Annotated in this window: 46 protein-coding genes, 1 other RNA gene and 2 pseudogenes (1 of these 49 cut by a window edge); 23 read left to right on the plus strand and 26 right to left on the minus strand. The window is 66.2% G+C overall.

What is annotated here, in order from left to right:
* Window positions 1-306 precede the first annotated feature (306 nt).
* The 3 genes from yegS to rpe form a co-directional block, all read right to left on the minus strand.
* Window positions 307-1,236, minus strand: coding sequence for a lipid kinase YegS (gene yegS / locus XarbCFBP7408_RS15280; RefSeq protein ID WP_104563683.1), 930 nt, complete (start codon window positions 1,234-1,236; stop codon window positions 307-309).
* Between the two features lie 242 nt (window positions 1,237-1,478).
* Window positions 1,479-1,970 carry a GNAT family N-acetyltransferase gene (locus XarbCFBP7408_RS15285; RefSeq protein WP_104563684.1) on the minus strand — a complete coding sequence of 164 codons (492 nt, stop codon included), beginning with the start codon at window positions 1,968-1,970 and terminating at the stop codon, window positions 1,479-1,481.
* Window positions 1,967-2,638 (minus strand): ribulose-phosphate 3-epimerase, encoded by a 672-nt coding sequence (gene rpe / locus XarbCFBP7408_RS15290; RefSeq protein ID WP_104563728.1) that lies wholly within the window; start codon window positions 2,636-2,638, stop codon window positions 1,967-1,969. The genes XarbCFBP7408_RS15285 and rpe overlap by 4 nt, the downstream gene beginning before the upstream one ends.
* A gap of 123 nt (window positions 2,639-2,761) precedes the next feature.
* Here rpe and XarbCFBP7408_RS15295 point away from each other — a divergent pair, with 123 nt between their 5' ends.
* On the plus strand, window positions 2,762-3,601 hold the full coding sequence (locus tag XarbCFBP7408_RS15295) for an outer membrane protein (RefSeq protein ID WP_039511280.1): 840 nt from the start codon (window positions 2,762-2,764) through the stop codon (window positions 3,599-3,601).
* 117 nt (window positions 3,602-3,718) lie between these two features.
* On the opposite strand, the gene XarbCFBP7408_RS15300 is transcribed toward XarbCFBP7408_RS15295, so the two are convergent.
* Window positions 3,719-4,048, minus strand: a complete 330-nt coding sequence (locus XarbCFBP7408_RS15300) for a J domain-containing protein (protein ID WP_039531362.1) — start codon at window positions 4,046-4,048, stop codon at window positions 3,719-3,721.
* 216 nt (window positions 4,049-4,264) lie between these two features.
* Between XarbCFBP7408_RS15300 and XarbCFBP7408_RS15305 the strand changes: the two genes are divergently transcribed.
* From XarbCFBP7408_RS15305 to XarbCFBP7408_RS15330, 6 genes and pseudogenes are all read left to right on the plus strand, one after another.
* Complete coding sequence (locus tag XarbCFBP7408_RS15305) at window positions 4,265-5,191, plus strand: phosphoribosylaminoimidazolesuccinocarboxamide synthase (protein WP_181106966.1); 927 nt, start codon at window positions 4,265-4,267, stop codon at window positions 5,189-5,191.
* 639 nt (window positions 5,192-5,830) lie between these two features.
* Window positions 5,831-6,085 (plus strand): hypothetical protein, encoded by a 255-nt coding sequence (locus XarbCFBP7408_RS23200; protein ID WP_258072146.1) that lies wholly within the window; start codon window positions 5,831-5,833, stop codon window positions 6,083-6,085.
* Window positions 6,086-6,318: 233 nt separating this feature from the next.
* Window positions 6,319-6,855 carry a hypothetical protein gene (locus tag XarbCFBP7408_RS15315; RefSeq protein WP_104563687.1) on the plus strand — a complete coding sequence of 179 codons (537 nt, stop codon included), beginning with the start codon at window positions 6,319-6,321 and terminating at the stop codon, window positions 6,853-6,855.
* Window positions 6,856-6,928: 73 nt separating this feature from the next.
* Complete coding sequence (locus tag XarbCFBP7408_RS15320) at window positions 6,929-8,680, plus strand: peptidoglycan-binding protein (protein WP_104563688.1); 1,752 nt, start codon at window positions 6,929-6,931, stop codon at window positions 8,678-8,680.
* Between the two features lie 427 nt (window positions 8,681-9,107).
* A pseudogene (locus XarbCFBP7408_RS15325) lies at window positions 9,108-10,698 on the plus strand (M4 family metallopeptidase).
* A 99-nt stretch (window positions 10,699-10,797) separates the two neighbouring features.
* Complete coding sequence (locus tag XarbCFBP7408_RS15330; RefSeq protein ID WP_104563689.1) at window positions 10,798-11,283, plus strand: DUF962 domain-containing protein; 486 nt, start codon at window positions 10,798-10,800, stop codon at window positions 11,281-11,283.
* A 171-nt stretch (window positions 11,284-11,454) separates the two neighbouring features.
* On the opposite strand, the gene XarbCFBP7408_RS15335 is transcribed toward XarbCFBP7408_RS15330, so the two are convergent.
* Window positions 11,455-12,357: an NAD-dependent epimerase/dehydratase family protein gene (locus XarbCFBP7408_RS15335; protein ID WP_181106963.1), complete on the minus strand. Its 903-nt coding sequence runs from the start codon at window positions 12,355-12,357 to the stop codon at window positions 11,455-11,457.
* 166 nt (window positions 12,358-12,523) lie between these two features.
* Between XarbCFBP7408_RS15335 and XarbCFBP7408_RS15340 the strand changes: the two genes are divergently transcribed.
* Genes XarbCFBP7408_RS15340 through XarbCFBP7408_RS15365 form a run of 6 tightly spaced genes read left to right on the plus strand, consistent with a single transcriptional unit; the run spans window position 12,524 to window position 18,461 of the window.
* Window positions 12,524-15,352, plus strand: coding sequence for a monovalent cation/H+ antiporter subunit A (locus XarbCFBP7408_RS15340; RefSeq protein WP_104563691.1), 2,829 nt, complete (start codon window positions 12,524-12,526; stop codon window positions 15,350-15,352).
* Window positions 15,352-15,726, plus strand: coding sequence for a Na+/H+ antiporter subunit C (locus XarbCFBP7408_RS15345; protein WP_016901335.1), 375 nt, complete (start codon window positions 15,352-15,354; stop codon window positions 15,724-15,726). The genes XarbCFBP7408_RS15340 and XarbCFBP7408_RS15345 overlap by 1 nt, the downstream gene beginning before the upstream one ends.
* On the plus strand, window positions 15,723-17,267 hold the full coding sequence (locus XarbCFBP7408_RS15350; protein ID WP_104563692.1) for a monovalent cation/H+ antiporter subunit D: 1,545 nt from the start codon (window positions 15,723-15,725) through the stop codon (window positions 17,265-17,267). Before XarbCFBP7408_RS15345 ends, XarbCFBP7408_RS15350 begins: the two co-directional genes overlap by 4 nt.
* Window positions 17,264-17,758 carry a Na+/H+ antiporter subunit E gene (locus XarbCFBP7408_RS15355; protein WP_104563693.1) on the plus strand — a complete coding sequence of 165 codons (495 nt, stop codon included), beginning with the start codon at window positions 17,264-17,266 and terminating at the stop codon, window positions 17,756-17,758. Before XarbCFBP7408_RS15350 ends, XarbCFBP7408_RS15355 begins: the two co-directional genes overlap by 4 nt.
* The gene (locus XarbCFBP7408_RS15360; protein ID WP_016901330.1) at window positions 17,755-18,039 is read left to right on the plus strand and encodes a K+/H+ antiporter subunit F; all 285 of its coding nucleotides are present in this window, start codon (window positions 17,755-17,757) and stop codon (window positions 18,037-18,039) included. The genes XarbCFBP7408_RS15355 and XarbCFBP7408_RS15360 overlap by 4 nt, the downstream gene beginning before the upstream one ends.
* Window positions 18,036-18,461 carry a Na+/H+ antiporter subunit G gene (locus XarbCFBP7408_RS15365; protein WP_104563694.1) on the plus strand — a complete coding sequence of 142 codons (426 nt, stop codon included), beginning with the start codon at window positions 18,036-18,038 and terminating at the stop codon, window positions 18,459-18,461. Before XarbCFBP7408_RS15360 ends, XarbCFBP7408_RS15365 begins: the two co-directional genes overlap by 4 nt.
* 156 nt (window positions 18,462-18,617) lie before the next feature.
* On the opposite strand, the gene XarbCFBP7408_RS15370 is transcribed toward XarbCFBP7408_RS15365, so the two are convergent.
* Entirely contained in the window at window positions 18,618-19,235 is a 618-nt protein-coding gene (locus XarbCFBP7408_RS15370; RefSeq protein WP_181106968.1) for a lectin, read from the minus strand.
* A gap of 163 nt (window positions 19,236-19,398) precedes the next feature.
* Here XarbCFBP7408_RS15370 and XarbCFBP7408_RS15375 point away from each other — a divergent pair, with 163 nt between their 5' ends.
* Window positions 19,399-19,947 (plus strand): hypothetical protein, encoded by a 549-nt coding sequence (locus XarbCFBP7408_RS15375; protein ID WP_104563696.1) that lies wholly within the window; start codon window positions 19,399-19,401, stop codon window positions 19,945-19,947.
* Between the two features lie 84 nt (window positions 19,948-20,031).
* Here the strand turns inward: XarbCFBP7408_RS15375 and hmgA are convergent, their stop codons facing one another.
* The 3 genes from hmgA to hppD all read right to left on the minus strand — a co-directional run bounded on the left by hmgA (window position 20,032) and on the right by hppD (window position 23,116).
* A complete protein-coding gene (gene hmgA / locus XarbCFBP7408_RS15380; protein ID WP_104563697.1) occupies window positions 20,032-21,345 on the minus strand; it encodes a homogentisate 1,2-dioxygenase in 1,314 nt (437 codons plus the stop codon).
* 100 nt (window positions 21,346-21,445) lie between these two features.
* Complete coding sequence (locus XarbCFBP7408_RS15385) at window positions 21,446-21,838, minus strand: endonuclease domain-containing protein (RefSeq protein WP_104563698.1); 393 nt, start codon at window positions 21,836-21,838, stop codon at window positions 21,446-21,448.
* Between the two features lie 162 nt (window positions 21,839-22,000).
* Window positions 22,001-23,116 (minus strand): 4-hydroxyphenylpyruvate dioxygenase, encoded by a 1,116-nt coding sequence (hppD, locus tag XarbCFBP7408_RS15390; protein ID WP_181106961.1) that lies wholly within the window; start codon window positions 23,114-23,116, stop codon window positions 22,001-22,003.
* A gap of 122 nt (window positions 23,117-23,238) precedes the next feature.
* On the opposite strand from hppD, the gene XarbCFBP7408_RS15395 reads away from it, so the two are divergent.
* Window positions 23,239-23,727, plus strand: a complete 489-nt coding sequence (locus tag XarbCFBP7408_RS15395; RefSeq protein WP_104563699.1) for a MarR family winged helix-turn-helix transcriptional regulator — start codon at window positions 23,239-23,241, stop codon at window positions 23,725-23,727.
* Window positions 23,728-23,778: 51 nt separating this feature from the next.
* Here the strand turns inward: XarbCFBP7408_RS15395 and XarbCFBP7408_RS15400 are convergent, their stop codons facing one another.
* The 3 genes from XarbCFBP7408_RS15400 to XarbCFBP7408_RS15410 all read right to left on the minus strand — a co-directional run bounded on the left by XarbCFBP7408_RS15400 (window position 23,779) and on the right by XarbCFBP7408_RS15410 (window position 27,252).
* Window positions 23,779-24,369, minus strand: a complete 591-nt coding sequence (locus XarbCFBP7408_RS15400) for a thioredoxin family protein (protein WP_054592411.1) — start codon at window positions 24,367-24,369, stop codon at window positions 23,779-23,781.
* A gap of 11 nt (window positions 24,370-24,380) precedes the next feature.
* Window positions 24,381-25,901: a peptide MFS transporter gene (locus XarbCFBP7408_RS15405; RefSeq protein WP_104563700.1), complete on the minus strand. Its 1,521-nt coding sequence runs from the start codon at window positions 25,899-25,901 to the stop codon at window positions 24,381-24,383.
* Window positions 25,902-26,355: 454 nt separating this feature from the next.
* Entirely contained in the window at window positions 26,356-27,252 is an 897-nt protein-coding gene (locus XarbCFBP7408_RS15410; RefSeq protein WP_104563701.1) for a tryptophan 2,3-dioxygenase, read from the minus strand.
* A 390-nt stretch (window positions 27,253-27,642) separates the two neighbouring features.
* Here XarbCFBP7408_RS15410 and XarbCFBP7408_RS15420 point away from each other — a divergent pair, with 390 nt between their 5' ends.
* The 5 genes from XarbCFBP7408_RS15420 to XarbCFBP7408_RS15440 all read left to right on the plus strand — a co-directional run bounded on the left by XarbCFBP7408_RS15420 (window position 27,643) and on the right by XarbCFBP7408_RS15440 (window position 35,386).
* Entirely contained in the window at window positions 27,643-31,224 is a 3,582-nt protein-coding gene (locus XarbCFBP7408_RS15420) for a lamin tail domain-containing protein (protein WP_104563703.1), read from the plus strand.
* Window positions 31,225-31,401: 177 nt separating this feature from the next.
* Window positions 31,402-32,490, plus strand: coding sequence for a pyruvate dehydrogenase (acetyl-transferring) E1 component subunit alpha (gene pdhA / locus XarbCFBP7408_RS15425; protein ID WP_104563704.1), 1,089 nt, complete (start codon window positions 31,402-31,404; stop codon window positions 32,488-32,490).
* Complete coding sequence (locus XarbCFBP7408_RS15430) at window positions 32,483-33,556, plus strand: alpha-ketoacid dehydrogenase subunit beta (protein ID WP_181106959.1); 1,074 nt, start codon at window positions 32,483-32,485, stop codon at window positions 33,554-33,556. Before pdhA ends, XarbCFBP7408_RS15430 begins: the two co-directional genes overlap by 8 nt.
* Window position 33,557: 1 nt before the next feature.
* Window positions 33,558-33,941, plus strand: coding sequence for an SH3 domain-containing protein (locus XarbCFBP7408_RS15435; RefSeq protein WP_016901649.1), 384 nt, complete (start codon window positions 33,558-33,560; stop codon window positions 33,939-33,941).
* Entirely contained in the window at window positions 33,938-35,386 is a 1,449-nt protein-coding gene (locus tag XarbCFBP7408_RS15440) for a dihydrolipoamide acetyltransferase family protein (RefSeq protein WP_104563705.1), read from the plus strand. Before XarbCFBP7408_RS15435 ends, XarbCFBP7408_RS15440 begins: the two co-directional genes overlap by 4 nt.
* A 373-nt stretch (window positions 35,387-35,759) precedes the next feature.
* On the opposite strand, the gene XarbCFBP7408_RS22810 is transcribed toward XarbCFBP7408_RS15440, so the two are convergent.
* Window positions 35,760-36,044, minus strand: coding sequence for a hypothetical protein (locus XarbCFBP7408_RS22810; protein WP_181123307.1), 285 nt, complete (start codon window positions 36,042-36,044; stop codon window positions 35,760-35,762).
* A 56-nt stretch (window positions 36,045-36,100) separates the two neighbouring features.
* Window positions 36,101-36,514 (minus strand): hypothetical protein, encoded by a 414-nt coding sequence (locus XarbCFBP7408_RS22425; protein WP_146093774.1) that lies wholly within the window; start codon window positions 36,512-36,514, stop codon window positions 36,101-36,103.
* Window positions 36,515-37,048: 534 nt separating this feature from the next.
* Between XarbCFBP7408_RS22425 and XarbCFBP7408_RS15450 the strand changes: the two genes are divergently transcribed.
* The gene (locus XarbCFBP7408_RS15450; RefSeq protein WP_104563707.1) at window positions 37,049-38,326 is read left to right on the plus strand and encodes a DEAD/DEAH box helicase; all 1,278 of its coding nucleotides are present in this window, start codon (window positions 37,049-37,051) and stop codon (window positions 38,324-38,326) included.
* A gap of 436 nt (window positions 38,327-38,762) precedes the next feature.
* On the opposite strand, the gene XarbCFBP7408_RS22815 is transcribed toward XarbCFBP7408_RS15450, so the two are convergent.
* The 5 genes from XarbCFBP7408_RS22815 to XarbCFBP7408_RS15480 all read right to left on the minus strand — a co-directional run bounded on the left by XarbCFBP7408_RS22815 (window position 38,763) and on the right by XarbCFBP7408_RS15480 (window position 45,379).
* Complete coding sequence (locus tag XarbCFBP7408_RS22815; RefSeq protein WP_008575519.1) at window positions 38,763-39,098, minus strand: DUF6172 family protein; 336 nt, start codon at window positions 39,096-39,098, stop codon at window positions 38,763-38,765.
* A 389-nt stretch (window positions 39,099-39,487) separates the two neighbouring features.
* The gene (locus XarbCFBP7408_RS15465; RefSeq protein WP_104563709.1) at window positions 39,488-40,294 is read right to left on the minus strand and encodes an oxidoreductase; all 807 of its coding nucleotides are present in this window, start codon (window positions 40,292-40,294) and stop codon (window positions 39,488-39,490) included.
* Between the two features lie 156 nt (window positions 40,295-40,450).
* The gene (locus XarbCFBP7408_RS15470) at window positions 40,451-43,540 is read right to left on the minus strand and encodes an efflux RND transporter permease subunit (RefSeq protein WP_104563710.1); all 3,090 of its coding nucleotides are present in this window, start codon (window positions 43,538-43,540) and stop codon (window positions 40,451-40,453) included.
* Window positions 43,537-44,685 (minus strand): efflux RND transporter periplasmic adaptor subunit, encoded by a 1,149-nt coding sequence (locus XarbCFBP7408_RS15475; RefSeq protein ID WP_104563711.1) that lies wholly within the window; start codon window positions 44,683-44,685, stop codon window positions 43,537-43,539. Before XarbCFBP7408_RS15475 ends, XarbCFBP7408_RS15470 begins: the two co-directional genes overlap by 4 nt.
* Window positions 44,686-44,761: 76 nt before the next feature.
* A complete protein-coding gene (locus XarbCFBP7408_RS15480; RefSeq protein WP_104563712.1) occupies window positions 44,762-45,379 on the minus strand; it encodes a TetR/AcrR family transcriptional regulator in 618 nt (205 codons plus the stop codon).
* An 88-nt stretch (window positions 45,380-45,467) separates the two neighbouring features.
* On the opposite strand from XarbCFBP7408_RS15480, the gene XarbCFBP7408_RS15485 reads away from it, so the two are divergent.
* Window positions 45,468-46,931 (plus strand): efflux transporter outer membrane subunit, encoded by a 1,464-nt coding sequence (locus XarbCFBP7408_RS15485; protein WP_104563713.1) that lies wholly within the window; start codon window positions 45,468-45,470, stop codon window positions 46,929-46,931.
* A 405-nt stretch (window positions 46,932-47,336) separates the two neighbouring features.
* On the opposite strand, the gene XarbCFBP7408_RS15490 is transcribed toward XarbCFBP7408_RS15485, so the two are convergent.
* The 3 genes from XarbCFBP7408_RS15490 to XarbCFBP7408_RS15500 all read right to left on the minus strand — a co-directional run bounded on the left by XarbCFBP7408_RS15490 (window position 47,337) and on the right by XarbCFBP7408_RS15500 (window position 50,314).
* Complete coding sequence (locus XarbCFBP7408_RS15490; protein ID WP_104563730.1) at window positions 47,337-47,768, minus strand: VirK family protein; 432 nt, start codon at window positions 47,766-47,768, stop codon at window positions 47,337-47,339.
* A gap of 815 nt (window positions 47,769-48,583) precedes the next feature.
* Complete coding sequence (locus tag XarbCFBP7408_RS15495; protein WP_181106900.1) at window positions 48,584-49,993, minus strand: FAD/NAD(P)-binding protein; 1,410 nt, start codon at window positions 49,991-49,993, stop codon at window positions 48,584-48,586.
* 243 nt (window positions 49,994-50,236) lie between these two features.
* A non-coding RNA gene (locus tag XarbCFBP7408_RS15500) (sX9 sRNA) lies at window positions 50,237-50,314 on the minus strand.
* A 212-nt stretch (window positions 50,315-50,526) separates the two neighbouring features.
* Here XarbCFBP7408_RS15500 and XarbCFBP7408_RS15505 point away from each other — a divergent pair.
* Window positions 50,527-51,297 (plus strand): annotated as a pseudogene (locus XarbCFBP7408_RS15505) (SDR family NAD(P)-dependent oxidoreductase); the annotation flags it as partial.
* 335 nt (window positions 51,298-51,632) lie between these two features.
* On the opposite strand, the gene XarbCFBP7408_RS15510 reads toward XarbCFBP7408_RS15505, so the two are convergent.
* The 4 genes from XarbCFBP7408_RS15510 to treY all read right to left on the minus strand — a co-directional run.
* On the minus strand, window positions 51,633-52,265 hold the full coding sequence (locus tag XarbCFBP7408_RS15510) for an NAD(P)H-binding protein (RefSeq protein WP_104563714.1): 633 nt from the start codon (window positions 52,263-52,265) through the stop codon (window positions 51,633-51,635).
* A gap of 16 nt (window positions 52,266-52,281) precedes the next feature.
* Window positions 52,282-54,444, minus strand: a complete 2,163-nt coding sequence (glgX, locus tag XarbCFBP7408_RS15515) for a glycogen debranching protein GlgX (protein WP_104563715.1) — start codon at window positions 54,442-54,444, stop codon at window positions 52,282-52,284.
* Window positions 54,445-54,568: 124 nt separating this feature from the next.
* Complete coding sequence (locus XarbCFBP7408_RS15520) at window positions 54,569-54,742, minus strand: DUF2934 domain-containing protein (protein ID WP_104563716.1); 174 nt, start codon at window positions 54,740-54,742, stop codon at window positions 54,569-54,571.
* Window positions 54,743-54,755: 13 nt separating this feature from the next.
* On the minus strand, window positions 54,756-57,052 hold the 3' portion of the coding sequence (gene treY, locus XarbCFBP7408_RS15525) for a malto-oligosyltrehalose synthase (RefSeq protein ID WP_104563717.1). It continues 307 nt past the right edge of the window; 2,297 of the gene's 2,604 nt are visible here — the last part of the coding sequence; its start codon lies off the right edge, out of view; its stop codon occupies window positions 54,756-54,758.

Consider the following 57,052-nt stretch of genomic DNA (forward strand, 5'->3'; position numbering starts at 1 on the left):
GGTAAGCAATGTTCGATGAGGGCAAATTGTGCTGGCGTGATCTCCATGTCCAATAGTTTAACCTCCCCAACCACTAGCGTTAACAGGCCCTAGCCACTTCGCATTTGTCGCCGTTGCTCAGCTTGGGACGCAGCTATTCGCTTCTGCCGGCGTTGATTGATTTGAATGCGACTGCCCGCAGCCAGCTGGCCTTGATCGTGTAGATGGCATGGCGCTACCCGTTCGCGCGCATGCATCGACCGGGCGACCACACATCAGCGCAGGCCGATCACGCTCTTCCGATTCCCGATTCCCGATTCCCCGGACTCAACCCCCGAGCAACGGACAGTCGGCAGGCAAATGCATCCGCAACCGCGCCGGGACGCAGGCGATGCGGAAATGCAGCGAGGTTTCCGGTTCGCCGTCCAGGTTCAGGGTCAGCGGTTGGTGGGACACGATCTCCAGCCACGGCACGCGGGCGCGCACGGCCACGCGTTCCAGGGCCGCCTGCTTGCCGCCGGTGACCAGGGTACCGAGGGTGGCGGCCACTTCGCCGTTGAGGGCTGGGACGATGGTGACATCGAGCAGACCGTCGTCGATCAGCGCCTCCGGGCACAGCGCCTGGCCGCCGCCGGCCTGGCGCCCGTTGCCCAGGCCCAGCGCGATGAATTCGCCGTCCCATTCAAAGTCCGGGCCGCTGAAGCGGGCGCTGATCGGGTCGATCCGGCCCAGTCGCGACATGCCGGTGATCAGATAGGCCAGCCCGCCGAGCATCTTCTTCAGGCCTTCGTCGGTTTCCACGGTGACCTGGGTGCCGAAGCCGCCGCTGGCGACGTTGGCGCACCAGTGCGGGCCGTGCGCGGTGTCCAGGCGCAGCAGGTCGATCGCCTGCGCCGGGCGCTCGGCGATCAGGCTGAGCGCCTCGAAGGGTTCGATGGGAATCATGGCCGCCGTGGCGAAGTCGTTGGCGGTGCCCAGGGGCACCAGGCCCAGCGATGGCAGGGTGGCCGCGTCGGCGTCGTGATGCGCCAGGGCGGCAGCCACTTCACTGAGCGTGCCGTCGCCACCGGCGGCGATCACCGTCTGCACGCCGTCGGCCACGGCCTCGGCGACGTAGCGCTCGGCATCGCCGTCTTCCCAGGTGACCCGGACCTCGAACTGCAGACCGCGCTTGCGCAGCGTTCCCACCGCCTCACGCAGGTCCAGATTGTCGGTGGACTTGCCGTTGAGGATCAGACGCCAGTGGGACGGGGCCATGCGCGCTGCCGATGCTGTAAGGGTGATTGGCGCAGGCTAGCAGCGCACCACTCGGGGGATCGTGAATACGTGATGTCGCCCGGCTGTCATTGCCATGTCATGGCTGACCCGGAGGATAGAAGGCCATAGCAGGGACGACGGGCGGAGGCAGGATCAGCCTCCAATTTTCTTGAAGGCCGCTCCGATGGGGCGGCCTTCCTTTTGTCAGGCGGATTGCCCAACGCCGGTGGCGCAGCGCCCGCTCAGGTGCCGGCGGCGAACGCGGCCAGGCGCTCGCCATCGAGCCGGTAGACGGTCCAGCCGTCCATCGGGCGCGCACCCGCCGCTTGATAGAAGTCAATGGCCGGCTGGTTCCAGTCCAGCACCGACCATTCGAAACGCCCGCAGCCGCGCTGCACGGCCAGTTGCGCCAGATGCCGCAACAGCGCAAGGCCTGCCCCCCGCCCGCGCGCCTGCGGGCGCACGAACAGGTCTTCCAGATACAGGCCGTTGCGGCCCAGCCAGGTCGAGTAATTGAAGAAATACACCGCAAAACCCAGCGCCTGGCCGTCCTGCTCGCAGATCAGTGCGTGCGCGGTGGCGCCGTCGCTGAACAGGCTGGCGTGTAGATCGTCCTGAGTGGCCGTCACCGCATCCGGCTCGCGTTCGTAGACCGCCAGTGCGGTGATCAACTCGTGCAACAGGGGCACATCCGCGGGCGTGGCACTGCGGATCTGCGGCGCGGGCTGGCTCATCGCACCGCATCCACCGCCGCACGCATCTGCGCGATCACCTGCGCATAGTCGGGCGCGTTGAAGATCGCCGAGCCGGCCACGAAGGTGTCGGCGCCGGCCGCTGCAATCGCGCCGATGTTGTCGGCCTTGACCCCGCCGTCGATCTCCAGCCGGATCGGCTTGCCCAGGGCGTCGATCTTGTTGCGGATCGCGCGCAATTTCTCCAGCGCCGAGGGAATGAAGGCCTGCCCGCCGAAGCCGGGGTTGACCGACATCACCAGCACCAGATCCAGCTCCGGCAGCACCCAGTCCAGAATGTCCACCGGGGTGGCCGGGTTGAGCACCAGCCCGGCCTGGCAGCCGTGCGACTTGATCAGCTGGATGGTGCGGTGCACGTGGCGGCTGGCTTCGGGATGGAAGCTGATGGTGGTGGCACCGGCCTCGGCGAAGTCCGGCACGATGCGGTCCACCGGCTCGACCATCAGGTGCACATCGATCGGGGCGGCAATGCCGTGCTTGCGCAGCGCCTGGCAGACCATCGGGCCGATGGTGAGATTGGGCACGTAGTGGTTGTCCATCACATCGAAGTGCACCCAGTCGGCGCCGGCCTTCAGGACGTTGTTCACCTCCTCGCCCAGGCGGGCGAAATCAGCGGACAGGATGGACGGGGCGATCGCCGTCGGTTGCATGGGCAGCTCGTCAAAGAACGGGAAACGCATTGTCGCAGGCGTGCAACGCCAGTGCATCCGCGGCGGCCCGGCCTGCGTATGCACCTGAACCGGCGCACCGCGCCCTTTCGCCAAGGACACCGCATGAAGACCACTCCGCTCGCCTCCGCTGCGCTTGTTTTGATGGCCCTCGCCCCGTCCGCCTGGGCCCAGACCGGCCCGGCCGACTGGTCGGGTTTTTCGATCGGCGCCAATGTCGGCGGTGCCGACGTCAGCGGCGTTTCCGGCGGCCGCTTCGGCTTTGACACCAACCTGGACGGCCGCGACGGCGACCAGGTCAGCACCCCGACCGGCGCCGATGCGTTCTCGCCCGGGTTCTGCGGCGGCGCGGCGGCCGGGCGCACTCCGGCCAGCGGCTGCAGCAAGGACAAGGGCGGCGCCGAATACGGTGCGCGGCTGGGCTACGACTGGCAGGCCGGCAACTGGGTCTACGGCGTGGTCGCCGAATACACCCGCAACGACCTGCGCGACAGCGTCAGCGCCTTCAGCACCACCCCGGCGTTCTACACCTTCACCCGCCAGCTCAACCGCACCGCCGCACTGCGCGGCCGTATCGGTTATGCCTTCGGTGCGCAGGGCGACTTTCTGGCCTATTTCACCGCCGGCGTGGCACGCGGCGAGTTCGACCACAGCTTCTCCAGCAGCAACACCGCCAACAGCTTCACCAGCAGCGGCGGCGACAGCGCCGACGGCTACCAGGCCGGCCTGGGCCTGCAGCGCCGCCTGAGCGACAACGTCTCGGTCGGTGTGGAGTACCTGTTCACCCGCCTGCAGGACGAAGACACCCGCGTGCGGGTCGGGCCGGGCACTGCGCCGGCGACCAACCCGTTCCTGCGCGTCAATCCGGCCGGCACCGACCTGCGCCGCAGCGATACCGACTTTTCGTCCAATGCGGTGCGCCTGACGGCGACCTATCGCTTCTGAGTGCTTGGCGTCCGAGTGACCGCGCCTGACCTGTCACGGGTCGGGCGTTTTTTGTTGGTGGCGCCCATGCCGACCCTGTGCGGGTGCCTGGCAGCGATATTGCAGCGTCAGGCTGGATCAGCGTTTGCGCAGCCGCTGGATCCGATCGTAGGCCGCATTGATCTGGCTGGCCTTCTTCTCCGCCTGGCGGCGTGCTTCCGGCTCGGCATTGGCCACCTTGTCCGGGTGGTAACGCGACATAAGCCGGCGGTAGGCCAGGTCGATCTCGGCGGTGGTGGCGTCCGGCTCCAGACCCAGCGCTTCGTACGGGTTGTCGGCGCGGCGCTTGAACCAGCCGGCGTCCACCGCATGCCCGATCGCCAGGCCGATCATCAGCCCGAGTACCGGCGCGCCGCGCAACAGCAGGGCGCCGGCCAGTGCGCCGAGCAGTTTTCCGTACCAGGACATGGGCGATCGGGGGGCGGGATGGCGGGATGGCGGGCTGGCGATCTTACCCGAACGCCCGCCCGGCCTGGCTGACGCGGCATGCACGCCGCCCGCCGGGCCGGCCCCAATAAATCCAGCGGCGCGCGCCGAAGCGCCGTACACTACGCGGCCCGCTGCCCACCCGCGGGCCCGCCGGGTCCCGGGGACAGCGTCATTGCGACGTCCTTAGGAGTGCCTGTGTCGACCACGCTGTTGCAATCCGATCTGCCCGGCCTGCCGTTGCGTCACCGTGGCAAGGTCCGCGATGTCTTCGACATTCCCCGCGAGCGCCTGCCCGCCGATGCGCCTCCGGGCGACTATCTGTTGATGGTGGCGACCGACCGCCTGTCCGCGTTCGACGTGGTGCTGCCCGACCCGATCCCCGGCAAGGGCGAGATGCTGTGCCAGGTCTCCAACTTCTGGTTCCACAAGACCGAACACCTGATGCCCAACCACCTGGTCGACATCACCGTGGAGCAGGTCTTGCCCGAGGGCGTGGACCCGGCGTTGTATGCAAAGCGCGCCGTGGTCACGCGCAAGCTCAAGCCGGTGCCGGTGGAAGCGATCGCACGCGGCTACCTGATCGGCAGCGGCTGGAAGGACTACCAGCGCACCGGCAAGATCAGCGGCATCGAATTGCCCGACGGGCTCCGTCAGGCCGAGAAACTGCCCGAGCCGATCTTCACCCCGTCGACCAAGGCCGCCGTCGGCGACCATGACGAAAACATCGACTTCGACGCGATGGTCATGACCGTCGGCGCCGAGCTGGCCGAACGCGTGCGCGATGCCAGCTTGCGCATCTACCGCTTCGCCGCCGATTTCGCCGCCGAACGCGGCATTCTGCTGGCCGACACCAAGTTCGAATTCGGCACCGATGCCGACGGCCGTCTCTACATCATGGACGAGATGCTGACCCCGGACTCGTCGCGTTACTGGCCGGCCGACCAGTACGAACTCGGCACCAGCCCGCCCAGCTACGACAAGCAGTTCGTGCGCGATTATCTGGAAACCCTGGACTGGGGCAAGACCGCACCCGGCCCCAGCCTGCCGGCAGAAGTGATCGAACGCACGCGCGCAAAATACGCCGAGGCATTGCAGCGGTTGGCGGGTATTTCGGTCGATTGATCTGCAAGGCCCCGCTCCCGGGGCTTTGAGGCTGTATCAAAGCAACAATGGCGGGCAGCGCTCTTTAGCGAGCGCTGAAGGACGCCAACGAGAGAGAGTCACTCACGCCACACCGGAGATATCGCCGGTCAGACCTTGATCAGATCATGATGATGTCTGCCGAGGCGCGATCGAGATAAGCCGGCTGTTGCTGACCGCAGTCAACGGCGGTGGACTCACCCGAGCAAGGGGCCACCGGCAGGCGGCTGATTCTGCGAGGCTATTGGCCTGCCGCATACCGGTCAGTTTGCGCAAACCATAACTTGGTAAGCCTTCACACATTGGCAAGCAGCGCGCGTATAACATCCCGCCCGCGTTCCAGTTGCCCGCAATGATCAGGAGGATCCCTTGGCCCTTTTCCGAACGTCCCTGCACGCTTTCGCACTGAGCCTGGCGCTGGTCGCCTGCAAGCCGCAAGCTGAGCCCGCCGGCACTGCGGCGCCTGTGGCGAATGCAGCACCTGCAGCCTCGGCATCGGCCACCGTTCCGGCAACGCCTGCGCAGGCGACAAGCTGCCCCAGCGCCGACTTCGCTGCGTTTCTGAAAAGCTTCAGTGCGGACATTGCGGTACAGGAAAAGGCCACCGCCGATCCGCTCACGATGATCCAGCTCGACCCGGAGGCACAGCCCGAGCCCGCCCCGGTCACTCGCACGGTTCCGCTGGCCAAGGTCGAATGGCCCGTCATCCCGAACCTGGAGGCAGCCCGCAACGGCGGCCGCGAGGTCACGATTTCCGAAGAGGCCGATGGCCGCCAGGTACTGGTCCGCACACCGGACACCGGCGATCAGCAGGTCTACCACTTCGCCCAGCGCCCTTGCTGGATGCTGGTGCAGGTGGACGACCAGTCCCTTTAATCAGCGCGCTAGTGGCGACACTGGTAATGGCATATCCGCCAACGTTTCAGGAGATAACCTTGCGTCCTTTCCGACTGATTGGCCCTGCATTGGCAGTTGCACTCGCGGCCTGTAACGGACCTCAAGCTGGCGGCGCGACCGGGCAGTCGACCGCCGCCGCAGGTACCGCGGCGGCGCAGCCGTCCGCACCTGCCGCACCAACCCCCGCAACACCGACACAAGGGACTGTACCTATGGGCACGATAGACTCCTTCATTCCGGCAGGATCGAAGGCTCTGGAGACCATCCGTGGCGATCTGACTGGCGCGGGCCGCTCCGATGCGTTGGTGGTGATTTCCCCACCCAGCACCGGCGCCGAAAAACTTGGCGAGGGACAACCGCGTACGGTTGTGTTGCTGACGCAAACCGCCGACGGTGCGATGCAGAAGGCCTCAGAAAACAGCAAGATCGTGCCGTGCGCCCGTTGCGGCGGTCTGGCAGGCGACCCCTACGCGTTTTCGCGTATCCAGACCGGGCAATTCACCATTTCCATTTCCGGCGGATCGCGCGAGCGCTGGGCAGACGACTTCACGTTCAAGTATTCGGCAGACAAGCAGACCTGGTTGCTGGACAAGGTGGTGCGTGACCTGTCCGATACCGAGACCGAGCAGCACAACACCCTGGAATTGACCGCCAAAGACTTCGGTACGGTGGCATTTCAGGAGTTTGATCCATCCACATTGAAGAAAGCTGCGGCATTGGACGACGCCGCAGCCGAAAAGGCGAATTAAAGGGACGTAATGGTTTGCACGGACAAGGAAGGTGTCCGTTATTTCATGTTGCTGAGAAATGAGGAGTTACACCATGGCAACCGATCGTGAAACAGGGCTGCTCCAGTCAGCCTATGCTGCAGGCATTACCCAGCCGAAGGAGCTGGCAAACTTCATGGCCCAGGTGGGTCATGAATCGATGGGCCTCAACCGCCTGGAAGAAGGGTTCCGCTATACGCATGGATCCTCACAGGTAAGTTCGAAGGTGCGCTCCGCACTGCGTGAGGGTCCCGAAGCCCTGGAGCAGGCACGTCTGGATGCCCTGCGCGGGCAACCGGAAAAACTGGCCGAATTGATGTATGGCGGACGCATGGGCAATAACGAGCCCGGCGACGGCTACCTGTACCGTGGCCGCGGTTATATGCAGCTCACCGGCAAGGACCAATATCGTGCGGCCGGCGAAGCGTTGAACCTGGATCTGGTGGCACACCCCGATCTGGCGGCACAACCTGAAAACGCATCCCGCATCGCCACCTGGTACTGGCAGAACAACGTGCCGCAGGCCGCCAGGCAGGACGCGCATGCGGCAGGCGTTGCGATCAACGGCGGCGATCCGCCGAATGGATTGGCCGACCGCGAGAATCGGTTTGCCCGCTGGCAGCGCGATATCACTCCAGAGCTGATGAACAACCTGGCCCATGGCCAACTCGGACAGCCGGTGCAGCACACTGCACCAGCACCTGTGCAGCCACAGCATGGTGGATCCAGCTCGTTTCAGCACACGATGGAACGGATGCTCCCGCCACAGAACGGGACTGCACCGCACATCACCGGCCATTACGGCGAGCATCGCAGTGCCCGTGATCACGGCGGTACCGACTTCAACTACCAGGGTGGCCAGACAGGCCGCAACATGCAGCACCCGACGGTGCATTCGCCGGTCGCCGGAACCGTCACCTTCGCGGGCGGCAACTACGGCACCGTCAAGATTCGCGATGCACAGGGTAACTCGCACGAGATCCTGCACCTGGACGCACTCAAGGTGAAGGAAGGTCAGACGCTGTCCGCTGGCGATGCCATCGGCACGATGGGGGGACGCGGCCCGAACGGCAACAGCCAGTACGCGCAGCATGTGCATTACCAGCTGCGCGATGCCAACGGCAAGCTGACCAATCCGGAGACGTTCTGGAATCGGGGCCATCAGCAGGAGTCCGGCGCGCGCCACTCCCAGCCGGCGACAGCGGGCGGCAACGGCGCGCTGCGGCATGGCGAGCAAGGCAGTGATGTCGGCAAGCTGCAGCAGGACCTCAACCGTCTCGGCGTGCGCGATGCGCAGGGAAACCGGCTTGCCGAGGATGGCCGCTTTGGCGACAACACGCGCGAGGCGGTGATTGCGTTCCAGCAGCAGCACGGTTTGCAGCCCGATGGCGTGGTGGGGCGCAACACGCAGGCCGCGTTGTCCGCACAACCGGCACAGGCACAGGCAGCGCAGACGCCGGTCGCTACGCCCAAGGGCCCGTCGCTCGACGATGCCTTGCATCCGGACCATGCCTTGCACAACGCGATCCGCAGCAAGCTGCCCAGCATGATCTCCAACGAGACGGCAGCCCACGTCACCCTGCAGGCCAAGCAGAACGGTATCGATTCGGCAGACAAGCTGCAGAACGTCACCGTGCAGGATGGCAAGGCATTCGTCATGGGCACCACGCCGGGCTTCCGTGCGGCGGTGGATCTGAACCAGCCAGCTCCCACGCTGGAGCAGACCAGTGCGCAATTGCTGGCTGGCCAGGCTTCGCAGCAGCGCGCGCAGGACGAGCAGCAGCGGGTCGCGATCGGCGGCCGCTGACGGTTCAACGGAGCAGCACGAAAAACCGGCCAGGTGTCTGGCCGGTTTTTTTGTGTCTGTCTGCTTTCGACAGCAGCGCCGAGAGCGTCGCCGCGGCCGCGCCTGACTGCACACGCCTGCGCGGAGTGCCTGTGGTTGCCAGCGGATTGTGCGTCGCTGGAGGTTGGCGCACCCTCCAGATTGCGACAGAACGGCATGCCTGCCGCGCTGGCGATGTCGCACACGCAGCGACACTCCTGCTGCTCTGCGATGCCCTCCACACCGCAAAGTGGCGCGGCGCACAGAATGCAACACAGCTGTAATTTTTACTACTGTGCTGTCATGGACTGTGCAAGTTTATCTGCCGGCACCTGTTGCCAGTCGCGATCGGCCGCGATGCGTATCGCCGCCGATCTTTGCATTGCACGTTTTCGGGGAGAGAGTCGTCATGCAAGTTCATGTCCTGGGCGCGGCGATCTGCTGCGCGCTATCGTTGTCTGCCGTCGCCACTGCCGCGGATCTTTCCGCGGATGCCGCGGTGGCGCGCGCACAATCCTTGTTGGGCAATCACGCTGCGGCGCTGGCCAATCGTGCAACGGCCGATGCGTTTGTCGCGCGCGACAGCATTGTCGATGCCGACGGCAGCGAGCATGTGCGCTTCGATCGCACGTATCAGGGCCTGCCGGTGATCGGCGGCGATGTGGTGGTGCATTCGCGGCGTGGAGTGATGCGTCAGCTGAGCCAGAGCATGGACACCAGCGTGCGCCCGAGCATCGTGCCGGGCATCGACGCGGACACGGCGGTGCGCGCGGCCGGTACGCAGTTCGACCTGGCACCCGATGCCGCGCCGCGCGCAAGTCTGGCGCTGTATGCGCGCCAGGGGGCACCGCGGCTGGTCTATGAAGTGATCTACAGCGGCATCAAGCCGGATCAGACGCCGACCGAAATGCATTACATCGTCGATGCAGTCGATCAACGCATTCTCGACTCCTGGGACACGGTGCATACCGTCTGCGCGGGTGGCACCAGTGCGGCCGGCACCGTTCGCTGTATGCGGGCAGCGTGGCGTTGGCGGCGACGCGTTGCAGCAGCGGTTACGAGCTGACCGACCTGAGCCGCGGCAGCGGCGCCACCTACAACATGCGCAACAGCACCTCCGGCAACGGCACGCTGGTCACCGATGCCGACAACGCCTGGGGCAGCGGTGCCAACAGCGATACGGTGACCGCGGCGGTGGATGCGCATTACGGCGTGGCGCTGACCTGGGACTATTTTCGCACCACCCATGCGCGCAGCGGCATTGGCAACGACGGCGTCGGTGCGCGCAGCCGCGTGCATTACGGTAGCCGCTACAACAACGCGTTCTGGCAGGACAGCTGCTTCTGCATGACTTTCGGCGATGGCGACGGCAGCACGTTCACGCCGCTGGTGTCGGTGGATGTGGCCGGCCACGAGATGACCCATGGCGTGACCAGCCGCACCGCGCGCCTGGTGTATTCGGGCGAGTCGGCGGCCTGAACGAAGCCACGTCCGACATCATGGGCGCGATGGTGGAGTACTCCGCCAACAACAGCGCGCAGCCGGGCAACTACCTGATCGGCGAGAAGATCGTTCCGGGCAACAGCAGCGGGACGCTGGCCTTGCGCTACATGTTCAAACCCAGCCTGGATGGCGACTCGCCCGATTGCTACAGCAGCAGCCTGAGCTCGCTCAACGTGCATTACAGCTCGGGCGTGGCCAACCATTTCTACTCTCTGCTGGCCGAAGGCGCGGTGGTACCGAGCGGCTTCGGATCGGGCACCAGCTGGAACGTGACGCCGGCCGGGCTGGTCTGCAACGGCAATACGGCGTTGACGGCGATCGGGCGGGCGGCGGCCAGCCGCATCTGGTACCGCGCGTTGACGGTCTACATGACCTCCTCGACCAACTACGCGGCGGCCCGCCGGGCGACGTTGAGCGCGGCCACCGATCTGTACGGCAGCAGCTCCACGCAGTACCGCGCGGTTGCCGCAGCGTGGAGCGCCGTGTCGGTCAACTGATGCCTGCCGGCCCCTGCCACGCGCCCTGCGCGTGGCAGGGAGCACGGCTGCCACAGTGCCATCCGCGCGCGTATGCTTGGGTCATTCCTGGGAGGGAACATGACCGAACGCACCAAGACCGCGCGACCGCTCGACCGCTATTTCGCCAGCTACGCCGACGATCACCGCAACACGACCAATCAGCAGATCCACGTGCTGGCGGTGCCGGCGATCCTGTGGTCGGTGGTGGCCCTGCTGTGGTGCATCCCGGTCGGCGGCACCTGGTTCAGCAGCGGCGTGTGGGCGGCGTTGTCGATGTTCGCGGCCTGGTCGTACTACAACCGCCTCTCTCGGCCGCTCGGGCTGGGCATGCTGGGGATCTTCTTTTTCTTCGGCTGCCTGTGCCGGTTGCTCGAAGGCAGACTTGGGCTCACCGGGCTGTTCGCCACGGCGCTGACGGTGTTCGTGCTGGCCTGGGTCGCGCAGTTCGTCGGCCACCGGATCGAAGGCCGCAAGCCGAGCTTCCTGACCGACCTGACCTATCTGTTGATCGGGCCGATCTGGGTGTTGGCCAAGCTTTATCGTCAGCTGGGTTGGCGGTATTGAGCGCGAACGACAGCCATAACGTCGCCGGTCGCCGGCGTGGTCGTGATCCGAAAGCAGCCGATTACGCCTGAGCGCTGCAGCGGCCAACGGTCATGCCGCATCGCCCTGCACAGCAGGGCTAGCGGACCGCGCGCCATGCAGGTCTTCGAAGCACATACGCCAAGACGAGCCTCACTCGCCGATGCCGAGCTCTTCGGGCAGCGGACGAAAGGCGCGCGGCGCATAACCGAAGTCGCGACGCGCCGGTTCCAGGTCGAACACCAGGTCATCGCGCATGCGCTGCAATGCGGCCGCATTGATGCCACGCAGGCGCCCCAGCCGCTGCGCAGCGATGAGGGCAAGGCCGAACAGGCCGGGCGGCACCTGATACAGCCGCGCCGGTCGCGGCAGCGCTGCCAGCACGCGCTCCACCATCTGCGTATAGGCCAGCACTTCGCCGCCGCCGACGGCATAGCTGCGCTGCTGCGTCGCCGGCTGGGTGACCACCGCCAGCGCGGCGCTGGCCAGATCGTCCACATGCACCGGCTGGCGCAGCCCGGTCGCGTTGGCCGGCAGCACGAAGGCGCCGGTGCGCTGCGCCAGCCCGGCGATCTGGGTGAGTGTGCGGTCGCGTCCGGCACCGTAGACCAGCGTCGGGCGCAGCACCGTGGCTGCGGCGCCACGCGCCTGGGCTGCGGAAAACAGCGCCTGTTCGGCATGTGCCAGGCGCTGCGCGACATCGCGCTCGGCCGCGTCGATCGAGTGTTCCTTGACCTCCAGACTGGTGGAACCGAACGCCACGATGCGCGGAGCACGCAGCGGATTCTCCGCATACCAGCGGGCGAAATGATCCAGCGGACCGCAGCTGAAGATCACCTCGAATGCCTCGCCCGCGGCAGCCGGCATGGCCAGATCGCCCTGCCGCCAGATCAGCCCGGCGCGCGCGGCGCGTGGCTGGCGCGACCAGGCCGTCACCTGCCAGCCGCGGCCGAGCAGCCGCGTCAGCAGGCGTTCGCCGATCTGACCGCTGCCGCCAAACACCAGGGCGCGCGGCGCAGCAACGGCAGTGGACGGAGCGGGATCGGCAGCGGTCACAGGGCTCGGATGCAGTCTGGGTGATCCCAGCATAGCGAGTGACAGGCAGCGGCGCGACGCCGATCCGGTGGCGATCTGCACAGTCGCGCAGCCACGGCGTTGACGCGGGCGTCAGTCAACGGTTTGTTAAGCTCTCTGGCCTGCTCGCGAATCTTGTGTTCCCTGCATGCCTTTCTCGCTGGAAATCCTGCTTGCGCTGCCATTTGTGATGGCGGCCGCCACTGCGCTGCTCTGGCGCACCTCCCGTTCGATCACTGCGTGGTTGGCTGCGGCCGCGCCGTTGGGCGGGCTGGTCGTCCTGGCGACGCTCACGCCGGCCGTGCTGCGCGGTGAGGTGATCGGCAGCCAGTACGCGTGGTTACCGCGGATCGGCCTGATGTTCTCGCTGCGGCTCGATGGCCTGGCGTGGATGTTCGCCTTGCTGGTGCTCGGCATTGGCGCACTGGTGGTGCTGTATGCGCATTACTACCTGAGTGCACGCGACAGCGCATCGCGCTTCTTCGCCTATCTCATGCTGTTCATGGGCGCGATGCTCGGCATGGTGCTGTCGGGCAATCTGCTGTTGCTGATGGTGTTCTGGGAACTCACCAGCATCAGTTCGTTCCTGTTGATCGGCTTCTGGTCGCATCGCAAGGATGCGCGCGAAGGCGCGCGCATGGCCTTCGTGCTGACGGCCGGTGGCGGCCTGGCCCTGCTCGGCGGCATCCTGATGATTGGCCGCATCGTCGGCAGTTTCCAGCTGGATGCGGTGCTGGCGGCCGGCGATCTGATTCGCGCCAGTCCGCTGTATCCGGATGCACTGGGGCTGGTGCTGCTGGGCATCTTCACCAAGAGCGCGCAGTTCCCGTTCCACTTCTGGCTGCCGCACGCGATGGCGGCGCCGACGCCGGTGTCGGCGTACCTGCATTCGGCCACGATGGTGAAGGCCGGCGTGTTCCTGCTGGCGCGCCTGCATCCTGCCCTGGCCGGCACCGACCTGTTCTTCTACACGGTCACCAGCATCGGTGCGATCACGCTGTTGCTCGGCGCATGGCATGCGATCTTCCAGCACGATCTCAAGGGCGTGCTGGCGTACTCGACCATCTCGCATCTGGGCCTGATCACCATGCTGTTCGGCCTGTCCACGCCGATGGCGGTGGTGGCCGGCGTGTTCCACATCCTCAACCACGCGGTGTTCAAGGCCTCGTTGTTCATGGCCGCCGGCATCATCGACCACGAGACCGGCACGCGCGACATGCGCAGGCTGGGCAACCTGCGCCGCCTGATGCCGGTCACCAGCGTGCTGGCGATCACCGCCTCGCTGGCGATGGCCGGCGTTCCGCTGCTCAACGGCTTCCTGTCCAAGGAAATGTTCTTTGCGGTGGCGCTGGAAACCGACGCCCCGCAGACGATGCGGGTGTTGGCCAGCATCGCCGCACTGCTGGCCGGCCTGCTCGGCGTGGCCTACAGCCTGCGCTTCGTGCACGACACCTTCTTCGGCCAGGGCCCGCGCGATCTGGACACCACCCCGCACGAGCCGCCGCGCTGGATGCGGATTCCGGTGGATGTGCTGGTGCTGATCTGCGTGGCCGTGGGCATCGTGCCGGCCTGGACCATCGCGCCGGTGCTGCGCGCCGGTGCCAGCGCCATCCTGGGCGCGCGCCTGCCCGACTACAGCCTGGCGCTGTGGCATGGCTGGAACTGGCCGCTGGCGATGAGCATCGCCGGCATGGTGGGCGGCACCCTGTTGTACATGGCGCTGCGCCGCACGCTGGACATGTACGCGATCCAGAACCGCTCGTCCGGCAAGGCGCTGTTCAACTGGAACCTGCGCGCGCTGTTCGCCGGTACCGTGCGCATGACCGATGCGGTGGCCAACGGCAACCTGCAACGCATGCTGATGCTGCTGGTGCTGAGCGCCGTGGTGGTGGCGCTGGTGCCGTTCCTGCAGGGCGGCGCATTGCCGGCCTGGCCGGCGCCCACCCCGCTGCCGCTGCTGGGCTGGACGATCTGGCTGCTGATGATCGCCTGCGCCCTGGGCAGCCTGTTCCTGTACAAGCAGCGCCTGCTCGCAGTGCTGGTGCTGAGCGGCACCGGGCTGGCGGTCAGCATGACCTTCGTGTTCCTGTCGGCACCGGATCTTGCGTTGACCCAGCTGCTGGTGGAGATGGTCACGCTGGTGCTGATGCTGCTGGCGATGAATTACCTGCCCGAGCGCTCGTTGCCCGAGCCGGCGCGCCTGCGCAAGCTCCGCGATGCCGGCATCGCCGTCGTCGGTGGTGCCGGGCTCGCCGCATTGGCCTATACCTTGATGACCCAGCCCAGCCACACGGTCGCCGGCGAGCTGCTGCAGCGCGCACTGCCGGAAGCCTACGGGCGCAACGTGGTCAACGTGATCCTGGTGGATTTCCGCGGCTTCGATACCTTCGGCGAGATCACCGTGTTCGCGATCGCCGGGCTGGTGGTGCACGCGCTGCTGCGGCGCTCGCGGATGGCGCCGGAGCGCAGCATGCCCGGCCCGCCGATCAAGTTGCCGGTGCCGGCCGATCTGGCGCAGATCATGTTCCCGCTGACGCTGACGGTGTCCTTGTTCCTGTTCCTGCGCGGCCATAACGCGCCTGGCGGCGGCTTCATCGCCGGGCTGGTGCTGGCGGTGCCGTTGCTGATGCAGTACGTGATCCAGGGCACCGCGTCGGTGGAATCGCGCTTCGGCTTCGACTACATCCGCCTGATCGGCATCGGCCTGCTGTGCGCGCTGGTCAGCGGCGCCGGTGCGCTGGTGTTCGGCATGCCGTTCCTGAGCAGCGGGCATCTGGAAGTTCCGTTGCCGCTGCTGGGCGATCTGGAACTGACAAGCGCGCTGGGCTTCGATGTCGGCGTGTATCTGGTGGTGTTCGGTGCGGCGATGTTGATGCTGTCGATGATGGGCACGATCAAACCCTCGCGCACGCGCAGTTCGCAGCGCGGCGAGATCGACCCCACCCAACGTTCGACACGCACCGCGGAGCAGCATTGATGGAATTGGCAGTGGCAAGCGCGATCGGCGTTCTCACCGCATTGGCGATCTACCTGTTGCTGCGCGCACGCAGCTTCGACGTGATCCTGGGGATGACCTTCCTGTCGTACGCGACCAACCTGCTGATCTTCGCCGGCGGACGCCTGCGCAGCGGCCAGGCACCGGTGCTGCGCGAGGGCGTGCCCGCCGACCTGATGCACTACACCGATCCGTTGCCGCAGGCGCTGGTGCTGACCGCGATCGTGATCGCCTTCGCGATGACCGCGGTGAGCCTGGTGCTGGCGATCCGCAGCCGCAGCGACAACGGCAGCGATCATGTGGATGCGCATGAAGACGCCACCACCGGCGTGGACACGCGCGAGGCCCGGCGATGAACCATCTGCCGATCCTGCCGATCCTGATCCCGATGCTGGGCGCGTCGGCGTCGCTGTTCGTCGAACATCGGCGCTATGGGCCGCGCGTGCAGCGCACGGTGGCATGGGCAAGCATGGCCTTGCTGGCCGCATCGGTCATCGCCTTGTTCGCGCGCGCCGCCGAAGGCCAGGTGCTGGTCTACCTGCTCGGCGACTGGCCGGCGCGCATCGGCATCGTGCTGATGGGCGACCGCCTGTCGGCGTGGATGCTGTTGACCACCCTGATCCTGGGCGCGGCCTGCCTGCTGCATGCCTGCGCCGGCTGGGACCGGCGCGCGCCGCATTTCCATGCGCTGTTCCAGTTCCAGTTGATGGGCTTGAACGGTGCGTTCCTGACCAGCGACATCTTCAACCTGTTCGTGTTCTTCGAAGTGATACTGATCGCCTCCTACGGCCTGCTGCTCAGCGGCGGGCGCGGGCTGCAGATGCGTGTGGGCCTGCATTACGTGGTGTTCAACGTGTGCGCGTCGACCCTGTTCCTGATCGCGCTGGGCCTGCTGTTCGGCGTGTTCGGCACCTTGAACATGGCCGAGCTGTCGCAACGCATCGCCGCGTTGCCGGCGCAGGACCTGCCGCTGGCCAAGGCCAGCCTGGGCCTGTTGCTGCTGGTGTTCTGCAGCAAGGCCGCGTTACTGCCGCTGTACCTGTGGCTGCCGGAGACCTATTCGCGCGCACCGGCGGCGGTGGCGGCGTTGTTTGCGATCATGACCAAGGTCGGGCTTTACGCGACGCTGCGGGTGTCGGCGCTGTGGTTCGGCGCCGGTGCCGGCGCGCTGCAGGGCTTCGGCCGCCACGCATTGCTGTGGCTGGGCATCGCCACGCTGCTGATGGCCGCGTTCGGGGTGATGGCCGCATCGCGGCTACGGGTGATGGTGTCGTATCTGGTGGTGTTCTCGGCGGCGACGTTGTTCATCGCCTTCTCGCTGGACGATGCCGGCGCGTTGGGTGCGGGCCTGTACTACCTGCCGCATAGCAGCTTCGTGGCCGCGGCGTTGTTCATGGTGTCGGACCTGATCCGGCGTCGCCGCGGCAGCGCCAGCGACCGCAAGGAAGTGGTCGCGCCGCTGCCACGGCGTGGGATCCCCGGCGCGATGTTCATGGTCGCCGCGGTCGCGGTCGCCGGGCTGCCGCCGTTGTCCGGCTTCCTGGCCAAGGCCGCGTTGCTGCAGCACGTGCCCGAGGGCCTGGTCGGGCCGGTGTGGTTCGCCATCCTGGGCAGCAGCCTGCTGGTGGTGATCGGCCTGACGCGTGCCGGGGTGCGCCTGTTCTGGCGCGTGCCCGAAGCGGTGCAGGATGTCCCCGAGCTGCAGCCGCAACGGCGTGCGCGCATGCGCCCGGTGGAGACCGCCGCCACGCTGCTGTTGCTGGGCGGGCTGGTGGCGATGACGGCCGGTGCCGGCCCGTTGATGCGCTACACCGACGCGGCCGGCGTGCAGCTGCGCGACCCCGGCGCCTATGTCGAGCAGGTCCGCGCCACCACGCCGCAGCGGAGGCAGCCATGAGCGCGCGCAGCCGGCTGCTGCCCTCGCCGCCGCTGAGCGTGACGGTCTTCATTTTCTGGCTGTTGCTCAGCGACAGCTTCGGGCCGCAGCAATGGGTGCTGGGCTTGTTGCTGGGCTGGGTGGTGCCGATCTTTGCGGCGCGCCTGGACCGCGAGTTCGCCCGCATCGGCTCGCTGCGTTCGGTGCCGCGCATGTTGCTGGTGGCCGCCGGCGACATCGTGCGCTCCAACATCAAGGTGGCCGGCCAGGTGCTCGGCCCGGAGTCGCGCATCCACCCCGGTTTCATCTGGGTGCCGCTGGATATCGCCAACATCCACGGTATCGCTGCGCTGACCAGCATGATCACGCTCACTCCCGGCACGGTGTCGGCGGCGCTTTCGGACGACCGCAAGTATCTGCTGGTGCACGTGCTGCACCTGGACGACCCGGACGCCTTGATCGCCGAGATCAAGACCCGCTACGAGAAGCCCCTGATGGAGATCTTTCCATGACCGGCCACATGTTCATCGAATCGACCATCGTCATCTGCATGCACGCGGTGGGCCTGGCCATGCTGATGGCACTGTGGCGCCTGCTGCGCGGCCCGAGCGTGCCCGATCGCATCCTGGCGCTGGACACCCTGTCCATCACCGCCATCGCCGAGCTGATGCTGCTGGGCATGTACCTGGATTCGCCGATCTACTTCGAGGCGGCGCTGGTGATCGCGATGCTGGGCTTCGGCAGCACCGTGGTGCTGAGCAAGTTCGTGTTGCGTCGGGACATCGTCGAATGATCGCACTGACCGAATATCTGCTCAGCGCACTGTTGCTGGTCGGCACCTTCTTCATCCTGATCGGCGCGCTCGGCCTGGTGAAGCTGTCGGACTTTTTCAAGCGCCTGCATGCGCCGACCAAGGCCAGTACGCTGGGCGTGGGCTGCGTGCTGCTGGCATCGGTCGGCTATCACCTGTTCCTGGGTGTGGACCCGCAACCGCGCGAGTTGCTGATCACCGTGTTCCTGTTCATCACCGCACCGATCAGCGCCCATCTGATGGCCAAGGCCGCGCTGTCGCTGATGATGGAAAACCGCCCGGAAGTGCCCAACCATGGCGACATGAAGCAGGAAGGCCTGCCCATGCCGCAGACGCAAGGCGATGTGGGCGAAAACGCGGAAACCCCCGCGCAGCACGCCTCGCAGCAGAAGGATTCGCGCTGAGGTGTTGCAGCCGCTTCGAGACCCGCTGCCCGGATGGTCTCGACATGTTGTTCTGCGCGCACGCTGCTCTACACCACGCACGCTGCAAATCCGGTATGCGCGCGAAAGCTGCGCTGCCGGATGCCGCCGATGCGGCGCAGCGCCAGCCGTGACGGATCAGCCGCAGCCTTCCACATAATCCACTTGCGGCGGCTGCCCGACCCGCCAGCTGCTGACCTTGCCGTCGGCATCGGTCTCGAACACCAACGCGGAGCGGGTGGCCGCATCGGCCAGGCGCAGGGTGAACGCGCCGGGGACGTATTTGTGCGGCTGTTCGATCAGACCTGCCGGATACAGCGCGCGCAGCTGCGCCAGCGGCATGCCGACCTTGCCGCCGCCCGGGGCGAGCTCCTTGGGTTCGTTGGTCTGATAACGCACAAGGCGATCGCCTTCGAACATGAAACCGAAACGGCGTGCATCCTCGGCCCACTGCGGCCGTAGCAGATAGCAGCCGCTATCGGTCGCCGGTTCGCCGCGCAGGTCGCCGCCCCAGGCAGCGCGCGCCTGCGTTGCATCCATGCCCAGGCGCAGATCGCCGTAGCCATCCAGGCGCGCGAGCGCAGCCGGCTGCTGGCGCAGTTGCGGCGGAAACGTGCCGGCCGGCGCAGCGGCCGGCGGAACATCGCCAGCTGGCTGGTCGTTGGCGGCTGCCACCGGTGCAGGTGCCGCGTCGGGCGCGGCCGTGGTGGCGTCCTCGGCACGGTTGCAGCCGGTCAGCAACAGCAATGCGCCGATCAAACCGAGCAATCTGGTGGTCATGCATGCATTCCTTACGGGTCCGCCACAGCCTACACAGCGCACATCGCGACCATGTGCAGAACGCGATAGCGTTGCGGTGTCGATGTCATCGGCGCTTCATTGGCGGCGGGCAAGCTGGGCGCCTCGCAGGACCGCCGCCATGACCCCACGCAAGACCGAGCTCGCCCTCACCGCGCTGCAATCGCACCGCAGTCCACTCACCTTGCTGCAGCGACGCGCGCTGATCCTGGCCGACGGCCAGCGCGATCTGGCAACGCTGGCCGTGCTGCTGGGCGGCGACGGCGCCGCGCTGGTGCATGCGCTCTGCGCGATGGGCTATCTGGAGTTCGGCACGCAGGCAGGGAGTGCAACACGCACTGCCCAGGCGTCTGATTCCTCGCCGGCAGGCGTGCCCGGTACCCACGTGACGCAGCCAGCGGCAGCACCGAGCGAAGAAGACCTGCAGCGCCAGCGCCGTCGCGCGGCCGCCAACGCACGGCTGTACCTGCTCGACATCCTGCAGCTGCAACGCCACCCGGCGGCCGCCGTGCTGCACCGGCAGCTGCAGGCCGCACGCGCCGAGGAGGCCATCGGCGCCGCCATCGCCGACGCGCTGCGCGCCTTGCCGCAGATCACCTCGGCAAGCTACGCCGAGCGCGTACGTGCCCGGATCGGCGAGTTGCTGCCGGATGCGCTGCAGGCGGCTTGAGCGGACAACTGGAACCCTCAATCCGACACCTGCGACCTCTGACTGCCGTAGCGCCTGATCAGCACATTCGCCCAGCTTGCTGAGTTACTGCGCACCCTCTGAGCCGGGCGCCTGAAACGCCGCGCGCAATCCGGACCAGCACTGCTGGTAGTCGCCCTGCCGGTGCGCGGCCTGCAAGGCCTGCTGGGTGGGGCGCAGCACCGCACGCGTTTCGAACATGAAGGCCATGGTGTCGGCGATCACATCCGGGCGCGTCAGGTCCGCGTGCGAGGCCTTGTCGAAGGTCACCGCATCCGGGCCATGCCCGCTCATGCAGTTGTGCAGCGAGGCCCCACCCGGCGCGAAGCCGTCGGCCTTGGCGTCGTAGACCCCGTGCACCAACCCCATGAACTCGCTGGCCACATTGCGATGGAACCACGGCGGGCGGAAGGTGTGCTGCGCCACCAGCCAACGCGGCGGGAAGATCGCAAAATCCATGTTCGCCGTGCCATGCGTGTCGCTGGGCGAGGTCAGCACGGTGAAGATGCTCGGATCCGGATGATCGAAGCTGATCGAGCCGATGGTGTTGAAGCGGCGCAGATCGTAGCGATACGGCGCATAGTTGCCATGCCAGGCCACCACGTCCAGCGGCGAGTGGCCGATGTCCGCACGCCACAGATGGCCCTGGAATTTGGCCACCAGCTCGAACGCACCGTCGCGCTGTTCGAAGGCCGCATGCGGCGTTTCGAAATCGCGCGCATTGGCCAGCCCGTTGGAGCCGATCGGCCCCAGGTCGGGCAGCCGCAGCAATGCGCCGAAGTTTTCGCAGACATAGCCGCGCGCTTCGCCATCGGGCAGCTCGACACGGAAGCGCACACCGCGCGGTATCACCCCGATCTGCTGCGGCTCCAGTTCCAGCACACCGAGTTCGCTGTGGATGCGCAGGCGGCCCAGTTGCGGCACCAGCAACAACTCGCCGTCGGCATCGTAGAAGAAGCGATCGTGCATCGATGCGTTGGCCGCATACAGATGCACGGCGACACCCGACATCGCCTCCGGCCCGCCATTGCCGGCCATGGTGTAGAGACCGTCGACGAAATCGGTTGGCGTGGACGGCAGCGGCAATGGGCTCCAGCGCAGTTGATCCGGCGGCACCGGGACGCGACCGAAGTCGTTGTGGAATTGCGTCTGCGCGATCAACGAGAACGCGCCATGCACGGCCGCCGGGCGGATCCGGTACAGCCAGCTGCGCCGATTCTCGCTGCGCGGCGCGGTGAACGCGGTGCCGGACAACTGCTCGGCATACAACCCGTGCGCCACGCGCTGCGGCGAGTTCTGCCCGACCGGCAAGGTATCGGCCACCGCCTCGGTCGCAAACACGTTACCGAAGCCGGTCATGTAGTGCTGGTTGTGATGCATGGCATGCGTCCGGATCTTGGCCCTCCCTTCCCGGATGCAGAAGGTTGGGATTGAGTTGAATCAGGCCTTTCCTACCCAAGAAGAGCTGAGGCCTGGCGGATTAAGCCCCTCTCCCCGCGGGAGAGGGGTTGGGGTGAGGGTACGGCGTAGCGACCACCTCGACGATCATCTCGACCACCGCATCCAGCGAAAGCAACACAGCGTTGTTCCAGAACCGCAGCACTCTCCCACCCCTCAATTGCAGCCACCGTGTTCTTGCCTGATCGCTGGATGTCTGATGCTGCGAGCCATCCAGTTCAACAATCAACGCCGCATCAATACAACAAAAATCTGCGATGTAAGGCGGAATCGGATGCTGACGCCTGAACTTGAAACCTTGTAGCTGACTGCCGCGCAGACAGCGCCAAAGTGCGCGCTCTGCTTCTGTCATCCCTGTCCGTAACGCACGCGCGTTGGTGAGCGCGACGGTGGGTAATGGCGGTTTGATTCTCATCACTCCACCGTACCCCCACCCCAACCCCTCTCCCGTCGGGAGAGGGCTTTAATTGCGTGAGTTCTTACTGGTGTGTCTTGTCAGACAACCGCATCCTGATGATGTGGCGTTTGAACGTATTGCCTTCAACAAATCCCGAACAGCGACTCCCCAATCCCGCCCTCAAAGCACCCCGCGCTTCATCTGGTCGCGCTCGATGCTTTCGAACAGCGCCTGGAAATTGCCTTCGCCAAAACCTTCATTCCCCTTGCGCTGGATGATCTCGAAAAAGATCGGGCCGATGCAGTTCTGGGTGAAGATCTGCAGCAGCTTGCGCTGCTTGGTGTCCACGTCGGCATCGATCAGGATCTTGTTGCGGCGCAGGCGTTCGACATCCTCGCCGTGATCGGGGATGCGCAGGTCCACCACGTCGAAATAGGTGTCCGGCGTGTCCAGGAACGTCACGCCGGCCTCGCGCATCTTTTCCACCGAGCTGTAGATGTCGTCGGTGAAGCAGGCGATGTGCTGGATGCCTTCGCCGTGGTAGGCGTCCAGATACTCGTTGATCTGGCTCTTGGGGTCGGAGGATTCGTTGAGCGGAATGCGCACGATGCCGTCCGGGGCGGTCATCGCCTTGGACACCAGGCCGGTCTTGGCGCCCTTGATGTCGAAATAGCGGATCTCGCGGAAGTTGAACAGACGCTCGTAATAGTCCGACCAGCGCTGCATGTTGCCGAAGTACAGGTTGTGGGTCAGGTGGTCGATGAAGGTCAGCCCGAAGCCGGCCGGGTGCTGGTCGGCGCCGTCGATCGGCTCGAAATCGGCGTCGTAGATGCTGCCCGCATCGCCGTAGCGGTCCACCAGGTAGAGCATGCAGTCGCCGATGCCCTTGACCACCGGGGCCGGCACGGCACGCGTATCGGCCTTGTCCTGCACCGCTTCGCCGCCATTGCCCAACACGGTCTGCAGCACGGTCTCGGCCGGGGTGCGGAAGCGGATGGCAAAGCCGCAGGCGCTCGGGCCGTGCGCGGCGGCGAAATCGGCGGCGAACGAATCGGGCTCTTCGTTGAGCAGGAAGTTGACCCCGCCCTGGCGATAGACGGTAATGGCACGGCTGCGGTGGCGCAGCACCGCGCTGAAGCCCATCCTGCGGAAATAGTCGTGCAGCTGCGCCGCCTGGTCGGCGGGCGCGGCGAATTCGACGAATTCGAACCCGTCGATCCCCATCGGGTTGTCGAAGGTGGTGACCTGCATGCCCAGATTCGGGCGGGTTGCGGTGCTGCTCGGTTGTGCGCTCATCGTCGTTTCTCCACGCTAGGCCGTCCGCAGGGCTATGCGGGGTGGCAGAAGACCCGCGAGAATGCGCAGGCCACCCAAGGTTTGTAGTTGCAAATGAAACCAAAATCAAGACACAGCGCAACATGAGCGATCTCGACGCCCCCTCCCCGCCGCCACATCCTGTGCTGCTCAACCTCGAGCAGTTCCTGCCGTATCGCCTGAGCGTGCTGTCCAACCGCATCAGCAGCAACATCGCCAAGGTATACGGTGATCGTTACGGCATGGCGATTCCCGAGTGGCGGGTGATCACGATTCTGGCGCTGTACCCGGGTTCTTCGGCCAGCGAGGTCTCCGACCGCACAGCGATGGATAAAGTTGCCGTCAGCCGCGCCGTGGCACGCCTGCTGGAGCGCGGCTTCATCCGCCGCGAGACCCATGGGGACGACCGCCGCCGCTCGATGCTGGCGCTGTCGCCGGCCGGGCGCCAGGTCTACGAGACCGTCGCCCCGCTGGTCAACGAGATGGAACAGCGGCTGATGTCGGTATTCAGTGCCGAGGAGCAGCAGATCCTGGAAAAGCTGATCGACCGGCTGGCCAAGGACGGGCTGCCGCGCATGGCCGGCAAGGACTGATACAGAAAACCCCTGCAGTGCGGGGGTTTTGCATGCCACGGCAACGACGGATCAGGCCTGCGGCGGCGCCCACTGCTTGAGAAAGTCGAACAGCTTCCTGCGGTCGAAGCGCTCGCCCTTGCGCAGGTCCGGGCCGGTCTGGGTGGTCAGCAGCTTGCCGTCGTTGTCCAGCACCAGCAGCGACGGATAGTCGTTGAGCTGGGCGAACTGCGACAGGAACGCGGCGTTTTCGTTGGCGGCATCGCGGTTGACCTTGACCACCACGAAGTGCGCATCGCGGAAGCTGCGCAGCTCCGCATCGCCACCCATCAGCTCGTCCAGCGCCTTGCAGGGCTCGCAGGCCGCATTGCCGACATTGAGCACGATGCGCTTGCCGCCGCGCTTGGCCTCGACCTTGGCGGTCTCCAGATCGGCGGCCGGATCGCGCGAGGGGTCGTACTGCGCATTGAGCGCCGCCGCCGCGGCGATATCCGCCGCGGTGGGCGTATTGCCCGAGGACACCGGCTGGCTGGGATCGGCGCTGGGCGGCTTCTGCATCGAGGTATCCAGCGGCCGTGGCGCCTCCTGTTGCTCGGTGGGCTGCCCGCAGGCGCTCAACAGACCTGCCAGCAGCAGGCCACAGACAGTGGGTTTGATCGGCATCGCTGTTCTCCTCACTTCACACCATGCATCAATTTGTTGATCAACGGCGCGATCAGGAACAACACCGCGCCAGCGCCCAAGAGCGCCCAAAATCCGAATGTATACCCGCTCAGGGCCGAGGACACGCTCATCCCTTCGCTTCCGCTGACATGCCCGGCGAAAATGCCCGACAGGTTGTTGCCGATGCCGGTGGACAAAAACCAGCCGCCCATTCCGAAACCGACCAGGCGCACTGGCGCCAGCTTGGTCACCATCGACAGGCCGATCGGCGACAGGCACAACTCACCCACCGACTGGATCACGTACACCATGAACAAGGTCCAGAACGGCACCTTGCCAGCATCGTTGACCAGGCTCGACAGTGCAAACATCAGCAGCAGGAACGCCAGGCCGTTGAACAGCAGGCCCAGGCCGAACTTGCGCGGAATCGACGGGTTGAAGCGGCCGGACTTGACCCAGATCCAGGCGATGATCGGTGCCAGCGCGATGATGGCGATGGAATTCACCGACTGGAACCACGCAGTCGGGAAGGTCCAATCGCCAAAATTGCGGTTGACGATATTGTCGGCCAGGAAGGTGAACGAGCTGCCGGCCTGTTCGAAGAACATCCAGAACAGCACGTTGAAGGCGAAGATGATCAGCATCGCGATCACCTTGTCGCGCTGCACCTTGCCTTCGCGGATGCCTTCGACCAGCAACATCACCGACAGGCCGACGAACAGCACGGTCAGCACGATCTGCAGCACGTCCGCACCCACGGCGAGCAGGAAGTACACCACCGGAATCGCCAGCACGCAGCCGCCCAGCACCATCAGCACGCGGCCGATGCCCTGCGCGTTCGGCGCCGGGGCGCCGATGCCCTTGAGCTGCGCGCGGCCGATCCAGAACCATACCAGGCTGATCAGCATGCCCGCGCCGGACGCCATGAACACCATCTTGTAGGACGGCATGGCGTCGGTGCCGAACACCTTTTCGGCCAGCAGCTGGGTCAGCACCGGCGAGATCATCGCGCCCAGGTTGATACCCATGTAGAAGATGGTGAAGCCGCTGTCGCGGCGCGGATCGGCCACCGAATACAGCTTGCCGACCATGGTGGAGATGTTCGGCTTGAACAGCCCGTTGCCCACCACCACGGTGGCCAGGCCGATCTCGAACATGGTGTGGTCGGGAATGGCGATCAGGAACAGGCCGGTCGCCATCACCGCTGCGCCAACCAGGATGGAGCGCTGGTAACCGAGCACGCGGTCGGCCACGTAGCCGCCGAAGATCGCCGCCGCGTACACCAGCGCCAGATAGGCGCCGTAGGTGCGTCCGGCCGGCGCCTGGCCGGTGGCATCACCATTGAAGAACTGCGCCACGATGTACAGCACCAGCGCCCAGCGAATGCCGTAGAACGCGAAGCGTTCCCAGAATTCGGTCATGAACAGCAACCATAGCGGCCGCGGGTGGCCGAGCAACGTGGGAAACTCGGGAGGCGCCGGCGGTTGCGGCGGTTTGGAGGCGGATGTCGGCGCGGTCGCGTCAACGCTCATAGAGGTCCCTTGCGTATTCAGTGATGGCTGGGTGCACCGGGGCGAGCCCCGGGCGACGCGCGAGGATCACTTAGACGTCATGTACGCGTCAAATTCGCCGGAGTCGGCGACCTGATGGCGGTGGGTGGGAAGAACCTCTGCACCGCCTCCCTTCTCCCCTTGGGAGAAGGTGCCAGAAGGGCGGATGAGGGTGCGATTTCGCGGATGAGTGCCGCTTGCGGAGATGTCCCGTTAGCAACTAGCTGATTTCTGGAATAACGCCCGTACCCTCACCCCAACCCCTCTCCCGCCGGGAGAGGGGCTTGAGCGCACGGCTACGCGGGTGCGCTGCAGCTCCCTGCGGAATTCGCTCCTTGCAGTGCCTGCTTCTTGCGTTGCTGATTTCTTGTCTTTGCTGATTTCGCCTGACCCAGCTACCTGCCCCAGCCAGTCCGGCCCAGCTTCGTTGCGTTGCTCAGCTATCCGCCGTACCAGCAGTGCCCTGGAATGAACGATTTTCCACACCCACCGAGGTGCGCACGTCGAACAGTTCCGGGAAAAACGTCAGTGCCAGTGCCTGTTGCAGAAAGCCGACGCCGCTGGAGCCGCCGGTGCCGCGCTTGAAGCCGATCACCCGCATGACCGTGCGCATGTGGCGGAAGCGCCACAGCTGGAATTGGGTTTCCACATCCACCAGGTCCTCGCATAGCGAGTACTCGCGCCAGTAGCGGTCGGTGTTTTCGTAGATGCGCTCGAACACCGGGCGCAGGCTGTCGTCGGCCACATGCGCGCAGGTCCAGTCGCGCGCCTGGTATTGCGGCGGAATCGCATGCCCGAAGCGCGCCAGGTAGCGCAGGAACTCCTCGTACAGGCTGGGCGCTTCCAGCACCTCGCGCAGCCGCGCCTGCCCCTGCGGGTCGTACGCGAACACCTGCAGCATCTGCGGGTTCTTGTTGCCGAGCAGGAACTCGATATAGCGGTATTGCAGCGACTGAAATCCCGATGAAGGCCCGAGCACGTCGCGGAATCCCATGTACTCGCTGGGGGTCAGCGTTTCCAGCACCGACCACTGTTCGGTGAGCTGGCGCAGCACCTGCTTGCTGCGCGCCAGCACCTTGCGGCATTGCCAGACCTGGTCGTTCTGCAGGTGCACCATCGCCGCGCGCAGCTCGTGCGCCAGCAACTTCAGCCACAGCTCGGAGGTCTGGTGCTGGATGATGAACAGCATCTCGTCGTGATGCGCCGGCTCGGACAAGGGTTGCTGCGCGGACAGCAACTGGTCCAGCCGCAGATAGCCGCCGTAGGTCAGCCGCCCCTCCAGATCGGTATGGATGCCGGGTTCCAGGTCACGCAGATTCTTGTCGACGGGCATGGCAGTGCAGGTGGATCGGGCCGGTCAGGGTAGCTTAGTGGCGGGGATTGGGGATTGGGGATTGGGGATTGGGGATTCGGGATTCGGGAGGCAGGAGTTGCAGCGCGCGGTCTTGATGCATGTCGCTGCGTTGCGCTGCCGTAGCAGCGTCCGGTTTGCCTGGGTGGCCTGCCTACTTGGCAGCCTGGCAATGCCATGGCGTACGCGGCCGTTACTTCACACCTGAAAAATGCTGCAGCGTTCGCCCGCATGCGCAGCCGCTGCGCCGGTGTCACCGTATCGTCAACCAAGGTCTGCAAATTCATGCAGAATCGAACGGCGCTGCCGGCCAGGGACGTGGCCGGACCAGGGGAGCGCTTCACGTCTCATGGATCAGGGGACTCTCATCTCATGCATGTGTTGCAGCGTCGTGCAGCCTTACTTCTCTGTGCGCTGGCGGTTGCCGGCCACGCCAATGCCCAGGTCGTCATCAGCCAGGTCTACGGCGGTGGCGGCAACAGCGGTGCCACCTTCCGCAGCGATTTCGTCGAGCTGCACAACATCGGCAGCACCACGGTCAGCCTGGACGGCTGGTCGGTGCAATACGCCTCGGCCGCCGGCAGCAGCTGGCAGGTCACCCCATTGGCGGGCAGCGTGCCGGCCGGCGGCTATTACCTGGTCAAGCAGGCCGATGGCAGCGGCGGCAGCGTTGCGCTGCCCACGCCCGACGCCACCGGTACGCTGGCCATGAGCGGCACTGCCGGCAAGGTGGCGCTGAGCAACAGCGCCTCCGCGTTGAGCGGCGCCTGCCCCACCGGCAATGCCGATCTGGTCGGCTATGGCAGCACCGCCAGCTGCGCCGAAGGCAATGCGCCCACGCCGGCGCCCAGCAATACGCTGGCAGTGCTGCGCGGCGGCGATGGCTGCACCGACACCGACAACAACGCGGCCGATTTCGCCACCGGCGCGCCGGCCCCGCGCAACGCCGCCAGCCCCGCACGGCTGTGCAGCGGCGGCGGCCAGCCGATCGCCACGCTGGCCGATGTCAGCCAGGCCGAAGGCAACAGCGGCAGCCGCAGCTTCGTGTTCACGCTGAGCCTGAGCCAGCCGGCCGGTGCGGGCGGGGTGAGCTTCACCGCCGCCACCGCCGATGGCACCGCCACGGCCGGCAGCGACTATGTCGCCCTGCCCGCCTCCAGCGTCCGGATCGCCGCCGGCGAGCGCAGCGCCAGCATCACCGTGGAGGTGCTGGGCGACACCACGCCCGAACCCGACGAGACCTTCGCGCTGCAGATCAGCGGCCTCGCCGGTGCGTTGCCGGCGACGCTGAGCGCCACCGGCACCATCCTCAACGACGACTTCAGCCTGCTGCCGATCCACGCCATCCAGGGCAAGGGCGCACGCTCGCCGCTGGAAGGCCAGGTGGTCGCCACCTCGGGCATCGTCACTGCCCGTCGCAGCGCCGGCTTCTTCCTGCAGGCAGCGGATGCCGAAACCGATGGCGATCCGGCCACCTCCGAAGGCGTCTACGTCTACACCGGCAGCGCACCGCCGGATGCGGCCGCCATCGGCAACCGGGTACGCGTGCAGGGCACGGTGCTCGAGTACGTGCCCACCGCCGACCCGACCCAGCCGCCGCTGACCGAGATCGGCGGCAGCCTGACCGTGCTGTCCGATTCCACCGGCAACCCGTTGCCGATGCCGGTGGCGTTGAGCGCGAACTTCCCCAACCCGAACGGCGCCTTTGATCAGCTCGAAGCGCTGGAAGGCATGCGTGTCACCGCCGCCAGCCTCACCGTCAATGCGCCCACCGGCGGCAGCGTCAACGAGACCAACGCCAGCGCCACCAGCAATGGCGTGTTCCATGCGGTGGTCACCGGCCTGCCGCGCGCCTTTCGCGAGCCCGGCGTGCAGTTGCCCGACCCGCTGCCGGCCGGCTCGCCTGCCGGCGTGCCGCGCTGGAACACCAACCCGGAAGTGATCGCCGTCGGCAGTGCCGGCGTGGGCGCCGAACGGCTGGATCTGGCCTCCGGCTGCGTCGTGCTGGATGTCACCGGCCCGCTGGATTACAGCTTCCGCCGCTACACGCTGTATCCGGAACGCACCCCGCAGGTGAACTGCAACGGTGCCGACCAACCGCGCCCGGCGCCGCTGCCGCAGGCCGACGACGTGGCCGTGGCGACCTACAACATGGAGCGCTTCTTCGACGACCAGAACGACCCGGCGATCGGCGAACCGGTGCTCACTCCGGCCGCGTTCCAGGCCCGCCTCAACAAGGCCTCGCTGGCGATCCGCAACTACCTGCACACGCCCGACATCCTGGGCACGGTGGAGGTGGAAAACATCAGCGTGCTGCAGACCCTGGCTGCGCGCATCAACGCCGATGCCATCGCCGCCGGCCAGCCCGATCCGCAGTACGTTGCCTACCTGCAGGAAGGCAACGACGTCGGCGGCATCGATGTGGGCTTCCTGGTCAAGACCGGTGCGGTGTCGGCCGGCGTGCCGCGCGTGGACGTGGTGTCCATCGCCCAGGAAGGCAAGACCACCACCTGGACCGAACCGGGCGGCGCGGTGAGCCTGCTCAACGATCGCCCGCCGCTGGTACTCAGCGCCAGGGTGCACCAGGCCGATGGCCGCGTGCTGCCGCTGACCGCCATCGTGGTGCATCAGCGCTCGCTCAACGGCGCCGAGACCGACGATGCCGCCGGCACCCGCATCCGCGCCAAACGCCAGGCCCAGGCCGAGTATCTGGCGCGCCTGCTGCAGACGCGTCAGCAATTGAACCCTGACGAAAACGTGCTGGTGATGGGCGACTTCAACGCCTTCGAGTTCAACGACGGCTATGTGGACGCGATGGGCACCGTCACCGGCAGGCCGGCACCGGATGCGCAGACCGTGGTGAGCGGCGATGGCGCGGACCTGGTCAACCCGGACTACACCGACCTGACCTGGTTCAACACGCCCGACCAGAGCTACTCGTACGCCTTCGACGGCAACGTGCAGTCGCTCGATCACATCCTGGCCAACGAGGCGCTGATGCGCGCACCCGGCATCGCCTCGCTGTCGGTGGGCCACGCACGTATCAATGCCGACTTCCCCGGCACCGCGCGCAACGATGCCAATACGCCCACGCGCTTGTCCGACCACGACCCCACCGTGGTGCTGTTGCGCATGGCGCCCGCGTTGCGTGCCGACCTGGGCGCGATGGTCACTGCGGCACGCGCACAGGTCACCGAAGGCGAGCGCATCGACTTCACAGTGGATGTGGACAACCGTGGGCCCGACAGCGCGGCGTTTGCCGCGGTGGCACTGGCCTTCGATGCCGCGGTCAGCCCGCGGGTCACCGCAGCACCGGGCTGGAGCTGTCAGGCGCCGGAAACCGCGACCCAGACGGTGGTCACCTGCACCATCGCCTCGCTGGCAGCCGGTAACGCACAGCGCTTTGCCGTGCAGGTCGACGCTGGCGCGGAACTGGCAGGGCGCACGCTGACCCTGGCCGCCTCGGTCGCCTCGCAAACGCCCGACCCGCAGCCGGACAACAACACCGACACCGCCGCAGTCAGCGTGCAGCCGGCACTGCGCAGCGATCTGGCAGTGCGCCTGGAAGGCCCCGCCACGCTGCCCACTACCGCCTTCAATGCCACCTACCGGGTGTTGCTGGACAACCGCGGCAACGCAGCGGCCACCGGTGCCAGCGTGCGGATCGAAGGCAACACGGTGTCGGCGCTGTCGCTGCTGGTGCCGCCCAGCGGCTGGCGCTGTGCCAAGCAACTGCAGTCGCTGCGCAGCGCGATCTTCGTGTGCAGCACCGCCGCCGCAGTGCAGCCGGGCGCGCAGGCCGCGTTCCAGCTGACCGTCGCGGCAAAGCCGATCCCGGCCGAACGCGCGGTGCGGGTGCAGGCCAGCGCCAGCTCGACCTCGCCCGATGCCAACCCGGCCGACAATGCGGCGCCGATCGTCACCCCGATCGGTGGAGGCGCCGGCCGCCGCTGATCGCAGTGCACCACGTCGCAGTTCTCTACTGCGACAAAGGGCGCGGCCTGGTCCGCGCCCTTTTTTTTGTGCAAGCCAGCATCATTGTGTGCTGCGGTGCAGGACAGCTTTTTGCTGCGTGGTCCTTAACATCGCAACTCATATCATTTGAAACTTCTTGGTGAAGGTGTCGCCGCAATGAGCGTAGCCGCGCAGTTCGAGATCGAATACCTGCAATACATGGATGCGGACGGCCAGATCGTCCGCGACGACCTGCCGGCCGACGCCGCCAATCCGCAACAGTTGCTCGCGCTGTTCAAGCGCATGCTGTTCGTGCGCACCTTCGACAGCAAGTCGGTCGCGCTGCAGCGCACCGGCAAGCTGGGCACCTATGCGGCCTGCCTCGGCCACGAAGCCACCCATGTGGGCATCGGCGCATCAATGCGCAGCGGCGATGTGTTCGCGCCCAGCTATCGCGAGTACGGCACCATGTTCGAACGCGGCGTGCGCCCGCGCGACGTGCTGCTGTACTGGGGCGGCGACGAACGCGGCAGCGACTATCCGCGCGATGCCGATGCGGCGATCGACTTCCCGATCTGCGTGCCGATCTCCACCCAGTGCCTGCACGCGGCCGGCTCGGCGCTGTCGTTCAAGCTGCGGGGCAAGCCGCAGGTGGCGGTGGCCTGCTGCGGCGACGGTGGCAGCTCCAAGACCGACTTCTATGCCGCGCTCAATTCGGCCGGTGCCTATAAGCTGCCGCTGATCCTGTGCGTGATCAACAACGGCTGGGCGATCTCGGTGCCGCGCTCGGCGCAGACCGGCGCGCAGACGCTGGCGCAGAAGGGCCTGGCCGGCGGCCTGCATTGCCTGCAGGTGGACGGCAACGACCTGATCGCGGTGCTCGAGGCGATGCGCCAGGCGCGTGCGCGTGCACTGGCCGGCGACGGCGGCACGGTGATCGAGTTCCTGACCTACCGCCTGTCCGATCACACCACCGCCGACGATGCGCGGCGCTACCGCGGCGAAGAAGAGGTCAAGCAGGGCTGGGCGCGCGAGCCGCTGCTGCGGCTGCGCCGTTATCTCACCGCGCAGGGCCTGTGGGACGAGGCGCAGGAAACCGCCTGGAAGGCCGAATGCGGCGCGCGCGTGGACGAAGAGGTCAACGCCTACCTCAACACACCGGTACAGCCGGTCGAAGCGATGTTCGATTACCTCTACGGCGGCCCGCCGGCCGAGTTGCTGGCCCAGCGCGCCGAGGTGATGGCACAGGAGGCCCGTCATGGATGAGCTCAACCAGTCACACCTGGCTGCGACACAGCAGCAGGCCAGCGCCCCTTACAACGCCGCAGCCACGCGCGCAGAGATCGCCATGAGTTCGCCCATCACCCTGATCGAAGCCATCACCCAGGCGCTGGCCTGGGAGCTGGAACACGACCCCGCGGTGCTGGTGCTGGGCGAGGATGTCGGCGTCAACGGTGGCGTGTTCCGCGCCACCGCCGGCCTGCAGCAGCGCTTCGGCAGCGAGCGGGTGCTGGACACGCCGCTGGATGAAACCACCATCGCCGGCCTGAGCGTCGGCCTGGCCGCGCAGGGCATGAAGCCGGTGGCCGAAGCGCAGTTCGACGGCTTCGTGTATCCCATGGTCGATCACCTGATCTGCCACGCCGCACGCCTGCGCAACCGCACCCGCGGCCGCCTGCATTGCCCGATGGTGCTGCGCGTGCCGTGGGGCGGCGGCATCCGCGCGCCGGAACATCACAGCGAAGCCAACGAGGCCATCTTCACCAACGTGCCCGGCCTGCGCGTGGTGTTGCCGTCCTCGCCGCAGCGCGCCTATGGCCTGTTGCTGGCCGCCATCCGCGACCCGGATCCGGTGATCTACATGGAGCCCAAGCGCATCTATCGCCAGTACAAGGAAGTGGTCGCCAACGACGGCGAAGCGCTGCCGCTGGACGTGTGCTTCGTGCTGCGCGACGGCACCGACGTCACCCTGGTCACCTGGGGCGCGCAGGTCAAGGAAGCACTGGAAGCGGCCGACAAGCTCGCCGGCGAAGGCATCAGCGCCGAGGTCATCGACGTGGCCACGCTGCGCCCGCTGGACTTCGACACCATCGCCGAATCGGTGGCCAAGACCGGCCGCTGCGTGATCGTGCAGGAAGCCCCGCGCACCGCCGGCTTCGGCGCGGAGATCGCCGCGCAGCTGGCGGAAAAATCGATGTACGACCTGCTTGCACCGGTCGAACGCGTCACTGGCTACGACACGCATATCCCGCTGTTCCGGCTGGAAATGAAGTACCTGCCGAGCGTGGAGCGCATCGTCACCGCCGCCCGTCGCGCGGTGGCCGCCGGTTGACATGCGCGCCCGTCTGCTCTGCGATTACCGCGCCGCGTACGCCAACCCGATCCGCTTCCGTGCCGGCCAGCAGGTGACCATCGGCGTGCGCGATGAGGAATGGCCGGCCTTCGCCTGGGTCAACACCGGCGACGGCCATGCCGGCTGGGCCCCGGTGGCCTGGCTGCGCCCGCTGGGCGACGGCCAGGCCGAAGCCCTGCGCGACTACGACGCACGCGAACTCGACGCCCACCAGGGCGAGGACGTGCTGCTGCATTACGAACATGGCGGTTGGTGGTGGTCCGAGCGTGCCGATGGCATGCAGGGCTGGCTGCCGGCCGCCGACCTCGAACTCCTCGACGACACCACGCCGCCGCTGCCTGCGGCGCAAGAGAACCTGCCATGAGCGAAACCAGGAATTTCCACCTGCCCGACCTGGGCGAAGGCCTGCCCGACGCCACCATCGTCGAATGGTTCGTCAAGGAAGGCGACAGCGTGCGCCTGGACGATCCGCTGGTCTCGATGGAGACGGCCAAGGCGGTGGTCGAGGTGCCCTCGCCGTTTTCCGGCACCGTGACCAAGCTCGCCGGTGCCGCCGGCGACATCATCGTCACCGGTGCGATGCTGGCGCAGTTCGCGCTGGACGCCTCGCAGCCGCAGCGCGCCGATGGGCTGGACACCGGTCATGCGCACGGCCCCGCACCCACGCCCAGCACCGGCGACAGCGCGGCCGGCCCGACTGCGCGCGTGGTCGCCTCCGACAACGGCGGCGAGATTGCCGATGCAGACTCCGCTGCTGACGATAGCGACGGCAGCAGCGAACGCGATGACGCCGGCACCGTGGTCGGCGCCATGCAGAGCTCCAACGCCGTGCAGAGCGAACAGGCAATCGCCGTGGGCGGCGTGCGCGCCATGCCGGCCGTGCGCGCGCTCGCGCGCAAGCTGCGCGTGGACCTGGCACAGGTGCGTGCCACCGGCGCGGACGGCACGGTGACACTGGCAGACGTGAAACAGGCCGCAGCCGCAGGCACCGCGCGGCCCGCGCCTGGCGCGCCGACCGCTCCGGTCAGCGGGCACCGGCAAGACAGCGACGCCCGCTCCCTTCTTCCGCCTGCGGGAGAAGGTGCCCGCAGGGCGGATGAGGGCAACGCGCGCTCCACACTCTCGGCCAGCGGCAAGCCGATGCGCACCCAATCGCCCGGCACCAGCGTCAAGGGCCAACCCGAGCAACTCAAGGGCGTGCGCCGCAACATGGCGCGGGTCATGGCCGATGCGCACAGCAAGGTGGTGCCGACCACGCTCAACGACGATGCCGACATCCACGCCTGGCAGCCCGGCAACGATGTCACCGTGCGGCTGGTGCGCGGCATCGTGCGGGCGTGCCAGGCGGTGCCCGCGCTCAATGCCTGGTTCGACGGCGAGGCACTCAGCCGCACCCTGCACACCCAGGTGGATATCGGCATTGCGGTTGATACCGAAGAAGGCCTGTTCGTGCCCGCGCTGCGCAATGCCGACATGCTGGATGCGCACGGCATCCGCGAAGGCGTCAACCGGCTGCGCCAGCAGGTGGAAAGCCGCAGCATCGCCGCGTCCGAACTGAGCGGCTACACCATCTCGCTGTCCAACTTCGGCATGTTCGCCGGCCGCTACGCCACGCCGGTGGTGGTGCCGCCGTGCGTGGCGATCGTGGCGGCCGGCCGTGCCCGCTACCAGCTCACCCCGGTGATGGGCGGCGTGGAAACCCACAAGGTGATGCCGCTGTCGCTGACCTTCGATCACCGCGCCGCCACCGGCGGAGAGGCAGCACGCTTCCTGCGCGCGTTGCTGGACGATCTGGCGTTGGCCAGCTAATCACTCTGGCGATGGCGCTAGGGGGCGCCACCGCGCTGCCTGATGTACGGGCAGTGCAGCAAACTGCAAGGCATGCAGCGTTTGTACGTCAGCTCCAGACAATGGTGATGCACCATCTACCCCATCAGCACGTAATGCATGCATATCGCTCATACCGACAGCGCAGTTGGACTGCATGAAACTGCTTTACGCCATCGCTCATCAGCATGCAGAACGTGCTCAGCGGATTTATAGGGCCAAAGAAAACCGGTAATCAAACTGAGGGCGCCCCTCGAAAACCGCCTCAAAGCAGCCACCCGCAGCCAGGGCTCCAGCCAAGAAATCCCGCTTTCGCGGGATTTTTTAGCATAAGCAAACAAATCGCGCCTTGCTTTCATGCCCTCCAGAACTCGTATCCAGGGGCTTCGCCTTTGTGCTTCTCCGACCTTCCCAGTTCAAATAAACGCTCTTCAAGGATTTTTGCATCCGGCTGAAATTTTTTGTGGACATATTCTCCAGATCGGGCGTCGCGTGCAAAATCAGCGTAAAATTGCAAGACAAGTGCGCCCTCCTTTTTTCCATCCTTTTCGCTTAAGGAAGCTCTGAACAACTCCTCGATAGACTTCTGATCGACGCCTGAGGTTGGAGCCATCACGCGTAAGTGATTGATTTTCAGCAACGGAGATTGTCGTGATCAAGCGAAATCCCAAGTTCGCTCGCAACGCCAAGAGTTGTTCAGAGGTTCCTTAAGTCTTCTGAGGAATAATGGCCTTTCTTAAACTGTTTTATGGTCTCCTCAGGAATCGGCGCTCCCTTATGCAGCTCAAACTGACGCTGCGCGATTTTACGGGCACTATCCTCGATCTTCATTTCTTTATTGACAGAAGACTTCGACGCCGTGCTGCTACTGGCCGCTTCATTGGTACTGAGTGAGAACGCAAGCCGGCGTTCCGGTTTTTTGGATGGCTCCCAGGTATGGGCTCTCGGCGGTGAAAGCGACAGAGCTTGAAACCACGGATTCACGCGCTCTTGCGACGTCAATTCAGGCACTTCAGGGTGCCAGCTGCTCGGCCCTGATGCCTCATCACTGGAATCGGCTGAGTGAACGGAATGAGTACTGCCAATCGAATTTGTCTTCATCAGATACACCTCAGTGGTTCGAGAACAGGGTCATCTACTGCATGAAGGCATGCATGGGGCGCGCACGCTCTGGTCACCTGAGCGGCCTTCCGGCACTTCTGAGCTTGCATTGCGCCATGCCGTCCGACACGCGTAACTCCACAATCATCAGTAGATCCTCAATATATCTGGAGGCTAGGTGCGATGCTGGGTACGCGTGAATTCATGTGTTTCATTGCGAACCATCAGTGACCCTGGCTAGGCCCGAAAATCATAGCTAATTACTCCTGCGCAGGAACGTCGTCCTTTTCGCACCGAAAGCCTCTCATGATCGCAGAAGCAATGTGCAGAAAGACGGGATCCAACATTTCCCATCGCGAGTAAAGGGTAAAGCGGCCAAGAGATGCCGGGGGATGCAGTGGTCCGTACTCGGTCCAGTCTGTTGGTAGTTCAGCCTCGGCAACCCTTGCAGTGAATCTCAACGGAGTCGACGGCATGACACAGGGTTGCACGGTTCACCGCAGCAACGCAGCGCGTCACCAGCAATACGCGGATAATGACCACATGTCATTTACCCATCTCTCGCGGCAGCCGTTCTTCGACACCGCGCTGACCCGCGCCGGTCACCACACGCCCACGCCGATCCAGCAGCAAGCGATCCCGCCGATGCTGGCTGGGCGCGATCTGATTGCGATGGCGCAGACCGGCTCGGGCAAGACCCTGGCCTACGCGCTGCCGCTGCTGCAGCAGCGCTGCCTGGCCCCCGACACCGCCCCGCGCGTGCTCGGCGCGCTGGTGCTGGTGCCCACGCGCGAACTCGCCGCGCAGGTGGACGACACGCTGCGCCAGCTGGCCGCGCATCTGCCGCGTCGCCTGAAGAGCGTGGTCGCCACCGGCGGCAGTTCGATCAATCCACAGCTGCTGGCGTTGCGTGGTGGCGCCGACATCGTGGTGGCCACGCCCGGCCGGCTGCTGGATCTGGTCGAGCACAACGCGCTGCGCCTGAGCGAGGTGGCCACGCTGGTGCTCGACGAGGCCGACCGCCTGCTCGAGCTGGGCTTCGGTGCCGAACTCGATCGCATCCTGGCCTTGCTGCCAGCGCAGCGTCAGACCGTGCTGTTCTCAGCCACCTTTCCGCCCGCCATCGCATCGCTGGCCAAGCGGCGCCTGCGCGACCCGTTGCGCATCACCATCGAAGCCACGCCCGAACAGGCACCGGCGATCACGCAATGCGCGATCGCGGTAGATGCCGGCCAGCGCACGCAGCTACTGCGTCATCTGCTGCAGGAACACGCCTGGCCGCAGCTGCTGGTGTTCGTCGCCAGCCGCCACACCGCAGACAAGGTGGCCGAAAAACTGAGCAAGACCGGCATCGTGGCGTTGCCGCTGCATGGCGAATTGAGCCAGGGCCGCCGCGAACGCACGCTACGCGCCTTCAAACAGGCAGAAGTACAGGTGCTGGTGGCCACCGATCTGGCCGGGCGCGGCATCGACATCGACGCCTTGCCGGCCGTGCTCAACTACGACCTGCCCCGCTCCACCGTCGACTACACCCATCGTATCGGCCGCACCGCACGCGCCGGTGCCAGCGGCGTGGCGATCAGCTTCGTCACTGCCGACAGTGCGCAGCAGTGGCGATTGATCGAAAAACGCCAGGGCCTGCGCGTGCCCACCAGCGTGATCGAAGGCTTCGAGCCGACCCCGGCCGAGGCGCCTGCCGGCGATGCGCCCGCCGCAGCGGTGCGTGCAGCCGACGACAACGGCGGCATCAAGGGCAAGCGGCCGAGCAAGAAGGACAAATTGCGCGCGGCGGCGCAGGCGCAGACGGGCAAGCCGGGCTGAGAGTGGCGAACGCACCGTAGCGAGCAGTCGTAGCGCCGGCGTGTGATGACTGTGCCCGCGCCGCGGCACTGCAGCGCGAGCTTGACCAACAACCGCAGGCCTTGGCAGCCGAACGCGCACAGCATGCGCAAGCCGCCACCGCCTAGCAAAATGCTCTGGCGCAACGGCAGTTGGTTAACCATGGCCCGCTCGAACCGCGGCGTCCGAGCGCTAAGTGCCCGCGATCAAACACCAGCAGATTTGGCCGATGGCAGCGTCCCCGTCGCTCCGCCAATAAGGACGCTCGCCAGCGTCAAGTCACCGCAGGCCTCCTGCACCCCTGCCAGTTGCCATCCGCAACGCGCGAGGCCTCGCTCGTCCATGCGATGCGGTCGACAATCCGCCAGCAACTGCTCGTCCCGCAGCGGTGCGCCGCCGACGGGACGACGATCAAACCTCAATCCTGCTCGAAATCCAGTTCGCCATCACCGAACGCATGATCGCTCTGCGCGCGTGGCGTGCGCTTGCCCGGCTTGCGCAGGATTTCGACGAAGAACTGCTCACCACCGTCGGCGACGAGTGCGTTGATCGAGCGGATCAGCTCGGCCGGCGGCAGTGCAACGGCACTGGCTTCATCCACACCGAAGCGCATCTCGAAGTCCCAGTAGTCCGCGCCGGCCGGCAGCTCCTTGCGCCGCTCGCGGCGGATGTACTTGCGGATATCGTGCTTGCTGGATTCCAGCAGACGATCGCGGTTCTTGCCTTCGAGGTTGAGCTGATAGGTCTTGCGCATGGCGACATCGGTTGGGAACTGGCTGCCTATTGTGAGGCCACACGGCCGCTCTGGGTGAATCGGCGGCCACCTCGAGCCCCGATCGTGCCAGCAGGCACTGCGCAGCCGCGCACATCGAACGCCTGGCCGCTACGCTGGTAGCCATCGCGTGTTCGGCAGCAGGATGCCGGCGAAGGCTGGCCGGTGTGCACTCATGCACCCGCCAGGCATGGCGGCAACGCTTCCAACCCGTCAAGCGCCCCGCCAGTCTCCGCAACAGAAGGCGCGGTGCCTGTCGGCAGCCCTACCCAGTCCGCCACCGGGCTGCACGCGCCATCGCGCAACCTGGCCGATTCGCTCACCTCGGACGCGCTACATTGCCGCCGTTGCGCGGCGCATTCGAGCTGCCGTCATTGCAGCCCGAATTGTTTCCGCAAGCTGCTGTCCACCGGGCCGGCCGGCAGGAAGCGACGTAACTTGCTCAACAAGGATGCCTGCCCGGATGGCGTACGCCGCATGCGCCAAGGGCCGAGTGCGGCCTCGACGATGGTCCCCACCACGCCCGCCGGATCCGGGCTGTTGTCGATCGCGGTGGTGACCGCGCGTATGGCCAGATCACGTTCGCGGTCGTAGTCGGCGATGGTCGTTCCCACACGCGGGGAGTTGGCTCCCAAGCTCGTCTTGGTGAAGGAAGGCTGCACCAGCGTGACGCGAATACCGAATTGGCGGACCTCATGGTCAAGCGATTCGGACAGCCCTTCCACCGCATGCTTAGACGCCGCGTACGCCCCCATGTAAGGCGCCGGAAGAAAACCCAGGACCGAACTGACATTGACGATGCGTCCGCAACGCTGGGCACGCATGTGCGGCAGCACGGCGCGCACCGTGCGCAGCATGCCGAGCACGTTGGTGTCCAGAAGCGCAGCCGCCTCGGCAACCGATGTTTCCTCCACTGCACCTACCGTGTTCGTTCCGGCATTGTTGACCAGCACGTCGATGCGGCCAGCCTGTTGGACGACATACCCGATCGCACGTTGCACCGATGCTTCGTCGCAGATATCCATCTCCACCAGCTTGACGTTGGGCAGCGCGACGGCCTGGCCCAGTTTGCGCACGGTGCCGTAGACGGTGCACCCGCGTGCGACAAATGCTGCCGCAGCAACCCGGCCGATGCCTGAGGAGACACCGGTAACAACGACAACGTTTGAGACTTTCATGGCGAATCCTAGGGATATGAATGAGCGCGATTCAAGGGGCCGGGCGAAACCGCAGCCACGTCGTGGGAATGCTCCACTCGCGCAAGCAAGTACGCCTGCGCGCGACGCGGTACGCCGCAGCGGCGATCGATGCCTGATCACCGCTGCGCGACCGCTTTACGCGGCGTGCTCCTGCGCTGGCCGCGCCTTGCCAACTGGCCGGATCTTGAACCAGATCGAATACATCGCCGGCAGGAACACCAGGGTCAGGATGGTGCCGGCCAGGGTGCCGCCGATCAGCGTGTAGGCCAGCGTACCCCAGAACACCGAATGCGTGAGCGGGATGAACGCCAGGATCGCCGCCAGTGCGGTCAGGATCACCGGGCGGGCACGCTGCACAGTGGCTTCCACCAACGCATGGAACGGGTCCAGCCCTTCGGCCTCGTTGTGATGGATCTGCCCGATCAGGATGAGGGTGTTGCGCATCAGGATGCCCGACAACGCAATCAGGCCTACCAGCGCATTGATACCGAACGGTTGCTGGAACAGGATCAGGGTCGGCACCACGCCGATCAGGCCGAGCGGGCTGGTGAGGAACACCATCACCATCGCCGAGATCGAACGCACCTGCAGGATGATGATGAGCAAGGTGGCCGCCAGCATGATCGGGAACAGCGGCAGCATTGCGGTGGTCGCCTTGCCGGATTCCTCGATGGAACCGGCCTCCTTGATCTGATAACCGCTGGGCAGTTTGTCGATGATCGGCTGCAGCTGCTTGGTGATCGCGGCCGACACGTCCGGCGGCTGCAGCTGGTCGTCGACATCGCCCCCCACCGTGATCGTCGGCATGCGGTCGCGGCGGCGCATGATCGGCTCTTCCATGCGCACATCCACCTTGCCCACCTGCGACAGCGGCACGCGTTGGCCATTGGCGCCGGCCAGGGTGAAGTCGGCGATGCGTGCCGGATCGAAGCGGGTCTCGCCCGCAGAACGCGCCACCACCTGCACGCTACGGATGTCCTCGCGCACCAACGTGATCGGCACGCCGCTGAGCAGGAACTGCAGCTGCTGGGCCACTGCGCTCGAGGTCAGTCCTACCGCCTGCAGGCGATCCTGGTCCAGGGTGAAATGCAGCGTTGGCGTGCGCACGCCCCAGTCGGTATTGACGGTGCGCAGCATCGGGCTGTCCTGCATGACCTGCTTGACCTGCGCGGCGATGCCACGCAACACCTGCGGGTCGGCACCGCTGACCCGGTAGGCCACCGGGAACTGCGAGTACGGGCCGAAGGTGAGTTGGGTGACGCGCACGCGCGCCTCGGAGGCCAGGCCTTCGGAGATCGCCTGGCGCAGACGCACCTTCAACGTGTCGCGCTGGTGCTGGTCATCGGTGCGCACCACGATCTTGGCGAAGGACGGATCCGGCAATTCCGGGCCCATTGCCAGGAAGAAGCGCGGCGCGCCCTGCCCGATATAGGCGGTGACGATCTTGGCTTCTTCCTGCTTGGCCAGCCAGGCTTCCACCTTGGCCGCGGCCGCGCTGGTCTGGTTGATCGAGGTGCCGTAGGGCATCTGCACCTCGACCAGCACTTCGGGGCGATCGGAGATCGGGAAGAACTGCTTCTTGACGATGCCCATGCCAAGGATCGCCAGCACGAACAGGCCCACCACCGAGCCGGCCACCAGCCACTTGCGTGCGATGACCTGTGCCAGCGCATCGCGGAAGCGGTTGTAGCGCGGCGTGTCGTACATCGCGGCGTGGCCGCCTTCGACCTTCTTCAGGTCCGGCAGCATCTTGACGCCCAGATAAGGCGTGAACACCACTGCCACGATCCACGAAACGATCAATGCAATGCCCACGATCCAGAACATGTTGCTGGTGTACTCGCCAGCGGTGGAGGCGGCAAAGCCGTTCGGCATGAAGCCCACCGCAGTCACCAGCGTGCCGGACAGCATCGGTGCGGCGGTATGGCTCCACGCATACGCCGAGGCTGCGACGCGGCCATAGCCTTCTTCCATCTTCACCACCATCATCTCGATCGCGATGATGGCGTCGTCCACCAATAAGCCCAGCGCCAGAATCAGCGAGCCCAGCGTGATGCGGTCGAAGTTCTTGCCTGTGGCCAGCATCACCACGAACACCGCTGCCAGCGTCAGCGGCACCGCGGCCGCCACCACGATGCCCACACGCCAGCCCATGCTGACGAAGCACACCAGCATCACCACCAGCAGCGCGACGAAGAACTTGGTCATGAACTCGCCGACCGACGCATCGATGTTGACGGCCTGGTCGGTGACCTTGCTCAGGCTCATGCCCAGCGGCAGCTCGGCATTGATCGCGCCCACTTCGGCGTCGAGCGATTTACCCAGGTCCAGACCGTTCCAGCCATCGCGCATGATGATGCCCAGCAACAAGGCCGGCTCGCCGCCACTGCGGATCATGAAAGTGGACGGATCCTCGTAGCCACGCTTGACCGTGGCGATATCCGACAGTTTCAGGGTGCGGCCCTGCACCACCACCGGGGTGTCGCGGATCTTCTGCAGGTTGTCGAGCGCGCCATCCAGGCGAATGAACACCTGCGGCCCGCGCGTCTCCACCGAACCTGCCGCATTCAAGGCGTTCTGCGCATTGAGCGCGGCAAACACCTCCTGCGGACTGACGCCCAGCGTGGCCAGGCGCTCGTGCGAGAACTCGACAAAGATGCGCTCGGGCTGTTCGCCGATGATGTTGACCTTCTTGACGCCCGGCACATGCAACATGCGCTGCCGCAGCGTTTCTGCATCGCGTGCGAGCAAGCGTTGTGGTTCACCCTTGGCTTTCAGTGCGAACAGCGCGAAGGTGACGTCGGCATATTCGTCGTTGACCATCGGCCCGATCACGCCGGCCGGCAGGTTGCCGACTTCGTCGCCCACTTTCTTGCGTGCCTGATAGAACTCCTCCTGCACCTGGCTGGGCGGCGTGCTGTCCAGCAAGGTCAAGGTGGTGAATGCAAGACCGGGACGCGTGTAGGTTTCGCTGCGGTCGTACCAGCGCAATTCCTGCAGGCGCTTTTCGAGTTTCTCGGCTACCTGGTCCTGCATTTCCTGCGGCGTGGCACCCGGCCAGGCAGTGATGATCGTCATCACCTTGACGGTGAAGGCCGGGTCTTCGGCGCGACCAAGTTTGAGAAACGCAACCAGGCCGGCCAGCGAAATCAGCACGATCAGAAACAGCGTCACCGCGCGCTCGCGCACGGCAAGCGCAGAGAGATTGAAGCGGCCCTCGCTCACGGCTGCGCTCCTGCCGCCTTGGCGGTGTTGCCGGCGGTGGTCGCGCTGGTGCCGGCCGCGCTTTCGCCGGCAATCCGCACCTGCTCGCCCTCGCGCAACAGATGCGCACCCAACGCCACGATGCGTTCGCCGCGTGCCAGCTTGCCGGCTACGTTGGCATGGTCATCGTCCAGACCCAGCACCGTCACCGGCCGCCAGCTCACCTTGGCCGGCTTGCCGGCAATCACCCACACGCCCGGGCCCTTGCCGGCATCGAACAGTGCGGCCAACGGCACCTGCAGACCGGCCTGGCTGCTGGTGGCGGTGCCGCCGTCTACCCGCAGGCTGACGGTGGTACCCAGCGGTGCCTGCGCAAGCGCGCCATCGAGCACGTAGCGCGCCTCGAAGGTGCGGGTCAACCGGTCGGCACTCTCGGACAGCTGGCGCAAGGTGGCCGGCACGGTGACCGCGGCATTGCCGAACAAGGTGGCCTGGGCCACCGATCCAACCTGCGGGCGCAGCGTTTCCGGCAACTGGATGATCGCCTCACGGCGCCCGGCATGCGCCAGCCGCACCACCGGTTGCCCGGCCGCAACCACCTGGCCCGGCTCGGCGAGCGTTTCCATCACCACGCCATCGGCATCGGCCAACAGGTCGGAGTAGCGGTTGGCATTGCGGGCCACATCGGCCTGGGCCTGGGCGGCGCTCAGCTGCGCCTTGGCCGCATCGGCCGCGGCCTTGATCTGGTCGTAGGTAGACGCCGAAATGGCGCCGGTGCCGCGCAGATCGCGGTAGCGCGCCTCGTCGTCGGCGGTCTGCTCGGCGCGAGCACGCGCTGCTGCCACAGTCTCCTGCTGCGCACGCGCCGCCAGCTCAAGGTCGATCGGATCGAGGCGCAGCAGCGGCTGGCCGCGCTTGACGCTCTGGCCAGCATCAACCAGACGCTCGGAGACCTTGCCGGCCACCCGGAAGCCCAGGTCGCTCTGCACCCGCGCCGCCACGGTGCCCGTAAAGCTGCGTCCGGCGGTGCTGGCATCGCCGACCGTGGCAACCCGCACCAATGCGGTAGCGGTACGTGGGTCGGGCTGCGCCTTGCCGCCGCAGGCACTCAGTGCCAGCGGCAGAACACACAGGACGGTAGAAGTAACAAGACGACGCCGACGCATGGGAATCCCGAAACGATCTGATGAAGGCTCGCATCCTGAGACCTGTGACCAAATCAGTCAATAGTCACAACCAAATTTATGGCGACAGACTTCGCAACACCAGACCCGAGAGCAGCGCAGGCACCTCCTCGATCTGCTCGAGGCTGTACTGGAGCATCGCTGGATTCATATACGGGCGCAGCACCGCGTAGACAGCCTGGGAGGCTTCGTCCAGGGGCGTCTTGCGCTCAAAATCGCCGTCAAGGCGACCCTGCTGCAGCACATCGTGCACCAGCTTCTGTATGCGGATCTCGTAGGCAACGACCGATTGCCAGCGCTCGGTGGCCGCCGATGCCGCAATCTCGTAAAGCTTGCGGTCCTGGAAGCATAGCCGCAGGCTCGCCTCGATTATCACCTTGAAAAGTCGACGGATTTTCTCTGGCGCCTGGTCGGTTTCGTTCATCGCGGCGCAGACCTCGGTCTCGATCTGGCGCATGCAGTTGGCGCAGATCGACTCGCCGATAGCCTGCTTGGACTCGAAGAATTTGTAGATGTATGACTTGGAAAACCCGATCGCCTTGGCTAGGTCCGAGACGGACGTCTTTTCATAGCCATAGCGGCTGAAATGGTCGGTAGCGGCCACCACGATCTGGTCACGCACGTCGTGATCGACCGGCCCCCGGCCGGAAACTGGGTAACTCGATGCTTTGTTCATCTCGACAGCTTAGCGCCGTTGCCCCCGACTTACAAAAGTGACCATTTCGTATTATAGTCACTCACCATCTCGCCACTCTGGTCCCGCCATGTCGTCACTTCGTACCCTTGCAGCGCTCATTGCCGCCAGCCTTGCCGCAGGCTGCGCGGTCGGCCCCGATTACGCCCGGCCCGACGCGCCGCTGCCGGATCGCTATATCGGCCAAGCGGACGTCGCGCAGCGCCAGGCCGCAACGCCGGCTGATCTGTCGACCTGGTGGGACGGCTTCAACGACCCCGACCTGAGCCGCTACGTCGGCATCGCGCTGGCGCAGAACCTGGACCTGGCCCAGGCCACCGCGCGCGTCACCCAGGCCCGCGCCGGCCTGACCGCCGCCACTGCTGCGCTGCTGCCTTCAGGCAACATCAGCGGCAACGCGACCCGCGCCTACCAGTCTCTGGAAACACCGTTGGGCCAGGTGCTCAACAGCACGCCCAACTTCGACCGCTATGCCAGCACCTACGAAGCCAACCTGAGCGCGAGCTGGGAGCTGGATCTGTTCGGCGGCCTGCGCCGCGGGCGCCAGGCCGCCCTGGCCGACTACCAGGCCAGCGAAGCCGGGGCCGCCGCCACCCGCCTGGCGGTAGCGGCGCAGACCGCCGATATCTACATCAGCATCCGCGGGCTGCAGGGAAGGCTGGACGTGGCACAGCGCCAGGTCGCCACCCAGCAGGGCCTGGTCTCGATGGTGACGCTGCTGCACGACAAGGGCCTGGCCGCCGAGCTGCAACTCAACCAGGCCAGGGGCGCGCTCGCGCAGGCCCAGGCCAGCGTACCGGGCCTGGAAGCCGCCCTGGTCGCGGCATCGAATGCTCTGGACGTGATGCTGGGCGTACCGCCAGGCACCCACCGCGCCGAACTGGCCGCGACCAAGCCGATTCCGCTGGCCCCGCAGATCGCCGACAGCGGTACGCCTGGCGACCTGCTGCGGCGGCGCCCCGACCTGATCGTGGCCGAGCGTCGCCTGGCGGCGTCCAACGCACGCATCGGCGTAGCGATGGCCGAGTACTACCCCAAGTTCTCACTCAGCGGCCTGCTCGGCAGCGCCACGGCCATCTCCGGCGCGAACCTGTTTAGCGGCGATGCCGCGCAATCATCCGGTGTGCTCGGACTGCGCTGGCGGCTGTTCGACTTCGGCCGCATCAATGCGCAGATCGCGCAGGCCAAAGGCCAACAAGCCGAGCAACTGGCGGCCTACCGCCTGGCCGTCCTGCGCGCCACCGAAGACGTCGAAAATGCATTCACCGCGCTGGTCAAACGCGAGCAGCAGGTTGCGGTCCTGACGCAGGGCGTGGACGCGCTGGGCAAGGCGCGTGGCGCCTCCGCGCTGGCTTACGAAAAAGGCACGGTGAGCCTGATCGAAGTGCTCAACGCCGACGACACCCTGCTGCGCGCCTCCGACGCGCAGGTGCAGGCACGCACCGATGCTGCGCGCAGCGCGGTGGCGACATTCAGGGCCTTGGGTGGTGGTTGGCAGGCGGGTGAGGCTGAGGCGCTTGCCGTGCAGCAATAGTGGTCATCGCGGCGGCGGGACAGCCGCTGATGCCATGAGGGACAACGCCGCCAATTGGCGGCGTTGTCATGTGTGATGACCAAGGGCGGCTGCTGGTTCGCCCCGTATCCTCACCCGAGCCCCTCTCCCGCAGGAGAGGAGCTTTAGACTCCCAGCGCTTCGGTTCCCGCGCAATGCCCTGTGCATGGAAGATGGCTCTCTTCCGCCCTTGGGACATCGCCCTTAGGACCAAAGGGAGCGTGCGCCGTCGTCACGGATGCTGGTACGTGCGATGCCCCGACTGCTTGCGCACGCTCGCGATTCGATTGAGCGTCTTCCATGCCATGCACGCCATGACATCGCAGGCCGGCACGCGCAACTTTGGGACGAACAACACCTGGCCAGCAGTCGTTTTCTCTTGGCCGCTTAATCGGCATGGAAACGAATGCCCTCATTGATCGCGCATTGATATGCCAGCACCGGCCCGCGCTGCTGCAAGCCCGGTAGGTCGTACATGTAGGTGGTGAAACGCACGCTGCCATCCGGGCGCAGCTGATAGCGCATGAACTGCTGGATCGGCTTGCCGTCGTTGGCCACGGTGAAGTGCGAACCGGAGAACGCGGCGGTGCCGTCCTCGGTGATGCGGTAGGCGTCGATATGGCGGCCACCACGGGTCTGCGTGGCCGGCGTGCCTTCTTCGGGTGTGCAGCGGCCAAGGTCGGTGGTCAGGCTGACGTCGTAACCGGATTCCAGGGCTGCGAGCACTTCCGCACGGGTATTGAGCGATTCGCTGGCCCAGGCGGGCAGCGCGCAGGCGCACAGCGTGGCGAGAAAGACAGCGGGAGCAAGATGGGGCATGGCGAACTCCAGGACCAAGGAAGGAAGCGACCTGGACTGTAATCAGCCCAGGGCGATCAACATGACCTAGTCCTGTCTGCACCGGCGCACTGCGCTACGCATCACGCGGCATGATTGCGCTGTTTGGCGAAGTCCGCGCGAGATTGCGACATCTGCGTTATGCCTGCGCGCGCAGAGGCTGCTCGGAGAGTGATCGGGCGTCTTCCGCGTCAGAAAAAAAGACACTGGAAAGACGGCAGACGGCAGACGGCAGACGATATGAGCATCACGTATGTGTCTGATGCACGCGTAAAGGACTGCGATGGGTGCCGGTAACGCCCCAGTCGCGGCCAGGTCCGCTCCTACGACTGGCGCATCGGCCGCAACCAACTTTTTCAACGAGGCATCACCCAATGCCACGAGGCTGCGCGCGCACCCTCATCCGACGCTGGCGCGCCACCTTCTCCCGGTGGGAGAAGGGCTCGAAGCTCGAGGCGTGCACTGCTTGCACGTCACCAGCGCGCATGCATTGGAGCGCTCACGTCACCTGCGCAGGCAGCAGGGGTAGCACAGGTAGCGGCACCAGCTTAAAGCCCCTCTCCCCCCGGGAGAGGGGTTGGGGTGAGGGTATGGAGCGAAGCTACTCGCACCGCCAAACCCAAGAGGATGCACGCGCCCCCTCATCCGGCGCTGGCGCGCCACCTTCTCCCGGTGGGAGAAGGGCTCAGAGCTCGAGGCGATAAGGCACTCCCTCGATGAGAGAAGACTCAAACCCGCACTCGCCTAGGCGTCGACTCCATACAGCCATCTAAAGGCCGAGAAGAAAGCCCATTCCGCTACAGACGCGCATTGACCTCGCGCGGCACCTGCTCCGGCTCCGGCTGTAACGCCGGCAGCGCACCCAGCAACAGACGTTCTGCCAGGGCGCGCGTGGCCACACGCAACTCCGGCACGGCGGTGATTTCCCAGTAGCGCCCGCGCAACAGCGGGCCTACGCAATACAGGCCTGGCACGATCTGCCCGGCGCCATCGCGCACGCGCAGTTGCGCATCGGTATCCACGCCCAGGCCCAGCGGATCGGCACGCAGCAGCCCCGCCTCGCGCATGCCGGCGATCAGCGGGTCGCTGGTGCGGTCGATATCGGTATCCAACCCGGTGGCGCGGATCACTGCATCGTAATGACCGGTCTGCGCGTCGGCCGATCCACGTGGGCGGATCACCGCCTCCACGCCATCGGGCACCCAACGCGCACGCAGCAGGCGCGCTGCGACGATCTGCAGTTGCCCCGATTCCTGCAAGTGCGCCAGTTGTTCCGCCGCGCCCGGCGCAACCCGATGCCGCGCCACTTCCCAATACGGGCGCAGATGGCGCAGGAAACGCGCACGCTGCGGCAACTCCAGCCGCTGCCATAGCGGTTGCAGATGCGGGCGCAAGGCATCCACCACGCGCCGCCAGTCGTCCACCACTGCACTGAGCTGACGCACGCCGCGAAGCAGGCCGCGCAGGTCGGCATCCTTGAGTGCGCGCTGCAGATGCGGCGGCAATTCCAGCGACGCGCCCGGCTGGCGCAGATGCGCCTGCGGCGCCAGGCCGCGTCGCGAGATCGCCAGCAGGCGGCCGCGATGCCCGCGCGTGTGCAGGGTCAATGCCACATCCACCATGGTCAGACCGGTGCCGACGATCAGCACGTCGTCGTCCGGCGACAACCGCGCCAGGGCATCGCCCTGCCACGGCCAGCCGATGTAGCGCGGATGCACGCTCAGGCGCGGGCCGATGCCAGCCAGCGCCTGCGGTTGCAGTGCCCCCACCGCCAGCACCACCCGATCGCTGTGGAAGGCGTCGCCATTGGCCAGGAATACGCGAAAGCCCTTGCGCGCACGCTCCACCGCCACCGCTTCCTGCGACAGCCGCACGATCGACGCCTGCGCGCCACTGACCGCGGTATCCAGCTCGCTGCGCAGATAGTCGCCATAGGCAAGGCGTGGCAGGAATTCCAGTCGCCCGTTGTCGCCCAGGTGCAGGGTATCGGCGAAGGCGCCTGGCGCCTGCGCGTCGATGCCCAGGTCCTTGGCGCGGACGTTGAGCAGGTGCTCCGGACGCGCGGCGCCGTAGGCGATGCCGCTGCCGAAGGTCTCGGTCACGCCGACCAGGGTGATGCGCACCTGCGCATCGGCCGTCTGCGCCAGCGCACGGACCAGCGCGATGCCGCAGAAGCCGGCACCGATGACGGTGATATGGGTTTCCATGTGCAACTCCCACTGAATGACCCGCACGTTGTGCCCGCAGCGCGGCGCCAACGTGTAAACAAATGGTTAGCGGCGAGCAGCCGAAAACGCATGAGCTGATCATGCTTGGTGATGAGGCTTGCGTCGCAAGCGGCGTGCGGGCCGCATTGCACGAAGATGACAGCGCACGCGACCGCAACCAGGTGCCGGTGCATGGCTCCCAACCTGGCTCGCAGCGCAGTGCTGCGCAACGCGATTTAGGGTGGCTGACAAAAACGTAGCGAGCAATCGTTCGGGGCGTGTGGACGGCGCGCTCAAAACCTGAGTGTACGAGTGGCACATGGCAATTCCGAGCACCGGCCGCGCGCCTGGGGATGGGCGCAGTAGATCGCCAGCCCGCTACGCGCGGTTGCCGGCGCGTCGTTGGCAGAAGCGGTGGAAGTCGTGGGACGGACAGCAGACATTGCGATGATGCGTTCGACACTGCAACGGTACCGAGCACCGCGTCATGACCGGGCTGCTCGATAATGTCGTTTTCCGATCGAGTGTCCGCCATGCCCATTTCCACAGCACCCACGCAAATCTCGCCGCGCAATCAACGCGTGCTGATCGCTGGCGGTAGCCGTGGCATCGGGCTGGCCATTGCCGACGCGTTCGTCCGCAACGGTGCGCAGGTCTCGCTATGCGCACGCAATGCCGATGGCCTCGCAAAGGCCGCACAGACCCTGGCGCCGCACGGCACGCCGGTCCATACCTTTGCCTGCGACCTGTCGGATGCTGCGCAGATCGCTGCCTATGTGCAGGCCGCAGCGCAGGCACTGGACGGACTGGATGTGGTGATCAACAACGCCTCCGGCTACGGACATGGCAACGACGATGCCAGCTGGCAGGCCGGTCTGGATGTGGACCTGATGGCCGCAGTGCGTTGCAACCGCGCCGCGCTGCCGTACCTGCGCAATAGCGACGCGGCAGTGATCCTCAATATCAGCTCGATCAATGCGCAACGCCCCACACCGCGTGCGATCGCCTATTCCACCGCCAAGGCGGCACTGAATTACTACACCACCACGCTGGCTGCCGAACTGGCGCGCGAGCGCATCCGCGTCAACGCGATCGCACCGGGCTCGATCGAATTCCCCGACGGGCTATGGGAGCGGCGGCGCGATGAAGAACCGGAACTGTATGCACGCATCCGCGACAGCATCCCGTTCGGCGGATTCGGGCAGGTGCAGCACATCGCCGATGCGGCGTTGTTTCTCGCATCGCCGCAAGCACGCTGGATCACCGGGCAGGTGCTGGCGGTGGATGGCGGGCAGTCGTTGGGGCGTGAGCGGGATATCGTGCTGGCGAAGATACCGATCCGCTGCACGCCGATCCGTAGGAGCGTGCCCGCGCGCGACCAAGCTTTATCGGTAACGCCTCCTCGCGCGCAGGCATGCTCCTACGAACAGCGGGCGACTGGTTATCCGCAACACCGCCGCGAGGACAGGCAGGTGCTGGTGGATGGCGGACGGTCGTTGGGGCGTGAGCGGGATATCGTGCTGGCGAAGATGCCGATCCGCTGCACGTGAACCTGTAGGAGCGTGCCTGCGCGCGACCAAGCTTTATCGGTAACGCCTCCTCGCGCGCAGGCACGCTCCTACGGACAGCGGGCGAAATGCTAACCCACCAACTCCGCAGCCTCGACGCTGTGCTCCCCACGCGCCGGTACCAGCGCGGCGCTCACCATGGCGGCGGCGATGCGTTCGGCCGGGTTGATGCGGAAGCGGCGTGGCAGCAGTGGGCCGAGCGCGCCCAGCACGAGGCTGCCGATATGTTCGCCGGTGCGCCGCTGCTCGCGTTCGCCGCCGATCAGGCCTGGGCGCACGAAGGTGAGCGAGGGGAAGCCGATCTCGCGCAGGTCGCGTTCCAGTTCGCCCTTGACGCGGTTGTAGAAAATGCGTGACTGCGCATTGGCACCGGCCGCCGAATTCAGCACGAACACCGAGGTGCCTTGAGCGCAGGCAGCGCGTGCCAGCGCCATCGGGTAGTCGTGATCGATGCGGTAGAACGCCTCGCGCGAGCCGGCCTGTTTCATCGTGCTGCCCAGGGCGCAGATGGCCGCCTCCATGCGCGGCGCGGTCCAGTGCTCCAGGCGCTCGAAATCGATCACCTGGTTGCGCAGCTTGGGATGGATCTGCGACAACGGCCGGCGCGTGATCGCCACCACGCCAGTGCAGCGCGCATCGGCCAGCAGTTGTTGCAGGACATGTTTGCCGACCAGACCGGTGGCTCCTGCCAGCAGCACATCCATCAGACCACCCCTGCCATCAGCGTGCGCCCTCGGAGACGATGCGCGCGCTGCTGACGATGCGGTCGCGCTCCACCGCCAGCAAGGTCAGCGAGTGCGCCGGCGCCTTCCATTCGCTGCCGCCGGCCACCACGCGGCCGCCATGGCGCGCGGTGTCGACCAGCACGCGCCAATGTTCGTCGTGCATCGCCGGCAGCGTGAACGACACGCTGGTGGAGGCGGCATTGATCAGCATCAGCAAGGTCACGTTGGCGGCGATCTCGCGCAAGCCGGTGGTCGGCGAGCGGCCATCCAGCCGCAGCATCAGCGCGCGGGCTTCCGGGTCGTGCCAGCCGGCTTCGTCCATCTCGTGGCCGTCCGGTGCCAGCCAGGTGAGATCCTTCAAACCCAGCGCCTCGTCGAACTTGCCGTCGAAGAAGCGGGCGCGATGCAGCAGCGGATAGCGCTGGCGGATACGGATCAACCGCCGCACGAATGCAGCCTGATCGGCGGCCGCGGCCTTGGTGGCGGCGGTCCAGTCGATCCAGGTCAGTTCGTTGTCCTGGCAATACGCGTTGTTATTGCCATTCTGGCTGTGGCCGAACTCGTCACCGGCCAGCAGCATCGGCGTGCCCTGCGACAGCAGCAACGTGGCCAGCAGGTTGCGCATCTGCTGACGGCGCAGCTGCTTGATGGCCGGGTCGTTGGTGTCGCCTTCGACGCCGTAATTGGCCGAGATGTTGTGGTCGCTGCCGTCCCGGCCCTCTTCGCCGTTGGCGAAGTTGTGCTTGCCTTCGTAGCTGACCAGATCGCGCAGGGTGAAGCCGTCGTGCGCGGTGACGAAGTTGACCGACGCGGTGGGGCGACGGCCGCTATGGTTGAACAGGTCCGCCGAGCCGGTCAGACGCGTGGCCAGTTCGGCCAGCTGACCACCATCGCCACGCCAGAACGCGCGCACGTTGTCGCGGAACTTGTCGTTCCACTCCACCCAACCCGGCGGAAAGTTGCCGACCTGGTAACCGCCCGGGCCGATATCCCACGGCTCGGCGATCAGCTTGGTCTGGCTCAGCACCGGATCCTGGCGCACCGCATCGAGAAAGCTGCCCGACGGATCGAAACCATAGCGCTCGCGGCCGAGGATGCTGGCCAGGTCGAAGCGGAAGCCGTCCACGTGCATTTCCTGCACCCAGTAGCGCAGCGAGTCCATCACCATGCGCAACGCGCCGACGTTGGTCAGGTCGAAGGTATTACCGGTGCCGGTATCGTTGATATAGAAACGGCGATCGTCGGCCAGGCGGTAATAGCTGGCGTTGTCGATGCCCTTGAACGAGAGCGTGGGCCCGAGCTCGTTGCCTTCGGCAGTGTGGTTGTAGACCACGTCCAGCAGCACTTCCAGGCCGGCGTGATGCAGGCGCGCCACCATCTGCTTGAACTCGGCTACGGTGCGCGTGGACATGTAACGCGCTTGCGGCGCAAAAAAGCCCAGCGTGTTGTAGCCCCAGTAATTGCGCAGGCCTTTTTCCAGCAGGTATTGGTCGTCGACGAACGCATGCACCGGCAGCAATTCCACTGCGGTGACGCCGAGCGAGCTGATGTGGTCGATCAGCTCGTCGGTCTTCAGGGCCGAGAAGGTGCCGCGGTCTTCCGGCGGCACGGTCGGGTGCAGCATGCTCAGCCCGCGCACGTGCGCTTCGTAGATCACCGTGCGGTTCCACGGGGTCTGCGGCGGGCGGTCCTGGCCCCAGGTGAAGGCCGGGTCGATCACCGCGGACTTGGGCATGAACGCGGCGCTGTCGCGGCGGTCGAAGCTCAGATCCTTGTCACGGTGGCCGATGGTGTAGCCGAACAGATGCGGCGCCCATTTGAGCTCGCCGACGATCTGCTTGGCGTACGGGTCCAGCAGCAGCTTGTTGTGGTTGAAGCGGTGCCCGGCCTCGGGCGCATAGGGTCCGTGCACGCGGTAACCGTACAGCTGGCCGGGGCGTGCGTCGGGCAGATAGCCGTGCCAGACCTCGTCGGTGTATTCGGGCAGCGCCAGGCGCTCCTGCTCGCGGCCACGCTCGTCGAACAGGCACAGTTCCACCCGGGTGGCGTTGCGCGAGTACAGCGCGAAGTTGACCCCCAGGCCATCCCAGGTGGCGCCGAGCGGGTTGGGACGGCCTTCGCGAATGCGCGAGCGCTGGGTGAACTTGCGGGTGGCCATCGGTAACTCCTGAGAACGGTGAACTCAAAACGCTGAGCGAATGCGGGTGCCTGCGTGCCTGGGCACGCTCACTCCGACACGGCGCAGTTGGCAGAGTGAACGATGCAAGGTGACAAAGACAGCGTTACTGGCGTGCAGTCGCCGGCGCGCCGGCCTGTTCGGCGGCGCGCTCTTCGGCATCCACCAGCCGCTCGGCCATGGCCCAGTGGCGATCTGCGTGGCCGTCCGGGCGGCCTTCGGCCTCCCAGATCTCCTGTGCCAACTGGCGAAGCCGCGCTTGCCGTTGCGTGTCGTTCATTGCGTACGTTCTCTTAGGGGGTCAACAACACTGCCACTGGCGCACGTGCAAACAGCGTGGATATCGCCACGCGGCCGCCTTGCGGCTGCAGCGTGCTGCCATCGAGCACATTACGATACGTGGCGTGCGGCAATGCCAACGACGCCTGACCCCAGGCAGCTGGCGGTACCAGCAGCGGCAGGTCGCCATCGCCCTGGTTGCCGGCACCCAGCCGCGTGACCGCTACCACCAGCGACTGGCCGCGGTACTGGCGGCGGAACGCCAGCACCTGCGCATCGCCGCTGACCGCCACGGTCAAGGGCTGATAATCGCCCTTGGCAAACAGCGACGGATGGTCGGCACGCAGCTGCAACAGCAGTGCGGTGAGACGTGCCTTGACCGCGCCATCGCGCCAGCTGCGCAGCAGCGTGTTCCAGTCGCGCGCCTGCTGCAGCCATTGCTGGCGCTGCGCGTAGTCGACCGGGCGACGGTTGTCCGGGTCCACCAGCGACAGATCCCAGCCTTCGGTGCCCTGGTACAGGTCGGGCACGCCCGGCACGGTCAGGCGCAACGTGGTCTGCGCCAGCGCGTTGCGCGCACCGGCCGCGGCGATGTGGTTGCTGGCGCGCAGCAGCGCCCGCCGCAGCGGCAACCCGGCGCGGCTGCACAGCACCTGCTCCACGGTGGCCTGCACAGCCTGTTCGTAGGCCGGCGAGCCATCGGTCCAGCTGGTGTGCAGCTTGGCTTCGCGCACCGCCTTGAGCAGCCACTGCGCAATGCGCTCGGCGTACTCGGCCAGCGGCTCGGTCTGGTCGGCGCCCAGTCCGATCGGCCAGGCGGCCACCAGGGTCTGCCAGAGCATCTGCTGGTCGCCACCGGCCAAGGCCGGCGATTCCAGCGTCTCGGTCAAGGCATCGAACTGGCTGCTCTGCTCGATCCACCAGCGCGGTTGCTCGGACAGCACCGCCAGCCGCATGCGCAGGTCTTCGCCGCGCTTGTGGTCGTGCGTGGCGGTGGCCAGCAACGCGCGCGGGAAGTGCCTGGCGCGTTCGAGATTCTGCGCGTGGAACTCGGCCGCGTCGTTGGCGAAGTGGGTCGGATGGCTGCCGACCTCGTTGCGCGACAGCAGCACGCCATGCCGGTAGAACGCGGTGTCTTCCACAGACTTGGCATTGAGCGGAGCGGACAACTGCTCCACGCGACGACGCAGGATGCGCCGCAAGGCGACCTGCGCGCGATCGGCGCCGGCATCGTCGAGCAGCCAGCGCTCGATCGCGTCGACGGCCGCGACGATCGACTCTGGCATGCCCGCGCGCGCGCGCGCGGCGGTGGCGCGCAGGCGCTCGGCTTCGCTGCCGGTCACGCCCTTGGCACCGGCGTAGGTGCGGTACACCGGGAACCAGCGCAGCAACACGCACAGGCCGCGCGCCAGCATCTGCGGGCTGAACTCGCGCGTGGGCGGATCCAGTCGCGCCAGTGCCGACAACGCACCGACGGCGCGATTGAATTCGGTCTGCAGCGGGCCGCGCAGGATCTCGTCGCGTGCGCTGCGCTCTTCCTGTGCGAAATCGCCACTGCGCCCGCTTACCTTTTGCCAGGCACGCGCCAATGGCTTGAAGCCGGCCGGGTCATGCAGCAGGCCGCCGACCTGGTCCATGAAGTCGTAGCCGGTGGTGCCATCGCAGGGCCAGTCGGCCGGCAAGGCTTCGCCGGGCGCCAGGATCTTTTCCAGATACAAGCCCAGCGTGCCGGGCTTGAGGCCACGCGTGCGGCCGGCCGCATCCAGCCGGCTGCGCAGCTTGCGCACATAGCCGGTGGGGTCGGTGAGCCCGTCCACATGGTCGATGCGCAAGCCATCCAGATGGCCTTCGGCCACCAGCCGCAGCGGCAGCGCATGCACCGCGTCGAACACCGCCGGCAGCTCCACGCGCAACGCCACCAACGAGGTGATATCGAAGAAACGACGGTAGTTGAGCATGTCGTTGCCCACGCGCCACCAGTTCAGCCGGTACGGCTGGCGTTCGATCAGCTTGTGCAGACGGCCATCGCCGCGCTTGGCGCCGTCGTTGTAGTCGCGCAGCCATTGCGCGCGTGCCGCTTTCTCCGGCACCTCCAGCGTCTGCGGACGGATCGGGTAACGCTGGTCGTAATGCGCCAGTGCCGCGCTGCCGTCGTCTTCCACCACCAGGGTGATCAGGCCTTCGGCCAGTGCGGTGGCATACGGGCGGTCCAGCACCGCCAGCCACAACTTGCCGTCGCGCCCGGGCGCGCGCCAGTCGATGTCGAACCAGTCGGCATGCCTTGCGCTGCGGCCGTTGCGCAGCACATCCC

Origin of the sequence: Xanthomonas arboricola pv. guizotiae, assembly GCF_002940205.1 — a bacterium.
Classification (GTDB): Bacteria; Pseudomonadota; Gammaproteobacteria; order Xanthomonadales; family Xanthomonadaceae; genus Xanthomonas; species Xanthomonas arboricola_C.

Coding starts and splice junctions, on each gene's coding strand:
- XarbCFBP7408_RS15345 (WP_016901335.1), top strand. CDS start 15,352: ATGGAATTGGCAGTGGCAAGCGCGATCGGCGTTCTCACCGCATTGGCG.
- XarbCFBP7408_RS15510 (WP_104563714.1), bottom strand. CDS start 52,265: ATGGATGTGCTGCTGGCAGGAGCCACCGGTCTGGTCGGCAAACATGTC.
- glgX (WP_104563715.1), bottom strand. CDS start 54,444: ATGGCCACCCGCAAGTTCACCCAGCGCTCGCGCATTCGCGAAGGCCGT.
- XarbCFBP7408_RS15520 (WP_104563716.1), bottom strand. CDS start 54,742: ATGAACGACACGCAACGGCAAGCGCGGCTTCGCCAGTTGGCACAGGAG.
- XarbCFBP7408_RS15475 (WP_104563711.1), bottom strand. CDS start 44,685: ATGCGTCGGCGTCGTCTTGTTACTTCTACCGTCCTGTGTGTTCTGCCG.
- rpe (WP_104563728.1), bottom strand. CDS start 2,638: ATGCAACCGACGGCGATCGCCCCGTCCATCCTGTCCGCTGATTTCGCC.
- XarbCFBP7408_RS15440 (WP_104563705.1), top strand. CDS start 33,938: ATGAGCGAAACCAGGAATTTCCACCTGCCCGACCTGGGCGAAGGCCTG.
- XarbCFBP7408_RS15340 (WP_104563691.1), top strand. CDS start 12,524: ATGCCTTTCTCGCTGGAAATCCTGCTTGCGCTGCCATTTGTGATGGCG.
- XarbCFBP7408_RS15295 (WP_039511280.1), top strand. CDS start 2,762: ATGAAGACCACTCCGCTCGCCTCCGCTGCGCTTGTTTTGATGGCCCTC.
- XarbCFBP7408_RS15360 (WP_016901330.1), top strand. CDS start 17,755: ATGACCGGCCACATGTTCATCGAATCGACCATCGTCATCTGCATGCAC.
- XarbCFBP7408_RS15400 (WP_054592411.1), bottom strand. CDS start 24,369: ATGCCGATCAAACCCACTGTCTGTGGCCTGCTGCTGGCAGGTCTGTTG.
- XarbCFBP7408_RS15320 (WP_104563688.1), top strand. CDS start 6,929: ATGGCAACCGATCGTGAAACAGGGCTGCTCCAGTCAGCCTATGCTGCA.
- hmgA (WP_104563697.1), bottom strand. CDS start 21,345: ATGCATCACAACCAGCACTACATGACCGGCTTCGGTAACGTGTTTGCG.
- XarbCFBP7408_RS15405 (WP_104563700.1), bottom strand. CDS start 25,901: ATGAGCGTTGACGCGACCGCGCCGACATCCGCCTCCAAACCGCCGCAA.
- XarbCFBP7408_RS15430 (WP_181106959.1), top strand. CDS start 32,483: ATGGATGAGCTCAACCAGTCACACCTGGCTGCGACACAGCAGCAGGCC.
- XarbCFBP7408_RS15315 (WP_104563687.1), top strand. CDS start 6,319: ATGGGCACGATAGACTCCTTCATTCCGGCAGGATCGAAGGCTCTGGAG.
- XarbCFBP7408_RS15375 (WP_104563696.1), top strand. CDS start 19,399: ATGACCCCACGCAAGACCGAGCTCGCCCTCACCGCGCTGCAATCGCAC.
- hppD (WP_181106961.1), bottom strand. CDS start 23,116: ATGAGCGCACAACCGAGCAGCACCGCAACCCGCCCGAATCTGGGCATG.
- XarbCFBP7408_RS15285 (WP_104563684.1), bottom strand. CDS start 1,970: ATGAGCCAGCCCGCGCCGCAGATCCGCAGTGCCACGCCCGCGGATGTG.
- XarbCFBP7408_RS15300 (WP_039531362.1), bottom strand. CDS start 4,048: ATGTCCTGGTACGGAAAACTGCTCGGCGCACTGGCCGGCGCCCTGCTG.
- XarbCFBP7408_RS15485 (WP_104563713.1), top strand. CDS start 45,468: ATGTCGTCACTTCGTACCCTTGCAGCGCTCATTGCCGCCAGCCTTGCC.
- XarbCFBP7408_RS23200 (WP_258072146.1), top strand. CDS start 5,831: ATGATCCAGCTCGACCCGGAGGCACAGCCCGAGCCCGCCCCGGTCACT.
- XarbCFBP7408_RS15410 (WP_104563701.1), bottom strand. CDS start 27,252: ATGCCCGTCGACAAGAATCTGCGTGACCTGGAACCCGGCATCCATACC.
- yegS (WP_104563683.1), bottom strand. CDS start 1,236: ATGGCCCCGTCCCACTGGCGTCTGATCCTCAACGGCAAGTCCACCGAC.
- XarbCFBP7408_RS15435 (WP_016901649.1), top strand. CDS start 33,558: ATGCGCGCCCGTCTGCTCTGCGATTACCGCGCCGCGTACGCCAACCCG.
- XarbCFBP7408_RS15385 (WP_104563698.1), bottom strand. CDS start 21,838: ATGAGAATCAAACCGCCATTACCCACCGTCGCGCTCACCAACGCGCGT.
- XarbCFBP7408_RS15490 (WP_104563730.1), bottom strand. CDS start 47,768: ATGCCCCATCTTGCTCCCGCTGTCTTTCTCGCCACGCTGTGCGCCTGC.
- XarbCFBP7408_RS15355 (WP_104563693.1), top strand. CDS start 17,264: ATGAGCGCGCGCAGCCGGCTGCTGCCCTCGCCGCCGCTGAGCGTGACG.
- XarbCFBP7408_RS15395 (WP_104563699.1), top strand. CDS start 23,239: ATGAGCGATCTCGACGCCCCCTCCCCGCCGCCACATCCTGTGCTGCTC.
- XarbCFBP7408_RS15330 (WP_104563689.1), top strand. CDS start 10,798: ATGACCGAACGCACCAAGACCGCGCGACCGCTCGACCGCTATTTCGCC.
- XarbCFBP7408_RS15495 (WP_181106900.1), bottom strand. CDS start 49,993: ATGGAAACCCATATCACCGTCATCGGTGCCGGCTTCTGCGGCATCGCG.
- XarbCFBP7408_RS22815 (WP_008575519.1), bottom strand. CDS start 39,098: ATGCGCAAGACCTATCAGCTCAACCTCGAAGGCAAGAACCGCGATCGT.
- pdhA (WP_104563704.1), top strand. CDS start 31,402: ATGAGCGTAGCCGCGCAGTTCGAGATCGAATACCTGCAATACATGGAT.
- XarbCFBP7408_RS15350 (WP_104563692.1), top strand. CDS start 15,723: ATGAACCATCTGCCGATCCTGCCGATCCTGATCCCGATGCTGGGCGCG.
- XarbCFBP7408_RS15480 (WP_104563712.1), bottom strand. CDS start 45,379: ATGAACAAAGCATCGAGTTACCCAGTTTCCGGCCGGGGGCCGGTCGAT.
- XarbCFBP7408_RS15450 (WP_104563707.1), top strand. CDS start 37,049: ATGTCATTTACCCATCTCTCGCGGCAGCCGTTCTTCGACACCGCGCTG.
- XarbCFBP7408_RS15465 (WP_104563709.1), bottom strand. CDS start 40,294: ATGAAAGTCTCAAACGTTGTCGTTGTTACCGGTGTCTCCTCAGGCATC.
- XarbCFBP7408_RS15365 (WP_104563694.1), top strand. CDS start 18,036: ATGATCGCACTGACCGAATATCTGCTCAGCGCACTGTTGCTGGTCGGC.
- XarbCFBP7408_RS15420 (WP_104563703.1), top strand. CDS start 27,643: ATGCATGTGTTGCAGCGTCGTGCAGCCTTACTTCTCTGTGCGCTGGCG.